Genomic DNA, 53,832 nt, shown 5'->3' on the forward strand with positions numbered 1-53,832 from the left:
GGGTCCCTGCCTGTCTGGCGCCCCGACAAGAAGGGGCCGACGTCCTTCATCCAGGTGATCTCCTGGCTCCTGGCCGTCGCCCAGCTGCTGAGCCTGCTCTACGGCTGCCTGAGCCTGGTCGTCCTGAAGGACCAGAAGGGGTGCACCCAGAACTGGGCCGGGACCAGGTGCGAAATCCAGTGACGCGCCGCCGACCGGGAGCCCTCAGTACGTGTGGCCGACGTACGCAAGCGCCTGCTTGAGCAGGAGGCCCCGGCCGCCCGGCATCTCGTTCTGGACGGCCGGGGACGCGGCCTCCTGGGGGGAGAACCAGACGAGGTCGAGGGCGTCCTGGCGGGGGCGGCAGTCGCCCGTCACCGGGACGACGTACGCCAGGGCCACGGCGTGCTGGCGCGGGTCGTGGTACGGGGTGACGCCCGCCGTGGGGAAGTACTCGGCGATCGTGAAGGGCTGGAGGGAGGACGGGACTCGGGGGAGGGCCACGGGGCCGAGGTCCTTCTCCAGGTGCCGGAGCAGCGCGTCGCGGACCCGCTCGTGGTGCATCACGCGGCCGGACACCAGGCTGCGGCTGATCGTTCCGTCGGCGCCGATGCGCAGCAGCAGTCCGATGCTGGTCACCTCGCCGCTGTCGTCCACGCGCACGGGAACAGCCTCGACGTACAGGATCGGCATCCGCGCGCGAGCACTCTCCAGCTCGTCCGTGGTCATCCAGCCGGGCGTGATTTCGGTCGTGTCAGACATCGCCTGATCATACTTTCCGGAGGCCGCTGCGCACCGGAACGCGACACCAACGGCGGGTGGCTGTGCGGAATCCACTCCGCCGGGCGAGTGGACTCACCGGGGCGACGGGCCGAGGAACGGGGGCGCGCGAGGGCGCGAGGGTCACGTTGGCCGTCCGGATCGTGAGTTCCGCATCCTGAACTGGAAGAGACGCCTCGCCATGCGCCGTACCCCCACCCGCCGGCTCTTCGCCGCCGCCGCCGTGCTCGTCGCCTCCCTCCTCGCCCCGCTGGCCACGGTTCCGGCGACCGCCGCCACCGGCGCCGTGCTCCCCGCCCCGGCCCCCGTCGACCACGGCGGCGACGGCTTCTCGCCCGAGCTGACCGCCCGCCTGGACAAGGTCATCGAGGACGTCCGTACGCAGGCCGGGATCCCCGGTCTCGTCGCCGGGCTCTGGATGCCCGGCAAGGGGCGCTACGTCCGCGCGAGCGGCGTCGCCGACAAGGTCACCGGCGAGCCGATGTCCACCGACGTCTTCGTCCGGATCGGCAGCGAGACCAAGACGTTCACGGTCACCGCGCTCCTGAAGCTCGTCGACGACGGCAGGATCAAGCTCGACGACCCGATCGCCAAGTACATCGCCGGCGTCCCGAACGGCTGGAAGATCACCCTGCGCCACCTCGCCGAGATGCGCAGCGGCCTCTTCCCGTACACCGACGACGAGGACTTCCAGCAGGACCTGCTGTCCGACCCTAGCCGCTACTTCTCCCCGTACGAGGTGCTCTCGTACGGCTACAAGCACAAGAACACCTTCGCACCCGGGGCGCAGTTCCAGTACTCCAACAGCAATCTGATCCTGCTCGGCCTGGTGATCGAGAAGGTCAGCGGGCACCGGCTCGTCGACTTCCTGGAGAAGCGGGTGCTCCGCCCGGCGAAGCTGCGCCACACGCTGCTGCCGGAGGGCACCGAGTTCCCCGAGCCGCACCCGCGCGGCTACACCAACCAGACGCTGAGCGGCGAGGTCACCGACTCCACGGACTGGAACCCGAGTTGGGCGTGGGCGGCCGGGGCGATGATCTCGAACCTGGAGGACCTGCGCCGCTGGGCGAGGATCGTCGCCACGGGCGAGCTGCTCAGCCCGGAGACCCAGGCGCAGCGTCTGAAGTTCCTGCCGACCGGATTCCCGGGCACCAGCTACGGCCTCGGCATCTTCAACAGCGGTGGCTGGATCGGGCACAACGGCTCCATCCCGGGGTACGAGACCGTGACCGTCTACCTGCCCTCGCAGAAGGCCACCCTGGTGCTGATGCTCAACACCGACATCACGAGCCAGGGCCAGGAGCCGAGCTCGCTGGTCGCCCGCGCGATCACGCAGGTCGTGACGCCGAACAACGTCTACGACCGGCCCGTGCCCCCGCGCGTGGCCGCACCCGCCGTGCGCCCCACGGCATGAGACGGCGCGTCAGGAGGTGAGGACGCCTTCCAGGAACGGCTCGATCGCCGTGCGCCAGGCGTCCGGGTGGTCGTAGTGCAGGAGGTGGCCGGCGTCCGGGATCTCCGCGTACGCCCCGCGCGGGAGGACGCGGACCATCTCCTGGGCCTCGGCGCGGCCCAGCTCGCCGTCCAGGCCGCGGACCACGAGCGTGGGGCAGCGGACCTGGGCGAGCGAGTCCCAGTGGGCGTCGTGCACCCAGGTCTCGCGGGAGGTCAGCATCTGGGCCGGGTCGAAGACCGGGTACCAGCCGTCGGGGCGCTCGGTCATCACCTCGGCGAAGAAGTCGCCGCGCGCCGGGTTCGGCCGCTCGACCCAGGGGTCGTCCTCGCCGAACCACTGCCGGACCGCGTCGAGCGAGGCGAAGGGCGCCGGCCAGCGGCGGAACCAGTCCGTCCATTCGCGCTGCGAGGCGGCCCCGAGGGCCGAGGCCCGCATGTCGCAGATGACCAGGGCGCGGACCAGGTCGGGGTGCTCGGCCGCGAGCTGCCAGGCGGTGAGAGCGCCCATGGAGTGCCCGACGAGGGTGACGGGGCCGAGGCCCAGCTGCTCGACGGCGGCGGCCGCGTCCGCGACGTACGCCTCGCGTGTGAAGGGTCCGGCGGCGGGCTTCTCACTGCTGCCGTGACCGCGCTGGTCCAGGGCGACGACCCGATGCCCCTCGGCCAGCCAGCGGGCCGTGGGGGCCCAGTGCGAGGCGTTCCCCATCAAGCCGTGCAGCAGTAACACCCCGGAACCGGTGGCCCCGGCCGGTGCTGTCTGCTCTTCCGTGAACTCCCAGGCAGCCAGGCGTACGCCGTCGGCCCCGGTGACGTCGAGACGTCGCACCATGTTCCCTGGCACCCCCTCTTTCCCATCGAGCGTGTCGAGCCCCGCCAGACTATCGAACCCATATTCGAAAATGGGGTTCTGCCACGTAACACCCCTCGTTCGAGTGACGGCGCTCAAGGATTGACGCGCGCCGCCGAGGGGAGATCTTCAGCGGGAGGCGGACCGCTCGGGGAAAACGGTCCGAGGGGAATGACCCTGGGAGCTCGGGGCTCCGGGTCAGCACAGGGGAGGACAGGCCCCGGCGCCCATGGGCGCCGGGGCTCCTTGTCTGCTGACGCACCGCCCCCGACGCCTCCATCGCACCCACCCCTCCCCGGCCCACGATCCGGCTCTACGGACCGACCCCAGCGTGGCACGCCGAGGGGCGCGGGCGTGGCGATTCCGCCGTAAAACGGGCCCGGCTCGCTGCGGGGCGGCGTACGGGACCGTAAAGGGACCCGAGGAGTGGCGTGGTGTCCCTCGCGGGGTGGTCCTAGCGCTTCGCCACGAAGACGTGCGCCGCGACCTCCGCGTCCAGCTCCGCCGCCTCGCCGCTGCTGCCGACCAGGACGCCGCCCGCCGACTCCGTCACGCTCACCACGGAACCGGGCTGCACGCCCGCCCGACGCAGCGTGTACATCAGCTGGGCGTCCGTCTGGATCGGCTCGCCGATCCGGCGCACGATCACCGTCTTGCCGTCCGCGCCCGCGTCCAGGTCGGCGAGCGAGACCATGGAGTCGTCCAGGAAGGACTCCGCCTCGGCCTTCTCGCCCAGCTCCTCCAGGCCCGGGATCGGGTTGCCGTACGGCGACTCCGTCGGGTGCCGGAGCAGCTCCAGAACGCGCCGCTCGACGGCCTCGCTCATCACGTGCTCCCAGCGACAGGCCTCCGCGTGGACCTGCTCCCACTCCAGGCCGATCACGTCGACGAGGAGACACTCGGCGAGGCGGTGCTTGCGCATCACGCGCGTCGCGAGGCGGCGGCCCTCGTCGGTCAGCTCCAGGTGCCGGTCGCTGGCGACCGCGACCAGACCGTCCCGCTCCATGCGGGCCACCGTCTGGCTCACCGTGGGTCCGCTCTGGTCCAGCCGCTCGGCGATGCGGGCGCGCATGGGGACCACGCCTTCCTCTTCGAGCTCGAGGATGGTGCGGAGATACATCTCCGTGGTGTCGATCAGTCCGGACATACGTGCCCCTCGATGAGTCGTGCGCTGGCCCTGCACCAATTCTGACGCATCACACCGACAACCGTGCCGCGCGGGGGAAACGCCGGGCAAAGACGGTATTGACAGAGCAATGGTCCAGACCGCACGGTGATCCGCGACACGACGACAAGGAGCTTCGGCAATGGGCGACAGCGCGCGCGAGTCCAAGCTGGCAGGGCAGTTCTTCGATGCCGCGATCGGCCTGCTCCAGCAGGTCCGCGACCAGGACTCCGAGGAGATCGCCGCCGCCGGGACCGCGATCGCGGAGGCCGTCGCCGCCGGCGGCCGGCTCTTCGCCTTCGGCGCGGGCCACTCCTCGCTGGCCGCCCAGGACGTCGTCTACCGGGCGGGCGGCCTGGCCCTCATGAACCTGCTGGCCGTCCCCGGGGTCGTCGGCGTCGACGTCATGCCGGCGACGCTCGGCTCCGCCCTGGAGCGGGTGGACGGCCTCGCGGGCGCGGTGCTCGACTCCTCGCCCGCCAAGGCGGGCGACGTCCTGATCATCATCTCCCTCTCGGGCCGCAACGCCCTGCCGGTCGAGATGGCGATGAACGCCCGCGCCCTGGGCCTGACGGTGATCGGCGTCACCTCGGTGGCGTACGCGACGGAGACGAAGTCCCGGCACGTCTCGGGGACGTACCTGAAGGACCACTGCGACATCGTCCTCGACTCGCGGATCGCGGTCGGCGACGCCGAACTGACCCACGAGGCCATCGAGGCCCCGTTCGCCCCGGCCTCGACGGTCGTCACCAGCGCCCTGATGCAGGCCACCATGGCCGCCGCGGCCGAGGAGATGGTCCGCCTGGGCATCGAGCCGCCCCTGCTGCGCTCGGGCAACGTCGACGGCGGCCACGAGTGGAACGGCCGCGTGATGACCGAGTACCGCGACCGGATCTTCTTCCGGCACTGACCGGCGCCCGCGTACCGAGGCGCTGACCGCTCTCACTGGTTGAAACGGACCCCGACCGTCAGTCCGCCGCCCTCCCGGTTGGCGGTCGCGGTCGGGGTCGCGCCGTGGGCGCGGGCGATGGAGTCGACGATCGAGAGGCCGAGGCCCACGCCCTCGCCAGGTGCCTGGGTGCGGGCGGAGATGCGGCGGAAGGGTTCGAAGAGCAGGGGGACGGTCTCGGGCGGGACGGCCGGGCCGGTGTTCGTGACCTCGATGCCCTCGGGGCCCGTACGGACCTCGACGCGGCCGCCCGGGACGTTGTGCCGGACCGCGTTCGCCACCAGGTTGTGGGCGAGCCGGTCCAGGAGCACCGTGTCGCCGCTCACCGTCAGGGGCCGGGCGTCCACCACGACGTCGAGCCCGCGCTCGGCCGCCTCGGCCGCGAGGGACTCGGCCGCGCGCGTGGCGACCTCGTGCAGCGCGACCGGGCGCCGCTCCTGGAGCCCCTGGTCGCAGGAGGCGAGGAGCAGCAGGCCCTCGATGGTCCGTTCGCTGGCGTCGGCGACCTCGATGAGCTTCTCCCGGATCCGGGCCACCCGCTCAGGACCCGGCTCCCCCGCGAGGCCGATCTCGGCGGCCGCCCGCTGCACGGCGACCGGGGTCCGCAGCTCGTGCGCCGCGTTCGCCGCGAACCGCTGCTGGGCCGAGACCAGCCGCTCCATCCGCCCGAGCATCTCGTCGAAGGTGTCCGCGAGGCGCTTCAGCTCCCCCGGCGGCCCGTCCAGGGCGATCCTCTCGTGCAGGTTCTCCCCGGAGAGGCGCCGGGCCGTGTCCGTGATCACGGCGACCGGGCGCAGCACCCGGCCCGCCATCCACCAGGCGAGGGCGACGGAGAGGACCGCGTACGCGGCGAGGACGAGCAGCGAGACCGTGAGGAGGCGTTCGAGCGCGGCGCTCTCGGCCGCGTCGCTCAGCGTCCGGGTGATCGCCAGGCCCTGCGTCGGGACCGTGGGCGTGGCCTCCCGCCAGGCCGGGCTGGGTGTGGCGGCGACGGCCGGCAGGTCCTGGAGGCGCTGCGCCGGCACGGCGGTCGTCATGGCCACGCTGATCGACGAGTACAGGCCCTCCTTCACCAGGAAGTACACGACCCCGGTGAGCAGCGCGCCCGCGAGCAGGAGCAGCCCGCCGTAGAGGGCCGTGAGGCGGGCGCGTTCGCCGGCCATGGCGGCCCTCGGCGACAGCATCACGCGCGCCCTCATGACCCGACGATCCGGTAGCCCGCGCCCGGCACGGTCTCCACCACCGGTGGCTCACCGAGTTTCGCGCGGAGCTTGCTCAAGGTCACCCGTACCGCGTTCGTGCGGTAGCTGGTGTGCTCCTCCCACACCTGCTCGATCAGGTCCTCACCGCTCACCACGGCGCCCTCGGCGCGCAACAGCGCCTCCAGGACCGCGAACTCCTTCCGCGACAGGTGCAGGTGCCGGCCGTCGCGGCTCGCCTGGCGGCGGGCGGTGTCCAGGACGATCCCGGCCCGCTCCAGGACCGGCGGGAGCGCGGGCCGGGCGCGCCTGCCCAGGGCGAGGACGCGGGCGAGCAGCTCGTCGTACGCGAAGGGCTTGGCCAGATAGTCGTCGGCGCCGAGGCCGAGCCCCTCGACCCGGTCCCGTACCGTTCCGGCGGCCGTCAGCATCAGGACCCGGGTCATCAGGCGCTGGTCGACCACCCGGCGGCAGACGTCGTCGCCGTGGATCCCGGGCAGGTCGCGGTCGAGGACCATGACGTCGTACTCCCCGAACTGAAGCTTCCGCAGGGCCTCCAGGCCGTCGGCCGCGACGTCCACGGCGAGCGCGTCGCGGCGCAGCCCCTCGGCGATCATCTCGGCGAGAAACGCCTCGTCCTCCACCACCAGTACACGCATGGCCCCTGTCTATCCGACCCGGGCTTTCGTCTCCGTAAACCGATCCGCTGAGAGAAACGAAACCCCTCGGGCGCGCACGCTGCCGCCCATGACGATCACCGGACGTACCACTCGACGTACCCGAGAGACCTTCCAGATGGCCGCGGCCGTCTCCATCGCCGCGCTCGCCCTGCTGACCACCGCGTGCACCGCCGACGGCGGCGGGAAGAAGGACGCGGCGAGCGAGAGCGTGAGCGACGAGGGCAAGAAGGCCGACCAGGCCCTGGAGCACCGCAAGTGCCTGCGCGAGCAGGGCCTCGACGTGCCCGAGCCCAAGCCGGGCGAGGAGGGTGTCGGGCTGACCATCGGCGGCGACGGCATGTCGAAGGAGAAGATGGAGAAGGCGTTCAAGGCCTGTCAGGGCAAGGGCGGCGCCGGCATGGGCAAGGAGCCGACCCAGGCCGAGAAGGACAAGATGATCAAGTACGCCCAGTGCATGCGGAAGAACGGCTTCGACATGCCCGACCCGACGTTCGGCGAGGGCGGGATGACGGCGGCGCGGCCGATACCGCAGGGCGAGCAGGCCAAGAAGTTCGAGAAGGCCAACAAGGCGTGCGAGAGCGTGTCGCGATGAGCCGACGCAAGCTCGTGGCCGCCCTGGCGGCGATCGTCGTCGTCGCGGGCGCCGGGGTCGCGGTGACCGCGCTCGCCGCCCCCGAGGAGCCGCAGGCCGCGGCGGACTCGAAGCGGCCGCCCGCGACGGTCCCGATCACCCGGGGCGACCTGAGCGACAGCTCCCAGCAGGACGGCACCCTCGGCCACCTCGGCGAGCGGAAGATCAACGCCGGTCCCTCCGGGATCCTCACCCGGATCGCCCCGACCGGCTCGACCGTCGCGCGCGACGAGCGGCTGTACGAGGTCGACGGCAGGCCCGTCCGCCTGATGTACGGCGCCGAGCCCATGTACCGGACCCTGAAGACCGGCGACAAGGGCAACGACGTGCGGCAGCTGGAGGAGAACCTGGCCGCCCTCGGCTACGCCGGCTTCACCGTCGACGAGGAGTACACGGACAAGACCGCCGCCGCCGTGAAGCGCTGGCAGAAGTCGCACGACCAGAAGCAGACGGGGACCGTCGGCCCCGACGCGATCGCCTTCTCCGGGAGCGCGGTGCGCGTCAAGGAGGCGGGCGCGGCGACCGGCGACCAGGTGGGGCCGGGGCGGCCGGTGCTCACAGTGACCGGCTCCGAGCGGGTCGTACGGTTCAAGGTGCCGGTCGCGGACGCCGGTTCGGCGAAGACCGGGACCCGGGTCACGGTCCAGCTCCCGGACGGGACGACGGCGCCGGGCAAGGTGTCGTCGGTGGGGAAGACCGCGTCGACCGGGGACGACCCGCAGGACCGCACCCCGAAGATCGACATCACGGTCTCCTTCGACGCACCGGGCAAGGTCACGGGCGTCGACCAGTCCCCGGTCACCGTCGACCTCACCGGGGAGACCAGGAAGAGCGTGCTCTCCGTGCCCGTCAACGCGCTGCTCGCCCTGCCGGGCGGCGGCTTCGGCGTCCAGGTCGTCGACGGCGGCGGCCGGACGCGGGACGTGCGGGTCGAGCTCGGGATGTTCGGCCAGGGCCGGGTGGAGATCAGCGGGGACGGGCTGCGCGAGGGCATGAAGGTCGGGGTGCCGTCCGTATGAGCGCGGTAGTGAAGCTCTCCGGGGTCACCAAGGAGTACGCGGGCGGTGTCCGGGCCCTCGACGGCGTGGACCTCACCGTCGGCACGGGCGAACTGCTCGGGATCGTCGGCCCGTCCGGGTCCGGCAAGTCCACGCTGCTGCACATCGTCGGCACCCTGGACCGGCCGAGCGCCGGGACCGTGGAGATCGCCGGACACGACGTGGCCGCGCTGACGGACCGCCGGCTGTCCGCCCTGCGGGCGCGCCACATCGGCTTCGTGTTCCAGGCCTTCCACCTGGTGCCCGGGGTCGGCGCCCTGGAGAACGTCGCCGAGGGGCTCCTGTACTCGGGGCTCCCCCGGGCGCGGCGGCGCGCGCTGGCCGCCGAGGCGCTCGCCCGTGTCGGGCTCGCCGACCGGATGAAGCACCGCCCGCACGAGCTGTCGGGCGGCCAGAAGCAGCGCGTCGCCATCGCCCGCGCGGTGGTCGGCGAACCCGACCTGCTGCTTGCCGACGAGCCGACGGGCGCGCTCGACTCGGCGTCCGGGGAGGCGGTGATGGACCTGCTGCACGACCTCAACGCGCACGGCGCGACGATCGCGGTCATCACCCACGACACGGAGATCGCCGGCCGCCTGCCGCGCCAGGTCCGCATCCGTGACGGCCGCGTGGTGGCGGACACGGCACGCGGGAAGGTCGCGGCGTGAGGGCGCGACGCGCCCTGAAGGCCGCGCGGCTCGGGCCCCGGGATGTGCTGCACGTCGGGTCGGCCGGTCTGCGGAGTCGGCCCGTGCGGGTGGTGTTGTCGGCGCTCGGGATCGCCATCGGGATCGCCACCATGATCGCGGTGGTGGGCATCTCGGCGTCCAGCCAGGCCCAGTTGATGCGGCAGCTCGACGCGCTCGGCACGAACATGCTCGTGGCCAAGCCGGGTGAGGGGATGTTCAGCGGCCAGGAGGTCAAGCTGCCCAAGGACGCCGTGGGCATGGTCGGCCGGATCGACGGCGTCGAGGAGGTCGGCGCGACCGCCGACCTCAACCGCACGGTACGGCGCTCCGAGAAGATCCCCGAGGGCGAGACGGGCGGGATCGCCGTCAAGGCCGCCACGGAGCGGCTGCTCGCCGCCCTGCGCGGCGGCACGGCGTCCGGCACCTGGCTGAACGCCGCCAACGGCCGCTACCCGTCCGTGGTGTTGGGCCACGTCGCGGCCGAACGGCTCGGCATCACCGAGCCCGGCCGGCAGGTCTGGATCGACGACCGGTACTTCACGGTCGTCGGCATCCTCGACCCGCTGCCGCTCGCGCCGGAGATCGAGCGCGCGGCGCTGGTCGGCTGGGAGGGCGCGCAGAAGCTGCTGGGCTTCGACGGGCGCCCGACGGCGGTGTACGAGCGGTCCACCGACGCGTCCGTACGGGACGTCCAGCGGCTGCTCGCCCCGACGATCGACCCGGAGAACCCGCAGAACGTGTCCGTCGGCGACCCGTCGGCGGCGCTCCAGGCGAAGGCGGCGACCGAGGGAGCCTTCTCCACGCTGCTGCTCGGCCTCGGCGGGATCGCGCTGCTCGTGGGCGGGGTGGGCGTGGCGAACACCATGATCATCTCGGTACTGGAACGCCGCCACGAGATCGGCCTGCGCCGCTCCCTGGGCGCTACCAGGGGCCAGATCAGGATCCAGTTCGTCACGGAGTCCCTGATGCTGTCGGGCCTCGGGGGCCTCGCGGGCGTGGCGCTCGGCGGCGCGGCGACGGGCGTGTACGCGTACACGGGCGGCCTGCCGTGGGTGGTGCCGCCGTGGGCGGTCGGCGGCGGCTTCGGCGCGACGCTGGTGATCGGGACGGTGGCGGGCCTGTACCCGGCGGTACGGGCGTCGAGGCTGTCCCCGACGCTGGCGCTGCACGCGGCGTAACGGGCCGGGGGGCGGCATCCGAGGCACCTCAGGCGCCTCAGGCGTCTCGACGTGGCGTGGAGCCGCCCCCCGTACCCAGCGCCGCCGCGAGGTCGAGCGAGGCCGCGACCCGTACCGCCACCGCCTCCGCGAACACCGCGTCCGGGCGTTCGAAGGGCGTACGGGACGCGGAGCGGAGGAAGGTCACGGCGCCGACCGTACGGCCCCGGCTGCGCAGGGGCAGGCAGAGGGCGTGGAGGGCGTCGCGCGGCCACAGGCGCTCGGCCGCCCAGTCCTCGGCGGCCTGGGAACCGGCGGCCGCGGTCGCGGACGCCCGCACCGGTCCCGTACGGGAGAGGGCCTGGTGGACGGGGTGGCCCGAGGGGTAGCGCAGCGGGATGCCGCCGCCCGCGACCGGCACGACGGGCCCCGGCTCACCGGCCGGGGTCGTCGCCACCCGCACGAGGCGCCGCTCCCCCGCCGCGATGTCGACCAGGGCGTGGTCGGCGAAGCCCGCGAGGGCGAAGTCGAGGAGGACCGTCGCCGCCTCCCTCGGGTCCTCGCACTCGGCGGCGACGGCGCCGGCCCGGTGCAGCTGGCTGTACCGGAACCGCAGCCGGTCCGCCTCCTGCTCGGCGAGGCGCTCCTCGGTGACGTCCTGGAACAGCCAGCCCACGCCCAGCGGCACCGGCTCCTCCGCCAGCGGCGACGAGAGCCGTACGAATCCGCTGCGCCAGCACCGGCGGCGCTCGCCGTCCGCCGTCCGCAAGGTCACCCACACCTCGGCGGGCGCCTTCGGCGCGCCCTCCGCGAGGACGTGCTCCAGGGCGGACTCCAGCTCCTCCAGGCCCTGCGCGACGACCTCCCCGAGCGGCCGGCCCAGCAGGGTCGTCCGCCCGGCGCACATCGCCCGGGCCGCGTACCCGTTGACGACGGCCGGGCGCAGGTCCACGTCGACGAGGACGACACCCCAGGACGCCTCCTCGAAGAGCGCCTCGCTCAGCGCGATCGACCGCTCCAGATCGATCTGGGCGTGCACCTCGCTGAACGCGCAGTACACCCCGGCGGGCTTGCCGTCCGCGCCGCGCACCCCGGCCGACTGTGTCCGTACGAGAACACGGCCGCCGTCCTTCCGCACCAGCGCGAACTCGTGCACGAGCCGGCCCGGCGCGTCCATGGCGGCCATCAGCCGCGCGAGCGCCTCCGCCGCGTCGGCGGGCCGCGCCGCCCACCCCTCGAAACCCCGCCGCCCGACGGCCTCCCCGGCCGACCAGCCGAGAATCCGCTCGGCCTCCTTGTTCCAGTGCGTGACGGTCCCGTCGGCACCGAAGGCACAGAGCGCCGCGTCCATCCCGTCGAGAAGCGCGGCGAGCAGATCGTCCCCCGGCACAGACGTGGTCCCACCCCTGGCAGCACTCATCCCGGCAACCCCCTGCAGGACGGTGTACGCACGTGCATCCGCACGCCTCGGATCATTCAACTCGAACGTGACGCAGAACACACCCCGTTCCACGAAAACGTTGCGCCCCGGAAACGAACGGGCGGGGCGCCCTCGGATCGCGGCGAATAAATCGCTTGAGGCTTCGCGGGAGGGTTCCTAGGCTGTGGAGCACACGCTGAAAGGAGGTGATCCGAGAACATGGTTTCTTTTCGGATTCGTGAGGTGACTGCGGGCTAACGGCCTGCCGTCGCACTCTGTGCACCTCGGCAGGCCACCTGCCGAAAACCACGCAGTCACCCGACCCGTGGGCCGCCGGTAAGTCCGGCCGGCTCCCGTCCGAACTCGAGCGGACGGGACCAAGGCCCACGGGTCGTCTGCGTTTCGGCGCTCTACGCCAGGGAGAGCCTGCCCGTGCGCTGGGCGTGGGCCTCGCCCACGCGGAGGATCAGCGCCGACGCCGCAAGCAGCAGGGCGCTCAGGGCGCCCAGGCCCAGGAGGGTCGGGGCCAGCTCGGTCAGGGTGCGGTGTTCCAGGAGGGCTCCTCGGACCGCGATCAGGCTGCCCGTGAGCGGGAAGACCGCTCCCACCAGCTGGATCGCCGCCGGCAGGGCGAAGTTCGGGAGGCGGACCCCCGACACGAACCAGAGCGGCTCGTCCAGGATCGTGTACAGGAACGCCGAGTCCCGCGAGAAGACCAGCACACTGTTGAGGAACGTGCCCCACGCGACCGCCGGGATCAGCAGCGCCAGGAAGACGATCCCGTACATCCACCAGGCCGACACCGACAGCGTCCCGAAGCCGGTGAGCGCGGCGACGGTGAAGCAGGTGAGCAGCCAGGCGTTCTGGAGCAGGGCCCCCGCGCCGTTCGCGACCATGAGGGTCAGGCGTCCGGCCGGGGAGAGGAAGAGGAGCTCCAGGGTGCCGGTGGAGCGCTCGAAGGAGAAGTGCCAGGCGCTCTGGACGAGCGAGAAGAAGAAGGCGTACGCGAGCGTCCCGGTGGCCAGGAACGCCAGGAGCCGCTCCGGGTCGGCGGCCGTCGGCCAGTTCGCGGCGGCCGGGGACGCGGTCGCCACCGGACGCAACGTGTAGTAGGTCGTGGCCAGTTGGAGCAGCGGCCAGACCAGCATCGAGAAGACCACGAGCGGCTGGCCGAAGAGACGGCGGTGCTGCTTCAGGGCTTCCGCCGCGAAGATCCGGACCGCGTGACGGAAGGATCGGGTCGGTGCGTGGGTCATACGAGTGCGCCCTCCTCCCTCTCCGCCAGCGCCAGGATCGCGTCCTCCAGGCTCGCCTCCGCGATCTCCAGGCCCCCGATCGAGCCGCCCGCCCGCACGATCGCCGCCGCCAACGGGCCCGCCATGTCGTCCGGGTGGCGGAGTGTCAGGAGTTCCCCGCCGCCCGGGAGCGGCTCCCGCGTCGCCCCGAAGTCCGTCGCCACGGCCGCCGTAGCCTCGCCCGGGTTCGTCACCGTCAGGCGGATCGTGCGGTGACTGCCGGTCGCCGCCTTCAGTTCCGCCGGGCTGCCCTGCGCGAGGTGGCGGCCGGCGGAGATCACGTACACGTGGCCGCACAGCTCCTCCACCTCGGCCAGGTAGTGCGAGGTGAGCAGCACCCCCGTGCCCTCCTCCGCGAGCCGCGCCACGACGCGGCGCAGGTCACGGGCGATCGGGGCGTCCAGACCGAGCGTGGGCTCGTCGAGGAGGAGGTACGCGGGCCGGTTGATCAGCCCCCGGGCGATGGCCAGGCGCTGGGTCATGCCGCGCGAGTACCGCTCGACGAGCGTGTCCGCCGCGTCCGTCAGGCCCACGAGAGTCAGCAACTCGTCTATGCGGGCTTGCAGTTCGCGTTTCGGGACGTCGTAGAGCTGGCCGAAGTACCAGAGGTTCTCCCGGCCGGTCATCCGGGTGTAGACCATGCGCTCCCCGCCCGCGATGAGGTTGATCCGGCGGCGGACGGCCCGGGCGTCCGCGACCGTGTCCAGGCCGTCGACCGTGACCGAGCCCGAGGTGGGGCGCAGGAGCGTGGCCAGGATCTTGATGGTCGTGGTCTTGCCCGCGCCGTTGAGGCCGAGGAGGCCGGTGATCCGGCCGGGCGGGATGTCGAGGTCGAGTCCGGCGACCGCCCGTTTGACGTCCCTGGCGCCGAAGATCCCCTTGGTGCGGACGGGGAAGTCCTTGTGCAGTGAACGGACCTGAATACCCGTCATGTCAGTAGTTCCTCTCGATCGCGCGGGCCTCGGCCCGCGGCAGGTACTTCAGGCCCAGGAGCAGGTACGCGCCGCTCAGCAGCGCGCACACCGCGAGCCGCGGCAGCAGCTCGGGCAGCGAGCCGGCCCCGGTGGTCGCCGCGTGCAGGACGTCCGTCGCCGCGGTCGTCGGCAGCAGCTCGGCGAACCACTGGACCGGCTCCGGCAGATAGGCGCGCGGGAAGGTGAAGCCGCCGACCAGGCCGAGGACGATGAAGACGGTGTTCTGCGAGATGTGCGCCTCGCCGGCGGCGATCATCAGCCCGCCGAGCCCCACCGAGAGGGCGAAGACCGCGCCGACCAGCGCGAGGGCGCCGAGGAGCAGGCCGGGCGCGGAGGCGACCGGGACGGCGATGCCGAGCAGGGCGACCACGACACCGAGCGCGAGGAACTCGACCAGGCTGCTGAGGACCGCGAAGGCCGTGAAGCCCGCGAGGTACGGGAAGCGGCGCGCGGGCGCGATGAGCAGGGCGCCGAGGGTGCCCTGCCGCTGCTCGGTGATCAGCGCCTTCGCGGACCAGAGGATGAGCCGGACCGTGAACTGGAAGGCCGTCGCGCCGACCACGATGTAGGCGAGGTAGGCGGTGGTCCCGCTGCCCTCGGTGAAGTCCTCGGCGACGGCTCCGCCGCCGATGGCGTGGTAGCCGAGGTACGCGAGCCCGATCGCGAGCGCGGCCGGCAGGACCGTACCGACGGCGTACGTCCATGGATAGGCGCGACGGGTCGTCTGCCAGGTGCGCCATGCGGTCGCCCAGGCTGTGGACATGCGGGATTCCCCTCCCCGAGATTCCCCGAGACCCGCACGACGCAGGGCGACGCGCGAGTCTCTTTTCGGAACTTACACTGAGTTTCTATCGGGAACTCACCCCGTGCCGCAAGATGGACCGACGAACGACCTCGTCCGGAATCCGAAGGAGCAGCGCATGGTCCGAGCCGTGCCCGAGCGCGACGCCGCCTGCGCGATCGCCCAGGCCGCCGCCGTCGTCGGCGACTGGTGGAGCCTGCTGCTCGTCCGGGAGACCGCGCGCGGCCGGCACCGCTTCGACGAGCTCCAGGCCGAGCTGGGCATCTCCCGCAAGGTCCTCACCGAGCGCCTCGGCCACCTCGTCGACAGCGGCGTGCTCGACCGCGTCCCGTACCAGCAGGGGCCCGTGCGGTACGAGTACCGGCTCAGCCCGGCCGGGCGCGCCCTGCTCCCCGTCCTGGTCGCCATGCAGGACTGGTCCGACCGCTGGCTCCTCGGCGACGGGAGCCTCACCGCCTCCGCCGACGAGCACAGCGCCGAGGCCCTCCGCGTCCACGAACTGCCCGGCACCCGGCTGCCGCGGCTCACCCTGCCCGCGCACACCGGCGCCGAGCGCGACCCGGTGGACCCGGACGCCGCCGCCACCGTGCTCTTCTGCTACCCCGCGACCGGGCGGCCGAGTCCGCTGCCCGAAGGCTGGAACGACATCCCCGGCACGGTCGGCTGCACGCTGGAGAACCGGCTGTTCAGGGACGCGTACGAGGACTTCACGGCCGCCGGGGTCGCCGTCCACGGCGTCTCGACCCAGCGCCCCGACGAACAGCGCGCCTTCGCCGCCGCCGAGGACATCCCCTTCCCGCTGCTCTCCGACATGGACGCCCGGCTCGCGGCCGCGCTCCGGCTGGCGACCTTCCGCGCCGGCCAGGCGCTCCGGCTCAAGCGGGCCGTGCTCGTCCTGGACCGGGAGCGGGCCGTACGGCACGTCCAGTTCCCGGTGACCGACATCCCGCACGCGGTCGAGACGGCCCTGAGCGAGGCGTCACGGCTCTCGGGGTGACCCGGTCAGGGTGAGAGGCGCTCCACCCGCCACTTGTCGGCGCCGTCCTCGGCCCGTACGTACCGCAGCCGGTCGTGCAGCCGGTTCTCGTGCCCCTGCCAGAACTCCACCGTGTCCGGGACGACCCGGAAGCCGCCCCACTCCGGCGGCACCGGCACCTGCTCGTCCGCCGGGTAGCGGGCGGCCAGCTCCTCGTAACGGGCGAGCAGCTCCTCGCGGGACGCGATCACCGAGGACTGGTGGCTGGCCCAGGCGCCCAGCTGGGAGCCGTGCGGGCGGGTGCGGAAGTACGCGACGGTCTCGTCCCGTCCGGTGCGGACCGCCCGGCCCGTGACGATGACCTGGCGCGCCAGCGGGTGCCAGGGGAAGAGCAGCGAGATGTACGGATTGGCCGCCAGCTCGCCGCCCTTGCGGGACGAGTAGTTCGTGTAGAAGACGAAACCCGCCTCGTCGTAGTGCTTCAGGAGCACCGTGCGGGAGGACGGCCGGCCGTCGGGCGTCGCGGTCGAGACGACCATCGCGTTCGGCTCGTGGATCGCCGGGCTCGTGGCGACCGCCGTGAACCAGCGCGTGAACTGTTCGATCGGTTCGGGGGCGAGGTCGGCCACAGTCAGCTCCGTGGTGCGGTACTGCTCGCGCATGTCGGCGGGATCGAGAGCGTCGGTCACAGGGTTCATCCTGCCGCAGAGGCGCAGTCTGCCCGGCATCGCGGGCCGTTAACCCTTCGTCGCCGGATCGGCGGAGTGTGCCGGATGTCACGCTTCCCCGCATCATCGGAACCGTACAGACTCTTCGGCTGGATGACTGTTGCTTCCCGACCAAAGGTCCCCGACGGTCCCCGAAGGTCCCGACCGACAGGTCCCGCCCACCGCTGGATGATTGATCATCGATAGAGGAGCCGCCTGATGTCCGACTTCGTACCCGGGCTCGAAGGAGTCGTCGCGTTCGAGACGGAGATCGCCGAACCCGACAAGGAGGGCGGCGCTCTTCGGTACCGCGGCGTCGACATCGAGGATCTCGTCGGTCATGTCTCGTTCGGCAACGTCTGGGGCCTGCTGGTCGACGGCGCGTTCGACCCCGGTCTGCCGCCGGCCGAGCCCTTCCCGATCCCGGTCCACTCCGGTGACATCCGCGTCGACGTGCAGTCCGCGCTCGCCATGCTCGCGCCCGTCTGGGGCCTGAAGCCGCTCCTCGACATCGACGCCGACCAGGCCCGCGACGACCTCGCGCGCGCCGCCGTCATGGCGCTGTCGTACGTCGCCCAGTCGGCGCGCGGCCAGGGCCTGCCGATGGTGCCGCAGAGCGAGATCGACAAGGCCACGTCGGTCGTCGAGCGGTTCATGATCCGCTGGCGCGGCGAGCCCGACCCCAAGCACGTCAAGGCCGTCGACGCGTACTGGACCTCGGCCGCCGAGCACGGCATGAACGCCTCCACCTTCACCGCCCGCGTCATCGCCTCCACCGGCGCCGACGTCGCCGCGGCGCTCTCGGGCGCCGTCGGCGCCATGTCCGGGCCGCTGCACGGCGGCGCCCCGTCCCGCGTCCTCGGCATGATCGAGGAGATCGAGCGGACCGGCGACGCCACGGCGTACGTGAAGAAGGCCCTGGACCAGGGCGAGCGGCTGATGGGCTTCGGCCACCGCGTCTACCGCGCCGAGGACCCGCGCGCCCGCGTCCTCCGCCGTACGGCGAAGGAGCTGGCCGCGCCGCGCTTCGAGGTCGCCGAGGCGCTGGAGAAGGCCGCGCTCGAGGAGCTGCACGCCCGCCGCCCCGACCGCGTCCTCGCGACGAACGTCGAGTTCTGGGCGGCGATCGTCCTGGACTTCGCCGAGGTCCCGGCGCACATGTTCACGTCGATGTTCAGCTGCGCCCGTACCGCCGGCTGGTCGGCGCACATCCTGGAGCAGAAGCGCACGGGCCGCCTGGTCCGCCCGAGCGCCCGCTACACGGGCCCGGGCCAGCGCGACCCGCGCGAGATCGCGGGCTACGCGGACCTGGCGGCGTTCGCGGGCTGACGCAGGCGCTCGACCGACGCGGAGGACCCGGGGCAGCCCGCACAGCGGCCCCGGGTCCTCTCGCGTGTGTCAGCGTGTCTCAGTCGGCCTCAGACCGTCTCAACCGGCCTCGTGCCCTCTCGGGCCGCCTCAGGCCGCCGTGAGCGGGCGCGCGTCCGCGAGCAGCAGGTCCGCGTGGTGGCGGGCTGCGGCCAGCGGGTGGGCGCGCAGCTTGCCCTTCAGCTCGTTGCGGCCGTACTCGGCGAACAGCGGGTTCGCCGGGTCGGTGGTGACCCCGGGCGCCGTCGAGGCGTACGGGAACTCCAGCGGGGCGATCCGGGCGTCGAGGCGCGGGTTGTAGAAGAACGGCACGGAGAAGCGTTCCGTCGCCGCGGGCGGCGAGACCACCCGGTGGTTGGTGGCGAGCAGGTAGCCGTTGGTCGCCACTTCGAGGAGCTCGCCGAGGTTCACGACGAACGCGCCCGGCAGCGGCGGCACGTCGTGGAAGAGGCCGTCCTCGCGCTCCACCTGGAGGCCGCCGACGTGGTCCTGGAGCAGCAGCGTCAGGAAGCCGTAGTCCTTGTGGGCACCGACGCCCTGGTCGGCCCCGTCGCCCGCGCTGCCGGGGTAGCGCACCAGCTTGAGGTGCGGGTGGGCCCGGTCGCCGAACACGTCGTCGTAGAAGCCGGCGGGCGCGCCGATCGAGGCGAGCAGCTCGTGCAGCAGCCGCTCGGCGACTCCGCTGAGCCGCTCGACCCAGTTCAGCGCGGCGAGGCGCAGCTCGGGGAGGGCGGCGGGCCACTGGTTGGGGCCCTGGAGCCACCAGTACGGGGCCTCGTCGGGGCCTGGGACGCGCGCGGGGCGCTCGGCGCCGATGTCGAGCTGGTCGCGCCAGTCGCGGGAGCCGCCGGTGCGCTCGTCGCCGATGCGGGTGTAGCCGCGGAAGTGCGGCGAGTTGGTGGTGTCGAGCGCGAGCCGGTCGGCCTCCGGGAGGGCGAAGAAGGCCTTCATCGCGGAGGTCAGCGCCGTCGTCTCGGCCTCGGTGATCCCGTGCCCGACGAGCTGGAAGAAGCCGACGTCGTGGGCGGCGGAGTGCAGCTGGGCGTGGAGGAGGCGCCGGGCCTGCGGGCCGCGGTCGGCGGCGGAGAGGTCGACGATCGGCAGCTGGGAGCTGTACGGCCGCTGCGCCGAGGTGGAGGGCTGCTGGGTGGCAGTGGTGCTGTGCGTCATGGTGTGCGTCCGCGGGGGTGTACGGGCCCGTGCGCGTCGCCAGGGGTGGGGCGGGGGCGCGGGTGCCTGAAGAGAGGGGGGCTACGAGGTCAGGCGGAGCGCCGACAGCCCATGCTCGTGACGCGGACGAAGTCCACGTGGCGGCGGCGTACGAGCGGAAGCATGCGACCAGCGTACTGCGGGGCGGGCCGTACGTATGTGGCGCGGGTCACGCCACCGGGTGACCATGGTCTTCGGGGCCGGTCCGAGAGCGGGGGCGCACTGGGAGGATCCCGTGGCAGACACCCGTACGAGCACTGTGTCGACCGGCTTCTCGACCGACGTGCTGATCGTGGGCGCCGGGCCCGTGGGCCTCAGCGCGGCCGCCGAACTGCGCAGGCGCGGGGTGCGCTGCCGGCTCGTCGACCGGCTGCCTGCCCGCCTCCCGTACGCAAAGGCCGTCGGCGTCCAGCCGCGCACGCTGGAGATCTGGGACCGGATGGGCCTGGCCAGGGCCGTCATGGAGGCCGCGGTCCCGATGCGCGGCCAGCTGATCCACGTCAACGGCCAGGAGCGGGGGCGGATCGAGCTGGAACTGCCGCCGGAGGTGCCGTACGGGTTCGCCGCGCTGCCTCAGTACGAGACCGAGCGGCTCCTGGAGGAGTACGTCGCCGGTCTGGGCACGGTCATCGAGCGCGGCACGGAGCTGGTGTCGTTCGGGCAGGACGCGGACGGGGTGACGGCGCGGCTGCGGGCCGCGTCCGGCGCGGAGGAGGAGCTGCGGGTCCGGTATCTGATCGGCTGCGACGGCGCGCACAGCACCGTCCGCAAGGGCCTCGGGCTCGGCTTCGTGGGCGGGGCTTTCCCGGAGGAGTACATGCTCGGCGACGTCGAGGCCGACTGGGACATGCCGTACGGGTACGGCATCCGGTCCCTGCACGTCGCCGAGGACGGTTCGACGGACGACCTCCTGGTCTGCATCCCGCTGCCCGGCAAGGGCCGCTACCGCATGTCGATGACGGTCCCGCCCGAGCTCTCCACCCACAGCGACGGGGACGGGGTGGCGCACGGTCTGGAGGGCGGCCGGGTGCCCGAGCTGTCCCACATCCAGGCCGTGGTCGACCGACTGGCCCCCGTGCCCGCGCGCGTCTCGGAGCTGCGCTGGTCGTCCGTGTTCCGGATCAGCCACCGGATCGTCGACCGGTACGGCGAGGGCCGGGTGTTCGTCGCGGGCGACGCCGCCCACATCCACCCGCCGACCGGCGCCCAGGGCATGAACACCGGCATCCAGGACGCCTGCAACCTGGCCTGGAAGCTCGCCCTCGTCCTGCGCGGGGAGGCCGGACCGGGGCTGCTCGGCAGTTACGACGCCGAGCGCCGCCCGGTCGGCGAGGAGGTCGTGGGCCGGACCGTCCGGCACGCGCGGCAGGGCATGGAGGCCGACCCCGACGACCCGGCGACCGTGATGCTGCGGGAGGCCCAACTCCTCGTCTCCTACCGCGACGGCCCGCTCGCGGCCCATCCGTACGGCCCGGAGGACGCCCCGCAGCCCGGTGACCGGGCCCCGGACTGCGCCGGCCTGACGACGCACCTCGCCGCCTACCCGCTGCGGCTCCTCGACGTCCTGCGCGGCCGCACCGGGCACGTCGTGCTGCTGTACGCGGACAAGGCCGACGAGCTCGCGAGGGCGGCGGAGGCGGTCGCGGTGGTCGCCGCGGCGGTGGGCGGGGACCGGCCGACGGTGGTCGCGCTGCTGGCGCGCGAGTCCGACGACGAACGCGTCCAGGTGCGCGGCGCGTTGCCCGAATACCGGGACGCGGGAGGGGAGTTCGCGCGGCTCTACCGTCCGGACGGACCGACCGGCTTCCTCGTCCGCCCCGACGGGCAGCTCGGCGCCCGCTTCCCGCTCGCGGGCACGGCGGCCGCGCTCAACGGCTACCTGGCGGCGCTCTCCGTACCGACGGCGGCACCGGCGGCGGCACCGGCTGCGGTGTCCGAACCGACGCCGCTCTGAGCGCCGCCCAGGACCTCGTCCAGGAGGGTCGACCACTGCGCCACGACCCGCGCGCGGCGGGCCGCGTCGTCCGTCAGGAGCGTGGCGAGCCCCAGGCCCCGGGCCATGTCCAGGAGCCCCTGGACCGTCTCCCGCACCCCGGGCACGGACTCGTCGGCGGCCAGCAGGGTCACGGCCATCCGGTGGGAGTCGCGGCCGACGCGGGCCTCCAACTCCGTGACGCGGGCGTGCAGCTGGGGCTCGTGGGCGGCCGCGACCCAGAGGTGGAGGGCGGCGCGGAACAGCGGCCCGGTGAACAGGTCGACGAGCGCGGCGACGGCCTCGCGGCGGTCGCGCGCGGGAAGCTCGCGCAGGGCTTGGGACCGCTCCTCGGCGACGTACTCGACGGCCGCCGTGAAAAGGTCCTCGCGGGTCGGGAAGTGGTGCTGGGCCGCGCCCCGCGAGACGCCCGCCCGCTCGGCGACCACGGCGACGGTGGAACCCGCCCAGCCGTGTTCGGCCAGGCAGGACACCGCCGCCTCCAGGAGCCGCTGCCGGGTGGCGCGGCTCCTGTCCTGCTGGGGGCCTTGCTTGGGCCCCTGCTGCGGGCCTTGCCTGGGGCCTTGCTGCGGGCCGGTCACAACCGCCATTCGGGGTCCCGTCGTTCGAGGAAGGCCGTCATCCCTTCGCGCGCCTCGGGGGAGGCGAAGAGCGTAGCCGACCTCTGGACCAGGTCCTCCGCGTCACGCTCGAAGGTCTCCAGGACTCTAGCCGTGACCAGCCGCTTCGACTCGGCCAGCCCCTGCGGGGAGCCCAGGCGCAGCCCGTCGAGGATCGCGTCGAGGGCGTCCGCGGGGGCGGTGACGAGGCCCATGGCGATTGCCTCGGCCGTACCGAACCGCTCCCCCGTCACGTAGTACCGCGCCGCCGCCCGCGGCTCCAGCTTCGGCAGCAGCGTCAGCGAGACGACGGCGGGCGCGACCCCGATCCGCGCCTCGGTCAGCGCGAAGTCGGAGCCCTCCGACGCGACCACGATGTCGCACGCCCCGAGCAGCCCGAGCCCGCCGGCCCTGACGTGCCCGTCGACGACGCCCACCACCGGTTTCGGCAGCTCCACGATCTGCCGGAGCAGATCCACGAAGGCGTACGGGCTCGGCGGCGCCTTCAGGTCCGCGCCGGCGCTGAACGTCGAGCCGGTGTGCGTGAGCACCACAGCCCGTACCGACGGGTCCTGCGCGCACTCCGTGAACGCCGCCGCCAACTCGGCGACCAGGGCCGCCGAGAGGGCGTTGCGGTTCGCCGGGGAGTCGAGCGTCAGCGTGGCGATACCTAGATCCAACTTCAAGAGTCCACCTTCATCTCGGCCGTCATTCCCGGTCCCGCAGCTCACGACGGAGGATCTTCCCCGAAGCGGCGCGCGGCACCCCGTCGATGAACTCCACGCGCCTGACCTTCTTGTACGGGGAGACCCTCCCCGCCACGTACGCCATCACGTCCTCGGCGCCGAGCCCGTCCGCGCCCGGCTGCCGGACGACGTACGCCTTGGGGATCTCGTTGCCGTCGTCGTCGGTCACGCCGATGACGGCCGCGTCGGCGATGGACTCGTGGGTGAGCAGCAGGGCTTCGAGTTCGGCGGGGGCGACCTGGAAGCCCTTGTACTTGATGAGTTCCTTGACCCGGTCGACGACGAACAGCCACCCGTTCTCGTCGACGCGCCCGATGTCGCCGGTGTGCACCCAGCCGTCGCCGTCGATCATCGCGGCGGTGGCGTCGGGCCGCCCCAGGTACCCCTTCATGACCTGCGGCCCCCGGATGGCGACCTCGCCCTCCGCGCCCGGTTCGGCGTCCTTCGACGGGTCGTCGAGCGACAGGATCCGCATCTCGGTGGAGGGCAGCAGCTGCCCGACGGCGCCGGGCGGCGGGTTCTGCGCGGCGAGCGGGACGACGTGCGTGCCCGGGGACAGCTCGGTCATCCCGTACGCCTGCCGGACCGGCGGCAGCTTCAGCCGCGCCGAACACGCCTCGGCGAGCGAGGCGTCGAGCGGGGCGGCGGCGCTGACGATGTACTCAAGCGAGGACAGGTCGTACGCGGCGACCGCGGGGTGCTTGGCGAGCGCGAGGACGATGGGCGGGGCGACGTACAGGCCGTTGATGCGGTGGTTCTGGATGGCGGCGAGGAAGGTGTCGAGCTCGAAGCGCGGCAGCACGACGACGGTGGCACCGTGCCGCAGGGGCGCGTTCATGAGAGCGGTGAGCCCATAGATGTGGAAGAACGGCAGCACGGCGAGGATCCGGTCCCCCGGCCGCATGGGCATCAGCGGATACAGCTGCTCCAGGTTGGTCGCGATGGACGTGTGCGTGAGCATCACGCCCTTCGGGACGCCGGTGGTGCCGGAGGAGTACGGCAGGGCGGCGATGTCCTCGTCCGGATCGATGGCGACGTCCGGCTCGGGGGCGTTCGTGGCGACCATCGCCTGCAGGGAACGGATCCCCTCGCCCTCGGGGGCCTGGTCGCAGACGAAGATCTCCTCGATCCCGCCCGCGAGTTCGGCCGCGCGCCGGGCCGCCGGGAGGAGCGGGGAGACGGTGACGATCCAGCGCGCGGACGAGTCCTTGAGCTGCTTGGCGAACTCCTCGGGCGTCGCCAACGGATGCACGGTGGTGACGGACGCGCCGGCCCGGGTGGCCGCGTAGAACGCGATCGGATACAGCACGGTGTTGGGGCTGTGCAGCGCGAGGACGTCCCCCTTCCGCACCCCCGCCTCGGCCAGCCCGGCGGCCACGCGCCGATGGAACGCGTCGACCTGCGCGTACGTGAGACTCAGCTCCCCCGCCCCGTCGATCAGCGCAGGGGTGTCCCCGAACTCGGCGGCCCGCCCGAGGACGGCCTCGTGAATGGGGAGGGAGACGGCAGGAACATCCGCGTACTCGCTGTGAAACACCATGTGTGCCCCCTGGAGAGGTGGAAGGTGGTCGCCAGGATGGACCCGCTCAGTACGACTTGGGGAGACCCAGGGACTGGTGGGACACGTAGTTCAGGATCATTTCCCGGCTGACGGGGGCGATGCGGGCCACGCGGGAGGCGGCGATCAGGCGGGCCAGGCCGAACTCTCGGGTGAGGCCGTTGCCGCCGAGGGTGTGGACGGACTGGTCGACGGCCTTCACGCAGGCCTCGCCGGCCGCGTACTTGGCCATGTTGGCGGCCTCGCCCGCGCCGATGTCGTCGCCGGCGTCGTAGAGCTGCGCGGCCTTCTGCATCATCAGCTTGGCCAGCTCCAGCTCGATGTGGGCCTGGGCGAGGGGGTGGGCGATGGCCTGGTGGGCGCCGATGGGGGTCTTCCAGACCTGGCGCTCCTTGGCGTACTTCACGGCCTGGGCGAGGGCGTAGCGGCCCATGCCGATCGCGAACGCGGCCGTCATGATGCGCTCCGGGTTGAGCCCGGCGAAGAGCTGGAGCAGGCCCGCGTCCTCGTCGCCGACGAGCGCGTCGGCCGGGAGGTGGACGTCGTCGAGGGTCAGCTCGAACTGCTTCTCGTTCGCGTCCAGTTCCATCTCGATCTGCCGACGCCCGAACCCGGGGGCCTCGCGGGGGACGATGAAGAGGCAGGGCTTCAGGTTGCCCGTGCGGGCGTCCGACATCCGGCCGACGATCAGGGTCGCGTCGGCGATGTCGACGCCCGACACGAACACCTTGCGGCCGTTGAGGACCCAGCCGTCCTCCGTCTTCGTGGCCGTCGTCGTGATCCGGTGGGAGTTCGAGCCCGCGTCCGGCTCCGTGATGCCGAAGGCCATGGTGAGCGAGCCGTCCGCCAGACCCGGGAGCCAGGTGCGCTTCTGCTCCTCCGTACCGAAGCGGGCGATGACCGTGCCGCAGATCGCGGGCGAGACGACCATCATCAGGAGCGGGGCGCCGGCGGCCCCCGCCTCCTCCAGGACGATCGACAGCTCGGCCATGCCGCCGCCCCCGCCGCCGTACTCCTCGGGCAGGTTCACGCCCAGGTAGCCGAGCTTGCCCGCCTCCGCCCACAGCGCCGCACGGTCGAAGCCGGGGCCGTGGCGGTGGCCGAGCGCCGCGACGGCGGCGCGGAGCGCGGTCAGCTCTTCGCTCTCGATCATGGTGCTGCTCATGCGGTCTGGTCCTCCTGTGCTTCGGCCTGCACGGACTGCTCGGACTGCTCGGACTGCTCGGACTGCTGTACTACGGCCAGTAGGGCGCCCACCTCCACCTGGCGGCCGGGGGTCGCGTGGAGCGCGGTGAGCGTGCCCGACGCGGGGGCGGTGACGCGGTGCTCCATCTTCATCGCCTCCAGCCAGAGGAGCGGCTGCCCGGCGGTGACCCGGCCCCCGACCGCGAGACCCTCCGCGACGCGCACGACGGTGCCGGGCATGGGGGCCAGGAGAGAGCCGGGCTCGCGCTGGTCCGCCGGGTCCGGGAAGCGGGGGTGAGCGGTGAGGCGGTGGGGGCCCACGTGGACGGTGGCGCTGTCGTCGCCGTATCGCGCCACGTCGAAGGACCTCACCACGCCGTCGACCTCGAGGCGTACGTGGTCCGGCGCGGCGGACTCCACGCGGACGCCCTCGGGCGCGGTGACCGCGTACCCGCCGTCGCGGGTGGGGCGGTACCGGACCTCGTGCTCGCCGTAGGCCTTGACCTGGTCCTGCGAGACGAGGTTCCGCCACCCGCCCCCGAACCGGCCCTGACGGCTCGCGGCGTCCGCGAGCGCGGCGGCGACGGCGGCGTACGCCTCGCCGGGCGGTGCCTGGGTGAGCGCGTCGAGGTTCCGCTCGTAGAAGCCGGTGTCGAGCCGCTCCGGATCCCCGAACTCGGGATGCCGAAGGGACCCGACGAGCAACTCCCGGTTGGTGACCGGGCCGTGCACCCGGGCCGTCTCCAGCGCGCCGGCGAGCTTGCGGATCGCCTCGGGGCGGGTGGGCGCGTGGACGACGACCTTGGCGAGCATGGCGTCGTAGTGGACACCGATGGTGTCGCCGGAGGCGTAGCCGGCGTCCACGCGTGCCGTCGCGGCCGGGGCGATCTCAAGGGCGTGCAGCACGCCCGCCTGGGGCGTCCAGCCCGACGCCGGGTCCTCGGCGTAGAGCCGGGCCTCGATCGCGTGGCCGGTCGGGGTCGGCGGCTCGGGCGGGAGCGGGGCGCCCTCGGCGACGGCGATCTGGAGCGCGACCAGGTCGACCCCGTACACCTCCTCCGTCACCGGGTGCTCCACCTGCAGCCGCGTGTTCATCTCCAGGAAGTGCGCCTTGGGGGTCCCCCCTGCTCGAGCGGAGCCGAGAGCTTGGGGGACGTCCGCGACCAGGAACTCCACCGTCCCCGCGCCCACGTACCCGACCGCCTTCGCGGCGGCGACGGACCGGGCGTACAGCTCCGCGAGCAGCGACGGCGCGAGCCCCGGCGCCGGGGACTCCTCGATGACCTTCTGGTGGCGGCGCTGGAGCGAGCAGTCGCGCGTACCGAGCGCCCACACCGCGCCCTGCCCGTCCGCCAGGATCTGGACCTCGACATGACGCCCGTTCTCCACGTACGGCTCGACGAACACCTCCCCGTCCCCGAACGCGCTCGCCGCCTCCGCCGAAGCCGCCTTCAACTCCCCTTCCAGCGCGTCGAGTTCGCGGACGATCCGCATGCCGCGACCGCCGCCGCCCGCCGCCGCCTTCACCAGGACCGGCAGGTCCGCGTCGGTGACGTCGGCGGCCGCGAGCGGGGCGATCCCGAGGAGCTCCTTGGCCCGCGTCTTCGAGGCCATCGCCTCGATCGCCTCCGGCGGCGGCCCGATCCACACCAGGCCCGCGTCGCGCACGGCCCGCGCGAACTCCGCGTTCTCGGAGAGGAAGCCGTACCCCGGGTGCACGGCGTCCGCGCCCGCCGCGAGCGCCGCCTTCACGACCAGGTCGCCACGGAGGTACGTCTCCGAGGGCGCCGCCCCCGGCAGCCGTACCGCCGCGTCCGCCTCCCGTACGTGCAGCGCACCGGCGTCCGCGTCCGAGTACACCGCGACCGTCGCGATGCCGAGCGCGCGGCAGGTCCGGAAGACCCGGCAGGCGATCTCGCCCCGGTTGGCGACCAACATCCTGGAGATCATCTCTCGCCTCACATCCGGAAGACGCCGAAGCCGCGCGCGCCCTCGACCGGTGCCGTGTGGATCGCGGACAGGCACAGCCCGAGGACCGTGCGGGTGTCGCGGGGGTCGATGACGCCGTCGTCGTACAGCCGCCCGGACAGGAACATCGGCAGGGACTCCGACTCGATCTGCGCCTCGACCATCGCGCGCAGACCGGCGTCCGCCTCGTCGTCGTACGGCTGCCCCTTCGCGGCCGCGCTCGCCCGCGCCACGATCGAGAGCACGCCCGCGAGCTGCTGCGGGCCCATGACGGCGGACTTGGCGCTCGGCCAGGCGAAGAGGAAGCGCGGGTCGTAGGCCCGGCCGCACATGCCGTAGTGCCCGGCGCCGTACGACGCGCCCATCAGCACGCTCAGATGCGGCACCCGGCTGTTCGAGACCGCGTTGATCATCATGGCGCCGTGCTTGATGATGCCGCCCTGCTCGTACTCCTTGCCGACCATGTAGCCGGTGGTGTTGTGCAGGAAGAGCAGTGGGATGTCGCGCTGGTTGGCGAGCTGGATGAACTGCGCGGCCTTCTGCGACTCCGCGCTGAACAGCACGCCCTGGGCGTTGGCGAGGATGCCCACCGGGTAGCCGTGCAGCTCGGCCCAGCCGGTCACCAGGCTCGGCCCGTACAGCGGCTTGAACTCGTCGAAGTCCGAGCCGTCGACGATCCGGGCGATGACCTCGCGCGGGTCGAAGGGGGTCTTCAGGTCCCCCGGCACGATCCCGAGCAGCTCGTCCTCGTCGTACTTCGGCGGCTCCGCGTGGGCCGGATCGGCGTGCGCCTTGCGGTGGTTGAGGCGGGCGACGATCCGGCGGGCCTGGCGCAGCGCGTCGGTCTCGTCGACGGCGTAGTGGTCGGCGAGCCCTGACGTACGGGCGTGCATCTCGGCTCCACCGAGCGACTCGTCGTCGCTCTCCTCGCCCGTCGCCATCTTGACCAGCGGCGGACCGCCGAGGAAGACCTTCGACCGCTCCTTGATCATCACGGTGTGGTCGGACATGCCGGGGACGTACGCCCCGCCGGCCGTCGAGTTGCCGAAGACGACCGCGATGGTGGGGATGCCGGCGGCGGAGAGCCGGGTGAGGTCGCGGAAGAGCGCGCCGCCCGGGATGAAGATCTCCTTCTGGGACGGCAGATCGGCGCCGCCGGACTCGACGAGGGAGATGACCGGGAGCCGGTTGGCGTACGCGATCTCGTTCGCCCGCAGGGCCTTCTTCAGGGTCCACGGGTTGGAGGCGCCGCCGCGCACGGTCGGGTCGTTGGCGGTGATCAGGCACTCGACGCCCTCGACCACCCCGATGCCGGTGACGATCGACGCGCCGACCGGGTAGTCGCTGCCCCAGGCGGCGAGCGGCGAGAGCTCCAGGAAGGGCGTGTCGGGGTCGAGAAGCAGCTCGATCCGCTCCCGCGCGAGCAACTTGCCGCGCTTGCGGTGCCGTTGGACGTACTTCTCCCCGCCGCCCGCGAGCGCCTTGGCGTGCTCGGTGTCGAGGGCGGCGAGCTTGTCGAGCATGGCGGCGCGGTGGGCCGCGTAGTCGGGTCCGCCGGTGTCGAGGGCGGAGGCGAGGACGGTCACAGCAGTTCCTCCGGTACGTCGAGTTCGCGGGCGCGGAGCCACTCGCCGAGGGCCTTGGCCTGGGGGTCGAAGCGGGCCTGGGAGGCGACGCCTTCGCCGAGGATGCCGGTGACGACGAAGTTCAGGGCGCGGAGATCGGGCAGGACGTGCCGTACGACGTCGAAGTCGCCTGTCTCGGGCAGGAGTTGCTGGAATGTCCCGACGGTGAGGTGGTGGACGAGCCACCGCCAGGCGGCCTCCGTACGCACCCACACCCCCACATTCGCGTCGCCGCCCTTGTCACCACTACGGGCTCCCGCGACGAGCCCGAGCGGTGCGCGGCGCGTCGGCCCGTCGGGCAGGGGCGTGGGCAGCGGGGGTTCGGGGACGGGTTCGAGCTCCCGGGTGTGGACGGGTACGGGGAGGGTGACGCGGCTCCCGTCGGGCAGGACGGCGGTGTGCGGGACGTCGGAGGCGGGGACGTACGCGGCCTCGAAGACCCCGTAGGGGGCGCCCTTGCCGGGTGGGGCGGTGACGTGGAAGCCGGGGTAGCTGGAGAGGGCCAGTTCGATGGCGGCGCCGCTGAGGGCGCGGCCGACGGGCTCGGGGGCGGGGTCGCGGACGACGAGCCGGAGGAGCGCGCTGGCGGTCTCCTCGGTGTCGGCGTCGCTCCGGTCCGTCCGGGCCAGCTCCCAACGGACCCCGGCGGGCCGGGACTTGGCACGCTCGAAGGCGTCCTCCACCTGGTCCTTCACGAGCTGGGCCTTGGCCTCGACGTCGAGGCCGGTGAGGACGAAGACGACCTCGTTGCGGTGGCCGCCGATCCGGGTGAGCCCGGCCTTGAGGGTGGGCGGCGGGGCCTCGCCCCGTACGCCGTCGATCCGCACCCGGTCGGGCCCGTCCTGGGTGAGCCGTACGGTGTCGAGCCGGGCGGTCACGTCGGGCCCGGCGTACCGTGCGCCGGCCGTCTCGTACAGGAGCTGCGCGGTGACGGTCCCGAGGTCGACGACGCCGCCGGTGCCGGGGTGCTTGGTGATGACGGAGGAACCGTCGGGGTGGATCTCGGCGAGCGGAAATCCGGGACGCCGGAGGTCACGCGGGTCGTGGTCGCGGAAGAAGGCGTAGTTGCCCCCGGTGGCCTGCGTACCGCACTCCAGGACGTGCCCGGCGACGACCGCGCCGGCCAGGGCGTCGTACTCCTCCGGCCCCCAGCCGAACCGCCACTGCGCGGGCCCTGTGACGAGGGCGGCGTCGGTGACGCGGCCGGTGACGACGACGTCGGCGCCGGCGGCCAGGCAGGCGGCGATGCCGGCGCCGCCGAGGTAGGCGTTGGCGGTCAGGACTCCGTCGCGGGGCGGGAGCCGGTCGCCCTCGACGTACGCGATCCGGGTGGGCAGCCCGAGCCGGTCGGCGAGGGCGCCGAGGGCTTCGGCGAGGGCGGCGGGGTTGAGGCCGCCGGCGTTGGTGACGATGCGGACGCCGCGCTCGTGGGCGAGGCCGAGACTCTCCTCCATCTGGCGCAGGAAGGTCTTGGCGTAACCGCCCTTCGGGTCCTTCAGGAGGTCGCGGCCGAGGATGAGCATGGTGAGTTCGGCGAGGTAGTCGCCGGTGAGGACGTCGAGGGAGCCCGGTTCGCCGCCGGTGAGCATCTCGTGGACGGCGTCGAAGCGGTCGCCGTAGAAGCCGGAGGCGTTGCCGATACGGAGGATCACGCCTGCTCCTTGGCGGGACGCCCGCCGCCGGGGGGACCGGCGAAGGCCTGGGCGATGGTGAGCCAGTGCTCGGCGTCGGCGCCTTCGGCCGCGAGGGCGGTGTCGTCGCGGTGGACGCGCTGGGTGACGAGGAGGCAGAAGTCGAGGGCGGGTCCGGTGATCCGCTGGGCCGCGTCCTCGGGCCCGTACGCCCACTCCTCGCCGCCCGGTCCGACGAGCTCGACCCGGAAGGGCTCGGCGGGCGGTTGGAGACCCCGTACGAGATAGGCGTAGTCGCGAGCGCGGACGCCGATCCAGGCGACGTGGCGCAGGCGGGCGGTGGGTGCGCGGACGGCCCCGAGGGCGTCGGCGATGTCCTGGCCGTGCGCCCAGGTCTCCATGAGGCGGGCGGTCGCCATCGAGGAGGCGCTCATGGGCGGCCCGTACCAGGGGAAGCGGGCGCCGGGCGGGGCGGTGGCCAGGGCCGTCCAGAGCCGCTCACGGCCGACGCGCCAGCGCCCGAGGAGCTCGCCGGGGGCGAGCGCGGCGCCCTCGGCGGCGCCGTCGTCGACGAACGACTCGGGCGCGGCGAGGGCCTTCTCGGCCTCCACGCGGAACCCCTCGGCGTCGGTGACGGCGAGGAGCGCGGCGCGGTCGGTCCAGGCGAGGTGGGCGACCTGGTGGGCGACGGTCCAGCCGGCGGCGGGGGTGGGGGCGGCCCATCTCGTGTCGCTCAACTCGGCGACGAGCCGGTCGACTTCCTCGCTCTCACGGCGTAGGTCGTCGAGCACGACGGCGGGGTCGGACACGGTGCGCTCCCCTCGGGACACGGGCGTGTGCGGAGGAGCATGGCAGCGGCGGGAGAAACAATCAAGCATGCTTGCTTGTACTGAGCGAAATTTCCTCGGCGGGCTCGCCGGGGTCGACCAATTCCGGTACGGGCGAACGCTCTTGGGGCGGCGCCGCCCGTGAACTGCACGTCGGCACCGGCACCCGCTCGATATCCGTGACGACGACGGCGATCTCCTCGCCGACGTCGAAGCCTTCCGCCGGACCGGAGGGACCGACAGAGGCCAGGGCCCGGCCGCGCGCGGCGCGCGCCTGGGGACTACGCCTCCGGGATCGCCCTGACGCGTTTCGTCTGGGTGCGGACCGCGCCCATGCTGGCGGCGATGACGAGGGCGATGGCCAGGGCGTCCAGGAGGGAGAGGCCCTGGCTCAGGACGAGGAAGCCGGCGGTGGCGGCGATGGCCGGTTCCAGGCTCATCAGGATGGCGAAGGTGGGGGCGGGGAGGCGGCGGAGGGCCAGGAGTTCGAGGGTGTACGGGAGGACCGAGGACATCAGGGCGACCGCGAGGCCGAGGGCGATCGTCGAGGGGACCAGGAGCTTGTCGCCCGCCTCGACGATGCCGAAGGGCAGGCTCAGGACCGCGCCGAAGGCCATCGCGAGCGCCAGGCCGTCCGCCTGCGGGAAGCGGCGGCCGGTACGGGCGCTGAAGACGATGTACGTCGCCCACATCGCGCCCGCCGCGAGGGCGAAGCCGGCGCCGACCGGGTCCAGGCGGTCGAAGCCGCCGCCGGTGAGCATGCCGCTGAGCAGGAGGACGCCGCCGAGCGCGAGCCCCGCCCAGATGAGGTTCGAGAGGCGGCGGGAGGCGATGACCGAGAGGAGCAGCGGGCCGAGGACCTCCAGGGTCACGGCGGCGCCGAGGGGGATCCGGTCGACGGCCTGGTAGATGAAGATGTTCATCCCGGCCATCGCGGTGCCGAAGGCGACGACCGTGCCCCAGTCGGCCCGGTTGTAGCCGCGGACCTTCGGGCGGCAGACGATCAGCAGGACCGCGGCGGCGAGAACGAGCCGCAGCGTCACCACGCCGAGCGCGCCGGCGCGCGGCATCAGCAGGACGGCGACCGCCGAGCCGAACTGGACGGACAGGCCGCCCGCCACGACGAGTGCCACCGGGCCCAGGCGGGTGCCGCGCGCCGGGGCCGTCGGCACCGTCGCCGTCCGCGCGCCCGTGCCCGTGCCCGTGCCCGCCGTCGTGTCCTTGACCGGGCTGTCCACCGGCTCACTCCCCTGCAGGATGGTTCATTGCACTGGACTTACCAGTCCAGGATAGTGGACCCGTCAAGTGGGCTCCGACACTCACGCTAAGCCGTCCCGCGCGGCGCGTGAAATGCCGATTGGGCTGCGGTTATGCTCCGGGCGCATGAGTCAAGGGAGTCGCTCGGGCATCGAGCTCCGCCACCTTCGCGCCTTTCTCGCCATCGCCGAGGAGGGCAACGTGACCCGCGCCGCCGCCCGCCTCCACCTCACCCAGCCCGCGATGTCCCGCACCCTCGCCGCCCTGGAGAAACACCTCGGCGTCCGGCTCGTCGACCGCTCCACCCACCACCTCGCGCTCACCGCCGAGGGCCGCGCCTTCCACGACCGCGCGGCGGCGGCCGTCGCCGCGTTCGACGCGGCCCTGGACCCCGGCCGGCTGCGCCACCGCCCGCTGCGGCTCGGGCACGCGTGGTCGGCGTTCGGCCCGTACACCACGCCCCTGCTCCGGCGCTGGCAGCGCGAGCACCCCGACACCCCGCTGGAACTCCTCCGCATCGACGACCGCACGGCCGGCCTCGTCCGGGGCGAGGTGGACGCCGCGCTGCTCCGGGGCCCCGTCGACGCGCCCGGCCTGGCGACCGAGGAACTGGCCACCGAGAACCGGGTGGCCGCCGTGGCGACGGACAGCGCGCTGGCCTCCCGTACGTCCCTCACCCTGGCGGACCTCGCGAGCGAGACGATCGTCCTCAACACCGTCTCCGGCACCACCACCCCGTCCCTCTGGCCCGCGCACCTGCGCCCGGCCACGACCCTGACGGTCGGCAACACCGACGACTGGCTCACCGCGATCGCCGCCGGCCGGGGCGTCGGCGTCTCCTCGGCCTCCACGGCGGCCATGCACCCCCACCCCGGCGTCACCTACCGCCTCCTCCCCGACGCCCCCCGGATCCCGGTCCTCCTGGCCTGGCGCGACACCTCCCCGCACCCGGCGACGCGGCTGCTCGTGGAGCTGGCCCGGGAGATCACGGAGCGCCCGCCGGCCGGGACCTGACGGCGACGACAACGACGCGCGCGGTCACCGCGGCCGTCAGGACGAGGACACCGGCGAAGGCGCCGAGGGTGACCCCGTCCGGGTGGATCAGGGACTGCCCCCTGGCCGCCTGCGAGGTCACGACCGCGACCAGGCCCCAGAGGCCGAGCGCGGCACAGCCCACCAGACGGGCGCGGACCCGCTCGTCGCGCAGCCAGGCGCGCCGGGCCGACAGCGCGGCGAGCACCACCGTGAGCAGCAGCAGGACCTGGATGCCGTGCAGGGCGAAGAAGTGCGGCACCCGGAAGTCCCCGCCGGTCACGCTCCAGTTCGTGAGGGCCATGCCGTGGCCGTCGGGGTCGCCGATGCCGTGGCCCTGGTACATCGGGATGGCGTCGCCGTTGGCGTCGGTGACGGTACGGGGGTGCACCCCGGTCACCATCCAGTAGAGCGGCACGAGCATGCCGAAGGTCGCGAGCCCGAGCCCGGCGCGGATCGCCCGGTTCAGGTCCCCGCCGCCCGTACGCTGCCTCAACACGACGACACAGACGATCAGTTGCGCGACGACGATGACCATCACCCCGAAGGTGAGGACCGGTACGAGCGCCAGGGTGACCGGGTCGGTCCGGTCGGCGTTGAAGTGGCTGAACGTACCGCGCGCCGCCTGCACCGTGATGGCGCCCACCTCGACGACCACGGCCACCGCGAAAACGGTCCCCGCCCACCGCGCCAGCCGCCTGCCGCGGTCCAGTCGGGGCAGCAGCCACGCCAGCGTGGCGGAGTAGAGCGCGAAGGCGAAGCCGAACTTCAGCGGCTTCACCCAGACCGGCTCACCGAGCAGGGTCCGGTCGTCCACGGCCACTCCGACCCCGCTGAGGACCGTGAGCACCGCCAACAGGACGGCGCACACCGCCAGGGGGCGGTGCCATGGCCGACCGCGGCGCCGGTCGGCGGTGGTGGGGCCGGGCGGGGCGGCTTCGTGCAACGACATGGCGGGGTCCCCCTGTGTTTCGGTCGACGGTACGGACGTATCGACGGACGGCTAGAGCACCGCCTCGTCCCCGGCCGGAAACGGCCCCCCGTGCCCCGGGACGATCACGTCCGAGGTCTTCAGGACCCGCAGGCGGGAGGTGCGGAGCTGGTCGCGGTCCGGGGCCACCGGGTCCTCGGCCGGGCCGTCCGGGCGCCACCAGAGGTCGCCGACGAAGGCGACGACGCCCTCGGCCGTACCGGCGAGGAGCGTGATGTCCTCGGGGCTGTGCCCCGGGGTACGGATCAGGCGCAGGGACGGCGTCAGTTCGAGGCCCTCGGCGTCCCGGTCGGTCCACTGGTCGTTCAGGTACTCGGCCTTGTGGTCATGGACGCGCGCCCGGCCGAACAGGCCGACGTTCATGGTGTTGTCGGGGTGGTGGTGGCTGAGCACGACGTCGGTGATGTCGTCGGGCCCCAGGCCCAGTTCGGCCAGCGGGCCGAGGATCCGGTCCCGGCTCGCCACCATGCCGGGGTCGACGATCACATGACGCTCGCCGTCGGTCACGTACGAGACGGTGGCGGCGACGCCCGGGCCCGTGGAGAGGGTGTATCCGGTGGTCAGGACGGTGTAGGTGGCGCTGTTTCCGCGCGGCTGGTCGGTCATGAACTCAGCTTCGCCGGGCGGAAGATCGCCGACGAGTGGCCGCACTGCCACCCATCGCGGGTTTTCTGCCAGAGCCCGCTGCGGGGGGTCTGCTCCCGCGCCAGCCCGATCGGGCGGCGACCCGCTCCCACGGCAGCCCGATCGCGCGCCACTCCGTGCGGGTACGCAGGTACGCGAGTACGCCCGTACCGGGACCAGCCCCCGCCGCCCGAGGCTCACCCGTGCCACACTCCCCCGCATGCCGCCGTTCCTGAGCGTCGCCGCCTATGCCCCGCCGCGCGTCGGCATGCTCGCCGTCGGGCTGGTGTCCGAGGTGTTCGCCGCGCCGCCCGCGGGGCTTCCGCGTTTCGACTTCGCGCTCTGCGCCGACGCCCCCGGGCAGGTGCCCACCGACTACGGGGTGCCGCTCTCCGTCGCGCACGGGCTCGACCGGCTCGCCTCGGCGGATCTCGTACTCGCCCTCCCCTGGGCCGACTTCCGCACCCCGCCGCCCGCGCCCGTGCTCGACGCGCTCCGGGCCGCCCACGCGCGCGGGGCGCTCGTCGGCTCGCACTGTGTCGGGGCGTTCGCGCTCGCCGCGGCCGGGCTGCTCGACGGGCTGCGGGCCACCACCCACTGGCGGTTCGCCGACCTGCTCGCGCGGCGCCACCCGGCCGTCACCGTCGAGCGGGACGCCCTGTACGTCGACGAGGGCCGGATCCTGACGGGCGCGGGCGCCGCCGCCGGGTTCGACCTCTGCCTGCATCTGCTGCGCCGCGAGTACGGGGCCGCCGCCGCGAACGCCGTCGCCCGCGACCTCGTCCTGCCGCCGCACCGCGACGGCGGCCAGGCGCAGTACGTCACCGCCCCCGTCCCCGAGGACTGCGAGGACGAACGGCTCGGCGACGTCCTCGCGTGGGCCCGCGCCCACCTCCACGAGCCGCTGCCCGTGGCCGAATTGGCCCGCCGCGCCCTGATGAGCCGCCGCTCCTTCGCCCGCCGCTTCGCCGCCGCGACCGGGACCACTCCGCACGCCTGGGTCCTCGGCCAGCGGCTCGGCCGGGCGGAGGAGCTCCTGGAGACGACCGACCTCCCGGTCGAGGAGATCGCCCGCCTCGTCGGCTACGGCAGCGCGGCCGTCCTGCGCGAACAGTTCGTCCGCCGCCGCGGCGTCCCGCCCCGCACCTACCGCCGTACGTTCACCAGGACCGCGGCGCTCGACGACCAGCCCCGCCGGACCTGAGGCCCCCTAACGCGCCGTCTCGCGCCACTCCCGCCCGATGTCGCGCATCAGCGGCGGGTACACGAGCAGATGCCGGAACGGGGCGATCGCCGCCATGTAGGCCTTGCCGAACAGGCCGTTGGGCTTCACCAGGACGGCCAGCTGGCCGCGGTGGCCGCCCGAGCCGTCGGGGACCCAGCTCAGGTGCATCACGCCGTGCATGGTCCGGTTCGCCATTTCCGCCGCCCACTCGTCGTCCCCGAGGTAGACGGACGTGAAGGGCAGCCGCTCGAACTCCGGTCCTGCCGGGCCGTCGCGGAGGTCCTCCGGCAGCCGGTCGCGCAGGGTCGGCACCCGGGAGCCGAGGCCCTTGTCCCGGTCGTCCCAGCCGAACAGCTCGCCGAGCTTCCAGCGGATCGCGAACAGCCGGCGGGCGAGCCAGGAGGAGTTGTCGCCCGTGTCGCCCCCGGCGAAGTTCCGCACCAGGCGCGGGAAGTCGTCGGGGCCGCCGGGCGTCGGCAGCGCCCAGACGTCGTAGAGCCGGAAGTCGGGCGTCAACTCGTGGATCCGCCACGGGCGGGACGTGTGCGCGGACTTGGGAAGTTCCATGGGGTGCCTCCTACGGTTCGCTGTGTTCGACGGAGGAGTACGGGAAGCCGGCCGCCCCGAGACCGAGAGCCCCCGACGCGGCGGCGACGACCAGGGACGCGTCGTCGGGGACGCGGCCGGCCAGGGCGATCGAGGTGCCTTCGACCGCGCCCACGTAGGCGAGCGCGACGTCCCCGGCCGGCGGGCCCGCGGGGATCGTCCCCGCCGCGCGCCCGGCCTCGACGTAGCCGGTGCAGAGGTCGAGGAGGGCGCGGTAGCCCGTCTCCACCAGGTGTCCGATCGGATGGTCCTGCCCGGAGAACTCCAGGCGCAGCGCCACCGCCACGCGGGCGATGTCCCGCCGGCAGAAGGCGGTGTGCGCGCGGGCGAGCGTGAGCAGCGCCGCGAGCGGTTCCGACTCCCGCTCGACGTGGTGCCCGACCTCCCGGTCCCAGGCCTCGAAGACCCACTCGGCCACGGCGAGGGCCAGCTCCTGCTTGTCCTTGAACTGGTGGTAGAGCGCGCCGCGCGTGTAGCCGGCGTCCCTGGCCACCTGCTCCAGGACGAGGTTGCCGTAGCCGTGACGGGACAGCCCCCGGGCCGCCGATTCCAGGAGCGCGATGCGCGTGCGCTCCCGCCGCTCGGCCTGCGTGGAACGGCGGGGCCCCGGCGAGCCGGACGCGGGAGACCCAGCTCCCTCCTCACGTACATTCATGTATGTATGTTAATCCGGCTGGATCGCCTCCGCCAGGACTTCCGCGATATGCCTGGCCCGCCGCCCCGCCAGGTCGTCGAGCTGCGTACGGCAGGAGAACCCGTCGGCCAGAAGCACCGCGTTCTCGTCCGCCGCCCGCACCGCCGGGAGCAGCTGGTCCTCCGCGCAGGCCACCGAGACCTCGTAATGGCCGGGCTCGAAGCCGAAGTTGCCCGCGAGACCGCAGCAACCCCCGCTCAACTCGCCCTCCAGGCCCATCCGTTCACGCAACCGCCGATCCGGCTCGTCTCCCAGGACGGCGTGCTGGTGGCAGTGGGTCTGGCCGACCACCGGGTGGTCGAGGCGCGGCGGCTCCCACTCGGGTGCGAACTCCTCCAGGGCCTCCGCGAAGGTCCGTACCGACGAGGCCAGCGTCCGCGCACGCGGGTCGTCGGGGAGGAGTTCCAGGAGGTCCGTCCGCAGGGTCGCCGCGCAGGAGGGTTCGAGGACGACCACGGGATGGCCGAGCTGGGGCTCCATCACGTCCAGGGTCCCGCTCATCACCTTCCTGGCCCGGTCCAGCTGGCCCGTCGACACGTACGTGAGCCCGCAGCACACCCGCCCCGGCGGCAGCCCCACCCGTACGCCCGCCGACTCCAGGACCCGTACCGCCGAACGCCCCACCTGTGGCGCCAGGTGGTTCGTGAAGGTGTCCGGCCACAGCCACACGTCCGACGCCGTCTCCAGACGCGTACCGAACCACGACACGAACGTCCGCGACGCCACCCTCGGCAGCTCCCGCTCCGGCGCGACCCCCGCGAAACGCGAAGGGAAGACCCGCGCCAGGTTCAGCGCCGGGCCGAAGAGACGGAGCCACTCCGGCAGCCTCCCCATCGTCACGTGCGACCACGGCCGCCGCCGCCCCGCGTAGTGGCGGTCCAGGAAGCGCGCCTTGTACGCGGCCATGTCCACGCCCACCGGGCAGTCGCTCCTGCAGCCCTTGCACGACAGGCACAGGTCGAGCGCCTCCCGCACCTCCTCCGAGCGCCAGCCGTCCGTGATCACCTCACCGAGCGCCATCTCGTGCAGCAGCCGCGCCCGGCCCCGCGTCGAGTGCCGCTCCTCCCCCGTCGCACGGTACGAAGGACACATCACCCCCGGCCCCGACGTCGGCCCCTCCACCCGGCACTTCGCGACCCCCACGCACCGCGCGACCTCCCGCGCCTCCACCGGCAGCCCCTTGAACCGCAGCCCCTCGTCGAGGCGCCCCGGCCGCACCAGCATCCCCGGGTTCAGGCCGCCCTCCGGGTCCCAGAGGTCCTTCACCGCACCGAACAGACCGACCAGCTCCGGGCCGTACATCCTCGGCAGCAGCTCCGCCCGCGCCCGCCCGTCCCCGTGCTCCCCCGACAACGAGCCCCCGTGCGCCACCACCAGGTCCGCCACCGCCTCCGAGAACTCCCGGAACCGGCCCACGCCCGCCGCCGAGTAGAGGTCGAAGTCGATACGGACATGGACGCAGCCGTCGCCGAAGTGGCCGTACGGAGTCCCCCGCAGGCCGTACTCCGTCAACAGGGCGCGGAACTCGCGCAGGTACGATCCGAGCCGCGCCGGAGGCACCGCGCAGTCCTCCCACCCGGGCCAGGCCTCCACCCCGTCCGGCATCCGCGTCGCCGTCCCGGCCGCGTCCTCCCGGATCCGCCACAGCGCCCGCTGCCCGGCCGGGTCGACGACGACAGCCGCGTCCAGCACGTCCGCCGAAGCCGACGCCACCAGCTCCCGCGCCGCCCCCTCCCCGTCCACCTCCACGAACAGCCAGGCACCCCCGCGCGGCAGCCCCGCACGCGCGTCCCGCACCAGGTCCGCCGCCATCCCCTCCACCGTCAGCGGGCCCAGCGGCAGCAGCCCCGCCACCGCGTCGGCCGCCGCGCTCTCGTCCGCGTACCCGAGGACCACCAGGACCGGCGCGGCCGGCAGCTCCACCAGCCGTACCGTCGCCTCCGTCACCACCCCCAGCGTCCCCTCGCTCCCGCAGAGCAGCCGGGCCACGTCCCCGCCCCGCTCCGGCAGCAGCGCGTCGAGCGCGTAGCCGGAGATCCGGCGCGGCAGCCCCTCCGGGTACCCGGTCCGCAGCAGCGCCAGGTTCCCTTCCACCAGCTCCCGCAGCCCCGCCGGTGCGCCCTGCCAGTCCCGGCCGAGGGCGAGGGACGAGCCCCCGTACGTATGGACGTCCAGGCCCAGGACGTTGTCGGCCGTCGTCCCCCACGCCACCGAGTGCGCACCGCACGCGTTGTTGCCGATCATGCCGCCGAGCGTGCAGCGGCTGTGCGTGGACGGGTCCGGGCCGAAGGTCAGGCCGTACGGGCGCACCGCGTCCCGCAGCCGGTCCAGGACGAGCCCCGGCTGGACGACCGCCGTCCGCGCCTCCCGGTCGACCGAGACGACCGCGCGCATGTGGCGGGTGAAGTCCAGGACCACGCCCGTCCCCGTCGCCTGCCCCGCGATCGACGTGCCGCCGCCCCGTGCCACCACCGGCACCCGGTGCTCCCGACAGACCGCGAGCGCCGCCGCCACGTCGTCGGCGTCCCGGGGCGCGACCACCCCCACCGGCACCCGTCGGTAGTTGGACGCGTCCATCGTCGTCAGGGCTCTCGCCGTGGCGCCGAAGTCCACGTCACCCGCCACGGCCGCGCGCAGCGCCGCCTCGAGATCCGACCGCTCCTGGTGCCCGTGGTGTTTTCGCACAAGGTCAGGATGTCTCACCTGGCGTCTCATCCGGCGGACATCGTCGGCCGTGTGCGGTGCGACCCGATACGCTCCGCCTCGTGGCTGAGATCCAGATTCCCGCTGACATCAAGCCCGCCGACGGCCGTTTCGGCGCGGGCCCCTCCAAGGTGCGTACGGAGGCGCTGGACGCCCTGGCCGCCACCGGCACCTCCCTGCTCGGCACGTCCCACCGCCAGGCTCCGGTCAAGAACCTGGTCGGCGAGGTACGGGCCGGCGTGCGCGACCTCTTCTCGCTGCCCGAGGGCTACGAGGTGATCCTGGGCAACGGCGGCTCCACCGCCTTCTGGGACATCGCGACCCACGGGCTCATCGAGTCGAAGTCGCAGCACCTCACCTTCGGCGAGTTCTCCTCCAAGTTCGCGAAGGCCGCGAAGCTGGCCCCCTGGCTGGCCGAGCCGACCGTGATCTCCGCCGACCCGGGCACCCACCCGGAGCCGGTGGCCGAGGCGGGCGTCGACGTGTACGCGTACACGCACAACGAGACCTCGACCGGTGTCGCGGCCCCGGTCAAGCGGGTCGCGGGCGCCGACGAGGGCGCGCTCGTCCTGGTCGACGCGACCTCCGGCGCGGGCGGCCTGCCGGTCGACATCGCCGAGTCGGACGTCTACTACTTCGCCCCGCAGAAGTCCTTCGCCGCCGACGGCGGCCTGTGGCTGGCGGCCTTCTCCCCGGCGGCCCTGGAGCGCGCGGCCCGCATCCACGCGTCCGGCCGGCACATCCCGGAGTTCTTCTCGCTCCCGACGGCGATCGACAACTCGCTGAAGAACCAGACGTACAACACCCCGGCGCTCTCGACCCTCTTCCTGCTCAACGAGCAGCTGAAGTGGATCAACGGCCAGGGCGGTCTGGACTGGGCCGTGGCCCGGACGAAGGAGTCCTCCCAGGCGCTGTACACCTGGGCCGAGGAGTCCAAGTACGCGACGCCGTTCGTCACGGACCCGGCCAAGCGCTCGCAGGTCATCGGCACGATCGACTTCTCGGACGACATCGACGCGGCCGCCGTCGCCAAGGTGCTGCGCGCCAACGGCATCGTGGACACCGAGCCGTACCGCAAGCTGGGCCGCAACCAGCTGCGGATCGCGATGTTCCCGGCGATCGACCCGGCGGACGTGCGGGCCCTGACGGCCTGCGTGGACTACGTGATCGAGAAGCTGTAACCCCTGGGTGTACGAAGGGCCCGGCATCGGACATGGTCGATGCCGGGCCCTTCGCCGTACCGGCCGCCGAGCGGCTCAGCCCGTCTGCGCCTTGACGTGGTCGATGACCTCGCCGAACTCGACGGTCGGCGAGAACTCCACGACGTCGACGTCCTCCACGGCTTCGGGGGCGTGACCGGGCCCCCAGTAGTAGGCCTGTCCGGCCTCGTAGAACTCCTCACCCGAAGCGGTCCGCATCCTGATCCGACCGCTCAGCAGGTAACCCCAGTGGGGGCACTGGCACAGGTCGTCCTGGAGGCCCTTGAGCGCCGGCGCCATGTCGGTGCCCTTGGGAAGGTGGATGAAGGCGACGGTCATGTCGCCCCCGGCCTCCGTCATGCGGAAGTCCAGGCCACCGCCTTCCATGGCGACAGGAGTGTTCTCGCGAGTGAATCCCGGCATGGTTCCTCCAGGCGTTTTCCGGTCCCTTTCCAGTTTCGACCCGGCCTCGCCCCCGGTCGAGACGGGGAGTCAGCGGCTGAGGCGCTGGAAGCGGCGCACCGCCAGCGGGAGGAAGACCGCCGTCAGGAGCAGCGGCCAGAGAACGGCCATCAGGAGCGCGTGCTGCTCCACCCAGCTCCCGCCGCCCGCGCCCGGGTTGCCGAACAGCTCGCGGGTGGCCGCGACCGTCGAGGAGATCGGGTTCCAGGCCGCGACGGGGGCCAGCCAGCCCGGCATCAGGGACGGGGCCACGTACACGCTGGAGATCATGGTGATCGGGAAGATCACCGCGTAGAGCGCGCCGGCGGTCTCCGTGTTCGGGACGATCAGCCCGCACCAGACGCCCACCCAGATGAGGCTGAACCGCAGCAGGAGCAGCAGGGCGAACGCGAGCAGCGTGCCGCCGACGCCGCCGTCCGAGGTCCAGCCGATGGCGAGCGCGGTGGCGGCGAGGATGGCGAGTTCGGCGGAGGCGACCAGCAGGTCGGACAGGCCGCGGCCGGTGGCGACGGCGGAGGGCGCCATCGGCATGGACCGGAACCGGTCCATGACCCCCTTGCCGGAGTCGGAGACGACGGCGGTCGCGGTGTTCATGAGGCCGAAGGTCATCGTCATGGTGAACATCCCCGGCATGAGGAAGTCCTTGTAGTCGCCGCCGCCCGGCACGCGCATCGCGCTGCCGAAGACGAAGCCGTAGAGGAGGACGGAGACGATCGGGAAGCCGAGCTGCCAGAGGATGGCGACGGGCTGGCGGCGGTAGTTGAGCAGGGTGCGGAGGACGAGGGTGGCGCAGTCGGCCAGCGCCCAGTAGGCGCGGCCGCGAGTGGCGGCCGGGGTCCGGGTCCGGTCCGCCGTGGCGGCGGTCGTCATGCGGCTGCGGCTCCTTGGGTGTCGGGGCGGGGGGCGCCCGGTTCGTCGGGGGTGCCGTCCGCGCTCGGGCGGCCCGTCAGGGTCAGGAAGACGTCGTCCAGGCTGGGGCGGCGCAGGCCGAGGTCCTCGACGGCGATCCGTTCGTCCCGCAGGGTGCGCGCGACCTCGGTGAGTGCGGCGACCCGGTCGGTGACCGGGGCGTGGACGCGCCGGTCGTCCTCGTCCACGGCGGGTTCGGCCGCCGCGACCCGGGCGAGGACCTTCCGTACGGCCGGCAGGTCGGCGGCCTCGGCGGCCACGACCTCGATCCGGTCGCCGCCGACCCGGTTCTTCAGGCCGTCGGGGGTGTCGTCGGCGATGGCCCGGCCCCGGTCCATGACGGTGATCCGGGAGGCGAGCCGGTCGGCCTCGTCGAGGTACTGCGTGGTGAGCAGCACCGTCGTACCGCCCGCGACCAGGGCGCGTACGGCGTCCCAGACCTCGCCCCGGCCGCGCGGGTCGAGGCCCGTCGTCGGCTCGTCCAGGAAGAGGACGTCGGGCGTGAGGATCATCGAGGCGGCCAGGTCGAGGCGGCGGCGCATCCCGCCGCTGTAGGTACCCGCGTTCCGGTCGGCGGCCTCGGTGAGCTGGAAGCGGTCGAGGAGTTCGCCTGCGCGGATGCGGGCGCGGCGGGCGCCCAGGTGGAAGAGGCGGCCGAAGATCTCCAGGTTCTGCCGGCCGCTGATGCCCTCGTCCACGGCGGCGTACTGGCCGGCGAGCCCGATGCGGGCGCGGACCCCGCGCGGATCGCGGGCGACGTCGATCCCGGCGACCTCGGCACGGCCGCCGTCGGCCTTCAGGAGCGTGGCGAGGACGCGTACGGCGGTGGTCTTGCCGGCGCCGTTGGGGCCGAGGAGGCCGTGGACGGTGCCGGGCCGGACGGCGAGGTCGAAGCCGTCGAGGGCGAGGGTGGTGCCGGCGCTCTTGCCGCTCCCGCCCTTGCCGGTCGCGGCCTTGCCGCTCCTGCCCTTGCCGTAGTGCTTGCGCAGGCCCTCGACGAGGACCGCGTTCTTGTACATGGAAACCTCCGCTCGGCGAAACTGAGTACACCGTACCCGAATCAGAGTACGCCGTACCCAGTTTTAAGGTGAGCCCATGAGTGAGGCCATGAAGCGCGCGACGACGAGCAGCAGCCTGGATCTCCTGTGGGGTACGGGTGAGCGCCCCAGCCGCGGCCCCAAGCCGGGCCTCACCCTCGACCGGATCGTCACGGCCGCCGTCGGCGTCGCCGACGCGGAGGGTCTGGACGCCGTCTCCATGCGGCGCGTGGCCACGGAGCTCGGCGTGGGGACGATGTCGCTCTACCGGTACGTCCCGGGCAAGACGGAGCTGCTCGACCTGATGCTCGACCGCGTGCAGGGCGAGTCCTACGAGGACGACCCGCAGGTCCCGACCCACTGGCGGGACACGGTCGAGCAGCTCGCGCGCTCGTACCGCGAGCTCTACCAGGCCCACCCCTGGCTCCTGAAGGTCAACCAGGCCCGCTCGGTCCTCGGCCCGAGCGCGCTGCGCGGCCTCGAACTCTGCCTCTCGGGCCTGAAGGGGCCGCACGGGATGGGGCTGAGCGACCCGGAGACCATCGGCGTGATCGTCACCGTGCAGAGCTATGTCGCCGGCATCGCGCGGATGGAGAGCCAGGCCGCCGAGGCCGCGCAGGAGACGGGCGTGAGCGACGAGGAGTTCTGGACGGGCCAACAGCCCTTCCTGGAGCGGGCGATGGCCTCGGGCGACTACCCGCTGATGGCGGCGCTCGCCGAGGACACCTTCGCCCGCGACTTCGACCACTTCACGTTCGGCCTCGACCGCCTCCTCGACGGCTTCGAAGCCCTCGTCGGCGGCCGAAGCGCCGGCGCCGGCGGCCGACGGGGCGGCGCCGGCGGCTGAGGGGCGGCGTCAGCGGCCGCGACGCAGGAGGCGCTTCCCGCCGATGACGATCGCGGTCGCGATGCCGAGGACGATCACGCCGACGGTGAAGTTGCCGCGCTCCTCGGGGGTCGTGCCCGAATCCTTCGACCCTTCCTTCGCCCCGTCCTTCGCCGGCGACGAGCCCGGGGCCTTCTCCGCCGGGCGGTCGGCCTCGGGCAGCTCCACCCGGACGACACCGCTCTTCGCGCCCTCCGAGCCGAACATCAGCGCCGAGCCGTCCTTCGTGTACGTCGCCGACTCCGCCTGCCCCTGGAACGGCGCCCCCACGCTCGTACCGTCGTCCCCGAGGCGGCCGTCCTTCCACGCGTACTCCTTGGCACTGAAGTAGCCGCGCAGCAGCAGCCGGTCGCCGTCCGGCGAGAACGCGCCGTCGGTCACCCACGGCACGTCGTCGACGCGCCGGAAGACGTTCGTACCGGAGGTGGAGAGCCGCTCAGGGCCCGCGTAGAGGCCACCGGTGTTCTCGTTCTTGCTGGCGATGTAGACCCGGCCGGTCTTCGGGTGGACCATCAGCGCCTCGGCGTTGCGCGGGCCGTCGGCGTACTCCACGTCGTACTGCTTCGCCGTCACCGTCTGGTTCCTGAGCTGCTTCGGCTCGGGGAAGCGGTAGATCCAGACGTGGTCCCAGGTGCCGTCCTTGTTGTCGCCGATGTCGCCGACGTAGATGTCGCCGTCCGGGCCGACGGAGATCGCCTCCATGTCGCGGGGCGTGCCGACGCCCTTCATGGTGAGCGTCGCGACGGTCTCGCCGGTACGGGAGTCGATGCCGTAGATCAGCGGGGCGTCCTGGTCGTTGTGGGTCCAGTAGACGCCCGGGTGGGCGTGGCTGGCGGCGAGGCCGCTGGACTCCGTGATCCGGGGGTCCTTGATCGTGAAGTCCTGGTCCGCCCCGTCGGCGGCGAACGCGACGGGCCCCGGGAGCAGGACGCCCGAGAGGAGGACGAGAGCGGCGGCCCCGGAGGCACCCAGCAGTGATCGCATACCGTCCAGCCTGCCACGGCTCCGGGAATCTCCGGGATGGACCGCCGCCGGTCGGACGACGTTCGGTCGTCCACTCGTTCGGGGGGTGTTCCCCGCTTTTCGGATCACCCGACTCCTCGTCGGCGTTGACTGCGTGGAACACGCACGATGGGGAGGTTCAGGCGGTATGGGTGATCCGGTGCTCGTGGGGGAGGTCCTGTCCGGGATGGCTCCGCTGGACGCGGGCGTACCGACGCAGCCCGACAGCGGGGTGGCGGCCTGTGGTCGGTGCGGCGCGCGCGCCGACTGGCACCGCACGGTCCGGGGCAAGTGGATGCTGCTCGAGGTCGGAGAGTGGCCGGTCGGATCCGTCCCGGCGGGCAGACGCTGGCGCGTCGCGGGCGACGGGACGGCGGTCAACCTCGGCAACGCCCAGCCGTCCGACACCTGCCGGATCTGCCACTTCGACGTGTGCCCGTCACAGCCCGCACCACCCACCGGCTCCCCCACCCTGCACGCCCTGTGGCGCGAGCACGCCCGCCGCCGGGGTGGCCGGGATCACGTCGCAGCTCCCGGGAGGCCTCCGGGATGATGTGACCATGCGTTTCATGTTCGTCGGCGACAGCTGCACCATCGGACGGGCCGGCGACCACACCTGGCGCTACCGGATGTGGCAGCACCTCGAAGCGACGCTGCCCGGGCGGTACGAGATCGTCGGCCCGCGCACCGAGCTGTACGACTCCGGCGCCGACGCGCCCCTCTCACACGACTACGCCGACCCCGGCTTCCCCGCGCCCGCGCGCCGGCACCTGGCCGGCTGGGGCGAGGGGTGGCTGCACATGGCGCCGCTGATCGGCGAGACGGTCACGGCGACCGGGGCGGACGTGCTCCTGGTCTCCCTCGGCCTGATAGACCTCGGCTTCTACACGAACAGCTCCCAGACCGCCGACAACGTACGCGCCTTCGTCGCGGCCGCCCGCGCCGCGAACCCGCACGTCCGGTTCGTCGTCATGCCGGTCATCCCGAACGTCCGCGCCACCTACGACGCGCCCTTCGCCGCGGAGTGCGAGCGCTTCAACGAGCTGCTCGCGAAGGCCGTCGCCGACCTGGACACGGCCGCGTCGCCGCTGCTCCTGGCGACGACACCGGAGTCGTACGACCTCGACACCGACACCTACGACGGCACCCACCCAGGCCCGTCGGGCGAGCACAAACTGGCGGCCGCGTTCAGCTCGGCGATGCACCAGGCGTGGGGGCTCGGGGCCCCGTACGGAGGTCCGCTGACAGGGCGCCGGGCGAACTGACAGGTCCCGCGCGCGGCTGTCAGGCGACGGTCGGCGGGGTGTCAGCGCGGTTCGGCACCGTCTTCCTCGTAAGGGAACGACGACACGCCACCGAACCGCAGGAGACGAACCCCGATGAACGCCAGCTTCGCCGCCGTCATGCAGATCCTCATCGCCCTCGCCTTCGTCAGCATCCCGATCGTCCGGGCCCGCTTCGGCCCGGCGGCGCTGACCGCCGCCGACCGTGAGCTGGACCGCCAGGGCATCCGCCCCGGCGTCCTCGCCGAGAACGACATCTCCTTCGACGCCAGCGGCCACGAGACATGGGCCCCGGTCTCCGTCGCCGTCGTCATGACCGCGCTCGCCGCCCTCAACTTCGCGGGCAACGACTGGGGTCAGACGCTGACCTGGATCTTCCAGTCGCTCGTCATCGTCATGAACGGCCTGATCCTCTACAGCAACCTGACCGCCGTCTCCTCCGTCCGGACCGCCTTCGAGCGCAAGGGCGACCCCGAGCTGACCCGCATCGACGTCCCCGCCTTCCTCAAGGCAGCCGAGAACGCCTTCCCGGGCTGGGTCCGGATCCAGCAGAACATCCGCCACGCGATCGTCTTCTGCGGCTCGGCCCTGGCGCTGGTGACGATCGCCGTCGCCTGACCGACATACAGGCCCCACTCCACCCCACTCGACCCACTCCCTCCCCCCCCCACAGACTGAGGATCGACGATCACCATGCAGCTCTCCACCACCCTCGCCGCCTCCCTCCAACTCCTTCTCGCCGCCACCTTCTTCGTCATCCCGGTCGTCGCCTGGTTCCGCGGCGGCGGCGCCCAGCGGGCCGCCGAGGCCGAGATGGCCCGCCAGGGCCACGGGGCCGAGGTCCTCGCCCGGCACGGCATCGCGTTCAAGGAGAAGGCCTGGGAGTTCGCCCTCGCGCTCGGCATCGGCGTGACGATGACCGCCCTCGGCGCGCTCACCCTCACCGGCAGCGACCTCGGCCGCACCCTCTCCTTCGTCGTCGAGCCGCTCGTCCTCCTCATCGTCGGCTTCATCACCGCCGGCCAGGTCTTCGCCACCCGCTACACCGAGGCGGCCTTCGCCAGGTCCGAGGACGCGGCGGTCCGCGCCATCGACGCCAGGGCGGTGATCGCCGCCGCCGGCTCCGCGCTCCCGAACTGGCTGCGCCCGGTGGTCCTGACCCGCTTCGCACTGGCCACGCTCGGCTCGGTCCTGGTGCTCATCGCTCTGATCCTCCTGTGACGCTCACCCAGCTCACACGGCTCAGGCCGAGCGGGTCAGCCGGTTCGCCATGGTGGACAGGGTGTAGGCACCGATGCCGAGGACGACCTCCAGGGCGTTCTGGCGGGTGTAACCCCAACCGAAGAAACTCTCCAGATCCTCGTCGCTCACAGCTCCGGCAGCGGCGAGGATCTGGTGCGTGAACTGCCGTATCCCTTCCAGGCGTTCGGGCTCGGGGGCCGGTCCCAGCGAGGCGAGCTTCCCCTCGTGGAGCCGGATGCAGAGATGACACTGGTTGCGTACGGCGACCGTCAGGATCACCGTCTCGCGCGCGTGCGGGTCGAGTGTCGTGTCCTCGAACATCGCGCTCAGCTTCAGGAAGCCGTCCAGCGCGTGCGGGGACTCGGCCATACGGGCCACTGCCTGCGGCAGGTGCCCCCAGGCCCCGGCGACGCGCTCCATGGAGCGGCGGGAGGCGGCGGGGGCGGTCTCAAGGGTGTGATCGACGAACAAGGCGACTCCAGGGGGAAGAGGATAGAATCGACAACATGGTTGACCATGCGCACGAGAGAAACGTAAACCAGGTTGTCGATTCAGGCAAGGGCGAATCCGTGGGATCCGCGGGATCCGCCGATTCCGTGCCGGGATTCGAGCTCCCCCTCCTCCTCTTCGCCGGCTTCCGCACCCTCATCGACCGGCTCCACGCCGAACTCGCCCGCCAGGGCCACCCCGACCTCCGCCCCGCGCACGGCTTCGCGCTCCAGGCCATCGCCGCCGGCGGACCCCGGGGCGCGACGGCCAGCGACATCGGGCGCCACCTCGGTGTCTCCAAGCAGGCGGCCGGGAAGACCGTCGACCGCCTCCTCGCCGTCGGCTACGCCGAACGCGCCGACGACCCCACCGACGCCCGCCGCAAGCTCGTCCGCCTGACCCCGCACGGCCTCGACGCGCTCGCCCGCTCGGCCGCGATCTTCGACGAACTGCGCGCGGAGTGGACGCGGACCCTGGGCACCGCACGCGTACGAGACCTGGAGACCGCCCTCCGCCAGGTAGTCCCGCCGGAGACCACGTACCGCCTGGACGCCACAAGCTGGCTCGGCGGCACGTGAACCCGACCGGCGCGACCAGGCGCCCCGCCGCCCCTCAGCGCGATGGGGACCCTTCCTCCTCCGAGCGGACCACCACGGCGAAGGAGGTGCACACACGCCGGAAGCCTCCGTGTCCGCTCAGGCCGGTGTGGCTCATGCACTCCACGTCCACCGCCGCGCCGTCGGTAGACGGCTTCGCCGCCCAGCCGCACCGCAGACACTCCGCCTCGAACGTCACGTCCGTGTCCGGGTGCCGCGTGATCCGGTGCTCCACGTACCGCAGGATCGTGCCCGCCATCAACGGGCCCCGTGCGCTTGCCGCAGGTGTGCCCGCAGAGCCACGTTCACGTCCGACACCTTCGAGTAGTCCCCCATCGACCACGCGTTGGCCCGCTTCACCGCGAGCCCCAGGCACTCACGACAGCCCGAGACCGCCTCGGGCTGCTCCAGAGGAAGGGACACCTGCACCGGTCCCGCCATCGTCGTCTTCGGTGTGCTCATGGCGGGGATGCTTCCGCAGAACGGGCGCCCCATCGCGTGTGAGTCGCGTGGTGGGGTAAAGATCAAGAACGACAGGCCGCGGCCCATTCGGAGAGTCGCTCCCTGGCGTCCTCGCCGAAGAGGGCTCGGCTCTCGTATCCCGCCAACTCGTCGAGGTACCCGCGGATATCGCGGTCGTCCCGCAGAACAATGCTTCCGGAGGTCGTCTCGATGGTGACGAGTGAACCGTCATAGATGGTGAAGGTGTTCAGGGGGACTCTGGGCGTCGGTAGCCCGATGGGGATCAGTCCGATACTCACATTCGGCAGGTACGACAGAGATGCCAGCCGGTCCATCTGCTCGGCCAGCGCGAGCGGGGCCACGACGGGCCAGCGCACCGCCTGTTCGGCAAGGATGAACGTAAACCGCTTCGAGGCGTCGTACAGGACGGCTTGCCGCTCCAGCTTGCCCGCCACGGCCTTGCTCGTATCCGCCGGCGAGTGGGCCAGGCTGGCACGCACATATTCAGGAGTGGCCAGCAAGCCGGTCACTCGCCGTTCCCATTCCCGTTTCCGGTGAGTCGGGTCAGTTCCTCACGAGCCATGTGAGCCCCCTGGTTCGCGGCCCGGTCGGGGCCGGCCACCAAGACCGTACGGAGCAGCGCCGTCGGTCGTCCATGCACGGACGCGACTATGCGCGTTGCCGCATAAAGAGGCCCCCCGCGGAACCCCCTTGCCTGAAGCGCGCTCCAAGGGCTTGGCTTGGGGACCATGAAGTACACGCAGCTCGGACGCACCGGACTCAAGGTCAGCCGACTCGTCCTCGGCACGATGAACTTCGGCCCGCAGACGGACGAGGCCGACAGCCACGCGATCATGGACGCCGCGCTCGCCGCGGGCATCAACTTCTTCGACACGGCCAATGTCTACGGGTGGGGTGAGAACAAGGGCCGTACCGAGGAGATCATCGGCAGCTGGTTCGCCCAGGGCGGCGGCCGGCGTGAGAAGACCGTCCTCGCCACCAAGGTCTACGGCTCCATGTCCCGCGAGGGCGACACCTGGCCCAACGAGGACAAGCTCTCCGCCCTCAACATCCGCCGCGCCGTCGACGCCTCCCTCAAGCGGCTCGGCACCGACTACATCGACGTCTACCAGTTCCACCACATCGACCGCCTGACCCCCTTCGAGGAGATCTGGCAGGCGATCGACGTCCTGATCCAGCAGGGCAAGATCCTCTACGCCGCCTCCTCCAACTTCCCCGGCTACAAGATCGCCCAGGCCAACGAGGCCGCCGCCCGGCGCGGCATGGTCGGTCTCGTGAGCGAGCAGTGCCTGTACAACCTCTTCGAGCGGCGCGCCGAGATGGAGGTGCTGCCGGCCGCGCAGGAGTACGGCCTCGGGATCATCCCCTGGTCCCCGCTGCACGGCGGGCTGCTCGGCGGCGTCATCAAGAAGCAGGAGGCGGGTGGCCGGCGCGCGAGCGGGCGGGCCGCCGACGTCCTCGCCGACGCGTCCTCACGCGCCAAGATCCAGGCGTACGAGGACCTGCTGGAGAAGCACGGTCTCGAACCGGGCGAGGTGGGCCTCGCCTGGCTGCTCACCCGGCCCCAGGTGACCGGCCCCATCGTCGGGCCGCGCACGGCGGAGCAGCTGGAGGGCGCGCTGCGCGCCGTCGAGCTGGAGCTCTCGGAGGAGGTACTGACCGGCCTCGACGAGATCTTCCCCGGCCCGGGCCCCTCTCCGGAGGCCTTCGCCTGGTAGGCGGGCAGAGTCGCCGTCGTCGCGTGCTCGGCCGGGCTACTGGCCGAGCACCGACGACACGGCGACGATCGCGAACATCAGCACGAGCACACCGGCCATGATCCGGTTACGAGTCTTCGGGTCCACACGACGAGGTTAACCCGGAGGCTCCCCCGGCCCGCCCAGGGGCCATGTGCCGACCGTCTCGTAGCGGGGCTGCTCCCCCGGTACGCCGCCGGTCGGGAGGTTGCTGCGGACGAGGGCGAGCTCGGAGACCTGCCAGCGGGTGCCCTCGAACGGGGCCATCGCGTCGACGAACGGGCGCAGGTCGACGCCGTCGCGGGAACGGGCGACCGTCAGGTGGGCCTGGTAGCGGCGGTGCTCGTCCATCGGGACGCCCGCGCGGCGGGCGGCCGCGTCGGCACGTTCGGCGAGCAGCCGCATCCCGTCGAGGTCGCCCGCGGCGCCCGTCCAGAGCACCGCCCGGCCGAAGTGGCCGCCGCCGTGCAGCCGCAGGCCGAACGGGTCCGTGCGGTGGGCGGCGCGGGCGAGCCGCGCGTGGAGGTCGGGGAGCAGCTCCTCGTCGACCTCCCCCATGAACGCGAGCGTGAAGTGCCAGCCGGGCCGGGAGGTCCAGCGCAGCGCGTCGGCACCGGGCAGGTGGTTCACGCGGTCCAGGACCCCGGCGAGTTCGGTCAGCTGCTCCTTGGGCGGCAGAACGGCCGCGAAAAGCCTCATGGGTCGAGTCTGGCAGCGGCTAACGTCGGCCGGATGGAGATCACCATCAGGAAGGGCGGGGCGGACGACGTTCCCGCGATACTCGCGCTGCTCGACAGCGCCGTCGTCTGGCTGAACGGCAAGGGCATCACCGACCAGTGGGGCACCCGGCCGTGGTCCGCCAGTGAGAAGTCGGTGCGCCGGGTCGGGGAGATCGTGGCCGAGGGCACCCCGTGGATCGCCGAGATCGACGGCGTACCGGCGGGCACGCTGACCCTGACCCCGCACCCGGCGCCGTACGTCGCGCCGGCGGACGAGCCCGAGGTGTACGTCCACATCCTGGCGACCGACGCCCGCTTCCACGGCCGCGGCGTGGGCGCGGCGCTGCTCGCGCACGCGGTGGAGGAGACCCGCCGCCAGGGCCTCTCGCTGCTGCGCGTGGACTGCTTCGCGGGCAGCGAGGGGCGGCTGGTGGAGTACTACGAGCGCCAGGGCTTCCGGAGGACGGAGTCCTTCACGGTGGGCGACGGCTGGCCGGGGCAGGTGCTGGAACAGCGGGTGTGAGGCGCGGGAGTGGGCGGCGGGCGTAGGGAGTCACACCCCGCCCGCCGCCCGCCCAAGGGCTACGCCGCCGTCGCCAGCCTCTCCCGCGGGACGAAGCGGACCCTCGGGTGGCCGTGGTGCCAGCCCAGGGCCATCTTCAGGCCGCCGACCCTGGCCAGGATCAGGCCGATCGTGCCCGCCGCGACGAGTGAGACCAGGCCGCCCGTCGCGAAGCCGACTCTCGGGCCGTACGTGTCCGTGATCCAGCCGAGCAGCGGCGCGCCGAACGGCGTACCGCCCGCGAAGACCATCATGTAGAGGCTCATGACCCGGCCCCGCATCGCCGGGTCCGTCGCGAGCTGGACGGCCGAGTTGGCGGTGATGTTGACCGTGAGGCCGAACATGCCGATCGGCACGAGCAGCAGCGCGAACAGCCAGAAGGCCGGCGAGAGCGCCGCCGTGATCTCCAGGACGCCGAAGACGACGGCCGCGACCACCAGCGTCCGCAGCCGGGTGGAGCCGCGTCGCGCCGCGAAGAGCGCGCCCGCGAGGGAGCCGGCCGCCAGGAGCGTGTTCAGGAAGCCGTACGTCCCCGCGCCCACGTGGAAGATCTCCTCGGAGAACGCGGTGAGCCAGATCGGGAAGTTGAAGCCGAACGTGCCGATGAAGCCCACGAGGACGATCGGCCAGATCAGCTCCGGCCG

At 72.8% G+C, this 53,832-nt stretch carries 55 protein-coding genes and 1 pseudogene (2 of these 56 running past the window's edge); 21 read left to right on the forward strand and 35 right to left on the reverse strand.

What is annotated here, in order from left to right; genetic code table 11:
* On the forward strand, positions 1-183 hold the final stretch of the coding sequence (locus AB0F56_RS11845) for a serine/threonine-protein kinase (protein ID WP_362007198.1). 1,245 nt of this gene lie to the left of the window's left edge; 183 of the gene's 1,428 nt are visible here — the last part of the coding sequence; its start codon lies beyond the left edge, outside the window; it ends in the stop codon at positions 181-183.
* Between the two features lie 21 nt (positions 184-204).
* On the opposite strand, the gene AB0F56_RS11850 is transcribed toward AB0F56_RS11845, so the two are convergent.
* On the reverse strand, positions 205-741 hold the full coding sequence (locus tag AB0F56_RS11850; protein ID WP_362007201.1) for an NUDIX hydrolase family protein: 537 nt from the start codon (positions 739-741) through the stop codon (positions 205-207).
* A 199-nt stretch (positions 742-940) separates the two neighbouring features.
* On the opposite strand from AB0F56_RS11850, the gene AB0F56_RS11855 reads away from it, so the two are divergent.
* The gene (locus AB0F56_RS11855) at positions 941-2,173 is read left to right on the forward strand and encodes a serine hydrolase domain-containing protein (RefSeq protein WP_362007203.1); all 1,233 of its coding nucleotides are present in this window, start codon (positions 941-943) and stop codon (positions 2,171-2,173) included.
* Positions 2,174-2,182: 9 nt separating this feature from the next.
* Here the strand turns inward: AB0F56_RS11855 and AB0F56_RS11860 are convergent, their stop codons facing one another.
* Entirely contained in the window at positions 2,183-3,043 is an 861-nt protein-coding gene (locus AB0F56_RS11860) for an alpha/beta hydrolase (protein WP_362007205.1), read from the reverse strand.
* A gap of 472 nt (positions 3,044-3,515) precedes the next feature.
* Positions 3,516-4,208 (reverse strand): metal-dependent transcriptional regulator, encoded by a 693-nt coding sequence (locus tag AB0F56_RS11865; RefSeq protein ID WP_362007208.1) that lies wholly within the window; start codon positions 4,206-4,208, stop codon positions 3,516-3,518.
* A 160-nt stretch (positions 4,209-4,368) separates the two neighbouring features.
* Here AB0F56_RS11865 and AB0F56_RS11870 point away from each other — a divergent pair, with 160 nt between their 5' ends.
* Positions 4,369-5,136, forward strand: coding sequence for an SIS domain-containing protein (locus AB0F56_RS11870; protein WP_362007210.1), 768 nt, complete (start codon positions 4,369-4,371; stop codon positions 5,134-5,136).
* A 32-nt stretch (positions 5,137-5,168) separates the two neighbouring features.
* On the opposite strand, the gene AB0F56_RS11875 is transcribed toward AB0F56_RS11870, so the two are convergent.
* Positions 5,169-6,338, reverse strand: a complete 1,170-nt coding sequence (locus AB0F56_RS11875) for an ATP-binding protein (protein WP_362007866.1) — start codon at positions 6,336-6,338, stop codon at positions 5,169-5,171.
* 32 nt (positions 6,339-6,370) lie between these two features.
* Positions 6,371-7,033: a response regulator transcription factor gene (locus AB0F56_RS11880; protein WP_362007213.1), complete on the reverse strand. Its 663-nt coding sequence runs from the start codon at positions 7,031-7,033 to the stop codon at positions 6,371-6,373.
* An 88-nt stretch (positions 7,034-7,121) separates the two neighbouring features.
* Between AB0F56_RS11880 and AB0F56_RS11885 the strand changes: the two genes are divergently transcribed.
* Genes AB0F56_RS11885 through AB0F56_RS11900 form a run of 4 tightly spaced genes read left to right on the forward strand, consistent with a single transcriptional unit; the run spans position 7,122 to position 10,589 of the window.
* A complete protein-coding gene (locus AB0F56_RS11885) occupies positions 7,122-7,646 on the forward strand; it encodes a hypothetical protein (protein WP_362007216.1) in 525 nt (174 codons plus the stop codon).
* Positions 7,643-8,704, forward strand: coding sequence for a peptidoglycan-binding protein (locus tag AB0F56_RS11890; protein ID WP_362007218.1), 1,062 nt, complete (start codon positions 7,643-7,645; stop codon positions 8,702-8,704). Before AB0F56_RS11885 ends, AB0F56_RS11890 begins: the two co-directional genes overlap by 4 nt.
* On the forward strand, positions 8,701-9,390 hold the full coding sequence (locus AB0F56_RS11895) for an ABC transporter ATP-binding protein (protein ID WP_362007221.1): 690 nt from the start codon (positions 8,701-8,703) through the stop codon (positions 9,388-9,390). The genes AB0F56_RS11890 and AB0F56_RS11895 overlap by 4 nt, the downstream gene beginning before the upstream one ends.
* Positions 9,387-10,589, forward strand: coding sequence for an ABC transporter permease (locus AB0F56_RS11900; RefSeq protein ID WP_362007224.1), 1,203 nt, complete (start codon positions 9,387-9,389; stop codon positions 10,587-10,589). Before AB0F56_RS11895 ends, AB0F56_RS11900 begins: the two co-directional genes overlap by 4 nt.
* Positions 10,590-10,626: 37 nt before the next feature.
* On the opposite strand, the gene AB0F56_RS11905 is transcribed toward AB0F56_RS11900, so the two are convergent.
* From AB0F56_RS11905 to AB0F56_RS11920, 4 genes are all read right to left on the reverse strand, one after another.
* Positions 10,627-11,988 (reverse strand): PAS domain-containing protein, encoded by a 1,362-nt coding sequence (locus tag AB0F56_RS11905; protein WP_362007227.1) that lies wholly within the window; start codon positions 11,986-11,988, stop codon positions 10,627-10,629.
* 410 nt (positions 11,989-12,398) lie between these two features.
* Positions 12,399-13,244, reverse strand: a complete 846-nt coding sequence (locus AB0F56_RS11910; protein WP_362007229.1) for an ABC transporter permease — start codon at positions 13,242-13,244, stop codon at positions 12,399-12,401.
* Positions 13,241-14,215 (reverse strand): ABC transporter ATP-binding protein, encoded by a 975-nt coding sequence (locus AB0F56_RS11915; protein WP_362007231.1) that lies wholly within the window; start codon positions 14,213-14,215, stop codon positions 13,241-13,243. The genes AB0F56_RS11910 and AB0F56_RS11915 overlap by 4 nt, the downstream gene beginning before the upstream one ends.
* A 1-nt stretch (position 14,216) precedes the next feature.
* Positions 14,217-15,020, reverse strand: a complete 804-nt coding sequence (locus AB0F56_RS11920) for an ABC transporter permease (protein ID WP_362007234.1) — start codon at positions 15,018-15,020, stop codon at positions 14,217-14,219.
* Between the two features lie 157 nt (positions 15,021-15,177).
* Here AB0F56_RS11920 and AB0F56_RS11925 point away from each other — a divergent pair, with 157 nt between their 5' ends.
* Complete coding sequence (locus tag AB0F56_RS11925; RefSeq protein ID WP_362007237.1) at positions 15,178-16,056, forward strand: winged helix-turn-helix transcriptional regulator; 879 nt, start codon at positions 15,178-15,180, stop codon at positions 16,054-16,056.
* Positions 16,057-16,061: 5 nt separating this feature from the next.
* On the opposite strand, the gene pdxH is transcribed toward AB0F56_RS11925, so the two are convergent.
* Positions 16,062-16,733: a pyridoxamine 5'-phosphate oxidase gene (pdxH, locus tag AB0F56_RS11930; protein WP_362007239.1), complete on the reverse strand. Its 672-nt coding sequence runs from the start codon at positions 16,731-16,733 to the stop codon at positions 16,062-16,064.
* A gap of 228 nt (positions 16,734-16,961) precedes the next feature.
* On the opposite strand from pdxH, the gene AB0F56_RS11935 reads away from it, so the two are divergent.
* The gene (locus tag AB0F56_RS11935) at positions 16,962-18,071 is read left to right on the forward strand and encodes a citrate synthase 2 (protein ID WP_362007242.1); all 1,110 of its coding nucleotides are present in this window, start codon (positions 16,962-16,964) and stop codon (positions 18,069-18,071) included.
* A gap of 129 nt (positions 18,072-18,200) precedes the next feature.
* Here AB0F56_RS11935 and AB0F56_RS11940 read toward each other — a convergent pair whose 3' ends face one another.
* On the reverse strand, positions 18,201-19,280 hold the full coding sequence (locus AB0F56_RS11940) for a 2-oxoglutarate and iron-dependent oxygenase domain-containing protein (protein ID WP_362007245.1): 1,080 nt from the start codon (positions 19,278-19,280) through the stop codon (positions 18,201-18,203).
* A 298-nt stretch (positions 19,281-19,578) separates the two neighbouring features.
* Here AB0F56_RS11940 and AB0F56_RS11945 point away from each other — a divergent pair, with 298 nt between their 5' ends.
* Positions 19,579-21,273 (forward strand): FAD-dependent monooxygenase, encoded by a 1,695-nt coding sequence (locus AB0F56_RS11945; protein ID WP_362007868.1) that lies wholly within the window; start codon positions 19,579-19,581, stop codon positions 21,271-21,273.
* Between the two features lie 5 nt (positions 21,274-21,278).
* Here the strand turns inward: AB0F56_RS11945 and AB0F56_RS11950 are convergent.
* The 9 genes and pseudogenes from AB0F56_RS11950 to AB0F56_RS11990 form a co-directional block, all read right to left on the reverse strand.
* Positions 21,279-21,902 (reverse strand): annotated as a pseudogene (locus AB0F56_RS11950) (TetR family transcriptional regulator); the annotation flags it as partial.
* Complete coding sequence (locus AB0F56_RS11955; protein WP_362007246.1) at positions 21,890-22,597, reverse strand: enoyl-CoA hydratase family protein; 708 nt, start codon at positions 22,595-22,597, stop codon at positions 21,890-21,892. The pseudogene AB0F56_RS11950 and the gene AB0F56_RS11955, both read right to left, overlap by 13 nt.
* Positions 22,598-22,619: 22 nt before the next feature.
* Positions 22,620-24,197 carry a 4-coumarate--CoA ligase family protein gene (locus AB0F56_RS11960; protein WP_362007249.1) on the reverse strand — a complete coding sequence of 526 codons (1,578 nt, stop codon included), beginning with the start codon at positions 24,195-24,197 and terminating at the stop codon, positions 22,620-22,622.
* Positions 24,198-24,243: 46 nt separating this feature from the next.
* Positions 24,244-25,380: an acyl-CoA dehydrogenase gene (locus tag AB0F56_RS11965; protein WP_362007252.1), complete on the reverse strand. Its 1,137-nt coding sequence runs from the start codon at positions 25,378-25,380 to the stop codon at positions 24,244-24,246.
* Entirely contained in the window at positions 25,377-27,350 is a 1,974-nt protein-coding gene (locus AB0F56_RS11970) for a biotin carboxylase N-terminal domain-containing protein (RefSeq protein WP_362007255.1), read from the reverse strand. The genes AB0F56_RS11965 and AB0F56_RS11970 overlap by 4 nt, the downstream gene beginning before the upstream one ends.
* Positions 27,351-27,358: 8 nt before the next feature.
* The gene (locus tag AB0F56_RS11975; protein ID WP_362007256.1) at positions 27,359-28,954 is read right to left on the reverse strand and encodes a carboxyl transferase domain-containing protein; all 1,596 of its coding nucleotides are present in this window, start codon (positions 28,952-28,954) and stop codon (positions 27,359-27,361) included.
* On the reverse strand, positions 28,951-30,645 hold the full coding sequence (locus tag AB0F56_RS11980; protein WP_362007258.1) for an acyclic terpene utilization AtuA family protein: 1,695 nt from the start codon (positions 30,643-30,645) through the stop codon (positions 28,951-28,953). Before AB0F56_RS11980 ends, AB0F56_RS11975 begins: the two co-directional genes overlap by 4 nt.
* Entirely contained in the window at positions 30,642-31,433 is a 792-nt protein-coding gene (locus AB0F56_RS11985; protein ID WP_362007259.1) for a TIGR03084 family metal-binding protein, read from the reverse strand. The genes AB0F56_RS11980 and AB0F56_RS11985 overlap by 4 nt, the downstream gene beginning before the upstream one ends.
* Before the next feature lie 299 nt (positions 31,434-31,732).
* Positions 31,733-32,623 (reverse strand): EamA family transporter, encoded by an 891-nt coding sequence (locus AB0F56_RS11990; protein WP_362007870.1) that lies wholly within the window; start codon positions 32,621-32,623, stop codon positions 31,733-31,735.
* 211 nt (positions 32,624-32,834) lie between these two features.
* Here AB0F56_RS11990 and AB0F56_RS11995 point away from each other — a divergent pair, with 211 nt between their 5' ends.
* Entirely contained in the window at positions 32,835-33,722 is an 888-nt protein-coding gene (locus AB0F56_RS11995) for a LysR family transcriptional regulator (RefSeq protein ID WP_362007260.1), read from the forward strand.
* On the opposite strand, the gene AB0F56_RS12000 is transcribed toward AB0F56_RS11995, so the two are convergent.
* Both AB0F56_RS12000 and AB0F56_RS12005 read right to left on the reverse strand, forming a co-directional pair.
* Complete coding sequence (locus tag AB0F56_RS12000) at positions 33,694-34,692, reverse strand: hypothetical protein (RefSeq protein ID WP_362007262.1); 999 nt, start codon at positions 34,690-34,692, stop codon at positions 33,694-33,696. The genes AB0F56_RS11995 and AB0F56_RS12000 overlap by 29 nt on opposite strands.
* A 51-nt stretch (positions 34,693-34,743) precedes the next feature.
* Complete coding sequence (locus AB0F56_RS12005) at positions 34,744-35,337, reverse strand: MBL fold metallo-hydrolase (protein ID WP_362007264.1); 594 nt, start codon at positions 35,335-35,337, stop codon at positions 34,744-34,746.
* 238 nt (positions 35,338-35,575) lie between these two features.
* On the opposite strand from AB0F56_RS12005, the gene AB0F56_RS12010 reads away from it, so the two are divergent.
* Positions 35,576-36,559 carry a helix-turn-helix domain-containing protein gene (locus AB0F56_RS12010; protein WP_362007267.1) on the forward strand — a complete coding sequence of 328 codons (984 nt, stop codon included), beginning with the start codon at positions 35,576-35,578 and terminating at the stop codon, positions 36,557-36,559.
* A 6-nt stretch (positions 36,560-36,565) separates the two neighbouring features.
* Here AB0F56_RS12010 and AB0F56_RS12015 read toward each other — a convergent pair whose 3' ends face one another.
* From AB0F56_RS12015 to AB0F56_RS12025, 3 genes are read right to left on the reverse strand one after another with little or no spacing between them, the layout of a single operon-like run.
* The gene (locus AB0F56_RS12015; RefSeq protein WP_362007268.1) at positions 36,566-37,147 is read right to left on the reverse strand and encodes a DUF2867 domain-containing protein; all 582 of its coding nucleotides are present in this window, start codon (positions 37,145-37,147) and stop codon (positions 36,566-36,568) included.
* Between the two features lie 10 nt (positions 37,148-37,157).
* Positions 37,158-37,841 (reverse strand): TetR/AcrR family transcriptional regulator, encoded by a 684-nt coding sequence (locus tag AB0F56_RS12020; protein ID WP_362007270.1) that lies wholly within the window; start codon positions 37,839-37,841, stop codon positions 37,158-37,160.
* 9 nt (positions 37,842-37,850) lie between these two features.
* Entirely contained in the window at positions 37,851-40,595 is a 2,745-nt protein-coding gene (locus tag AB0F56_RS12025) for an FAD-binding and (Fe-S)-binding domain-containing protein (RefSeq protein ID WP_362007272.1), read from the reverse strand.
* 50 nt (positions 40,596-40,645) lie between these two features.
* Here AB0F56_RS12025 and serC point away from each other — a divergent pair, with 50 nt between their 5' ends.
* Positions 40,646-41,764, forward strand: a complete 1,119-nt coding sequence (serC, locus tag AB0F56_RS12030; protein WP_362007274.1) for a phosphoserine transaminase — start codon at positions 40,646-40,648, stop codon at positions 41,762-41,764.
* 75 nt (positions 41,765-41,839) lie between these two features.
* Here the strand turns inward: serC and AB0F56_RS12035 are convergent, their stop codons facing one another.
* The 3 genes from AB0F56_RS12035 to AB0F56_RS12045 form a co-directional block, all read right to left on the reverse strand.
* Positions 41,840-42,205: a hypothetical protein gene (locus AB0F56_RS12035; RefSeq protein ID WP_362007276.1), complete on the reverse strand. Its 366-nt coding sequence runs from the start codon at positions 42,203-42,205 to the stop codon at positions 41,840-41,842.
* A gap of 69 nt (positions 42,206-42,274) precedes the next feature.
* Positions 42,275-43,114, reverse strand: coding sequence for an ABC transporter permease (locus AB0F56_RS12040; protein WP_362007277.1), 840 nt, complete (start codon positions 43,112-43,114; stop codon positions 42,275-42,277).
* Positions 43,111-44,172, reverse strand: coding sequence for an ATP-binding cassette domain-containing protein (locus tag AB0F56_RS12045; protein ID WP_362007280.1), 1,062 nt, complete (start codon positions 44,170-44,172; stop codon positions 43,111-43,113). The genes AB0F56_RS12040 and AB0F56_RS12045 overlap by 4 nt, the downstream gene beginning before the upstream one ends.
* A gap of 76 nt (positions 44,173-44,248) precedes the next feature.
* Between AB0F56_RS12045 and AB0F56_RS12050 the strand changes: the two genes are divergently transcribed.
* Positions 44,249-45,037 carry a TetR/AcrR family transcriptional regulator gene (locus tag AB0F56_RS12050; RefSeq protein WP_362007283.1) on the forward strand — a complete coding sequence of 263 codons (789 nt, stop codon included), beginning with the start codon at positions 44,249-44,251 and terminating at the stop codon, positions 45,035-45,037.
* Between the two features lie 9 nt (positions 45,038-45,046).
* On the opposite strand, the gene AB0F56_RS12055 is transcribed toward AB0F56_RS12050, so the two are convergent.
* A complete protein-coding gene (locus AB0F56_RS12055) occupies positions 45,047-46,060 on the reverse strand; it encodes a WD40 repeat domain-containing protein (protein WP_362007286.1) in 1,014 nt (337 codons plus the stop codon).
* A 166-nt stretch (positions 46,061-46,226) separates the two neighbouring features.
* Here AB0F56_RS12055 and AB0F56_RS12060 point away from each other — a divergent pair, with 166 nt between their 5' ends.
* The 4 genes from AB0F56_RS12060 (at position 46,227) to AB0F56_RS12075 (ending at position 48,582) form a co-directional block, all read left to right on the forward strand.
* Entirely contained in the window at positions 46,227-46,631 is a 405-nt protein-coding gene (locus AB0F56_RS12060; protein ID WP_362007289.1) for a DUF6083 domain-containing protein, read from the forward strand.
* A 7-nt stretch (positions 46,632-46,638) separates the two neighbouring features.
* Complete coding sequence (locus AB0F56_RS12065) at positions 46,639-47,343, forward strand: GDSL-type esterase/lipase family protein (RefSeq protein ID WP_362007292.1); 705 nt, start codon at positions 46,639-46,641, stop codon at positions 47,341-47,343.
* A 114-nt stretch (positions 47,344-47,457) separates the two neighbouring features.
* The gene (locus AB0F56_RS12070) at positions 47,458-47,979 is read left to right on the forward strand and encodes a hypothetical protein (RefSeq protein ID WP_362007294.1); all 522 of its coding nucleotides are present in this window, start codon (positions 47,458-47,460) and stop codon (positions 47,977-47,979) included.
* 75 nt (positions 47,980-48,054) lie between these two features.
* Entirely contained in the window at positions 48,055-48,582 is a 528-nt protein-coding gene (locus tag AB0F56_RS12075) for a hypothetical protein (protein WP_362007296.1), read from the forward strand.
* 21 nt (positions 48,583-48,603) lie between these two features.
* Here the strand turns inward: AB0F56_RS12075 and AB0F56_RS12080 are convergent, their stop codons facing one another.
* A complete protein-coding gene (locus AB0F56_RS12080; RefSeq protein WP_362007298.1) occupies positions 48,604-49,074 on the reverse strand; it encodes a carboxymuconolactone decarboxylase in 471 nt (156 codons plus the stop codon).
* A gap of 35 nt (positions 49,075-49,109) precedes the next feature.
* Here AB0F56_RS12080 and AB0F56_RS12085 point away from each other — a divergent pair, with 35 nt between their 5' ends.
* Complete coding sequence (locus tag AB0F56_RS12085) at positions 49,110-49,670, forward strand: MarR family winged helix-turn-helix transcriptional regulator (protein ID WP_362007301.1); 561 nt, start codon at positions 49,110-49,112, stop codon at positions 49,668-49,670.
* Positions 49,671-49,704: 34 nt separating this feature from the next.
* Here AB0F56_RS12085 and AB0F56_RS12090 read toward each other — a convergent pair whose 3' ends face one another.
* From AB0F56_RS12090 to AB0F56_RS12100, 3 genes are all read right to left on the reverse strand, one after another.
* Entirely contained in the window at positions 49,705-49,947 is a 243-nt protein-coding gene (locus tag AB0F56_RS12090) for a hypothetical protein (RefSeq protein ID WP_362007303.1), read from the reverse strand.
* Entirely contained in the window at positions 49,947-50,150 is a 204-nt protein-coding gene (locus AB0F56_RS12095) for a hypothetical protein (protein WP_362007306.1), read from the reverse strand. Before AB0F56_RS12095 ends, AB0F56_RS12090 begins: the two co-directional genes overlap by 1 nt.
* A 62-nt stretch (positions 50,151-50,212) precedes the next feature.
* A complete protein-coding gene (locus AB0F56_RS12100) occupies positions 50,213-50,680 on the reverse strand; it encodes a DUF5753 domain-containing protein (protein ID WP_362007309.1) in 468 nt (155 codons plus the stop codon).
* A 219-nt stretch (positions 50,681-50,899) separates the two neighbouring features.
* Here AB0F56_RS12100 and AB0F56_RS12105 point away from each other — a divergent pair, with 219 nt between their 5' ends.
* Positions 50,900-51,889, forward strand: a complete 990-nt coding sequence (locus AB0F56_RS12105; RefSeq protein WP_362007311.1) for an aldo/keto reductase — start codon at positions 50,900-50,902, stop codon at positions 51,887-51,889.
* A gap of 135 nt (positions 51,890-52,024) precedes the next feature.
* Here the strand turns inward: AB0F56_RS12105 and thpR are convergent, their stop codons facing one another.
* Complete coding sequence (thpR, locus tag AB0F56_RS12110; RefSeq protein WP_362007313.1) at positions 52,025-52,606, reverse strand: RNA 2',3'-cyclic phosphodiesterase; 582 nt, start codon at positions 52,604-52,606, stop codon at positions 52,025-52,027.
* A gap of 33 nt (positions 52,607-52,639) precedes the next feature.
* Here thpR and AB0F56_RS12115 point away from each other — a divergent pair, with 33 nt between their 5' ends.
* Positions 52,640-53,149, forward strand: a complete 510-nt coding sequence (locus AB0F56_RS12115; RefSeq protein ID WP_362007315.1) for a GNAT family N-acetyltransferase — start codon at positions 52,640-52,642, stop codon at positions 53,147-53,149.
* Positions 53,150-53,208: 59 nt separating this feature from the next.
* Here AB0F56_RS12115 and AB0F56_RS12120 read toward each other — a convergent pair whose 3' ends face one another.
* Positions 53,209-53,832 carry the final stretch of an MFS transporter gene (locus AB0F56_RS12120; RefSeq protein ID WP_362007318.1) on the reverse strand. 714 nt of this gene lie beyond the right edge of the window, so the window shows 624 of its 1,338 coding nt (coding positions 715-1,338); the start codon falls outside the window, past its right edge — the gene reads right to left on this strand; it ends in the stop codon at positions 53,209-53,211.

Source organism: Streptomyces sp. NPDC026092, from assembly GCF_040638605.1.
Classification (GTDB): Bacteria; Actinomycetota; Actinomycetes; order Streptomycetales; family Streptomycetaceae; genus Streptomyces.

What these genes read in the sequence shown, in the direction of transcription:
- pdxH (WP_362007239.1), bottom strand. Translation starts at nt 16,733, where the DNA reads ATGAACCCTGTGACCGACGCTCTCGATCCCGCCGACATGCGCGAGCAG.
- AB0F56_RS12115 (WP_362007315.1), top strand. Translation starts at nt 52,640, where the DNA reads ATGGAGATCACCATCAGGAAGGGCGGGGCGGACGACGTTCCCGCGATA.
- AB0F56_RS11890 (WP_362007218.1), top strand. Translation starts at nt 7,643, where the DNA reads ATGAGCCGACGCAAGCTCGTGGCCGCCCTGGCGGCGATCGTCGTCGTC.
- AB0F56_RS11850 (WP_362007201.1), bottom strand. Translation starts at nt 741, where the DNA reads ATGTCTGACACGACCGAAATCACGCCCGGCTGGATGACCACGGACGAG.
- AB0F56_RS11965 (WP_362007252.1), bottom strand. Translation starts at nt 25,380, where the DNA reads ATGAGCAGCACCATGATCGAGAGCGAAGAGCTGACCGCGCTCCGCGCC.
- AB0F56_RS12090 (WP_362007303.1), bottom strand. Translation starts at nt 49,947, where the DNA reads ATGGCGGGCACGATCCTGCGGTACGTGGAGCACCGGATCACGCGGCAC.
- AB0F56_RS11885 (WP_362007216.1), top strand. Translation starts at nt 7,122, where the DNA reads ATGACGATCACCGGACGTACCACTCGACGTACCCGAGAGACCTTCCAG.
- AB0F56_RS11995 (WP_362007260.1), top strand. Translation starts at nt 32,835, where the DNA reads ATGAGTCAAGGGAGTCGCTCGGGCATCGAGCTCCGCCACCTTCGCGCC.
- AB0F56_RS11960 (WP_362007249.1), bottom strand. Translation starts at nt 24,197, where the DNA reads ATGGTGTTTCACAGCGAGTACGCGGATGTTCCTGCCGTCTCCCTCCCC.
- AB0F56_RS11870 (WP_362007210.1), top strand. Translation starts at nt 4,369, where the DNA reads ATGGGCGACAGCGCGCGCGAGTCCAAGCTGGCAGGGCAGTTCTTCGAT.
- AB0F56_RS11880 (WP_362007213.1), bottom strand. Translation starts at nt 7,033, where the DNA reads ATGCGTGTACTGGTGGTGGAGGACGAGGCGTTTCTCGCCGAGATGATC.
- AB0F56_RS12060 (WP_362007289.1), top strand. Translation starts at nt 46,227, where the DNA reads ATGGGTGATCCGGTGCTCGTGGGGGAGGTCCTGTCCGGGATGGCTCCG.
- AB0F56_RS12020 (WP_362007270.1), bottom strand. Translation starts at nt 37,841, where the DNA reads ATGAATGTACGTGAGGAGGGAGCTGGGTCTCCCGCGTCCGGCTCGCCG.
- AB0F56_RS11940 (WP_362007245.1), bottom strand. Translation starts at nt 19,280, where the DNA reads ATGACGCACAGCACCACTGCCACCCAGCAGCCCTCCACCTCGGCGCAG.
- AB0F56_RS12105 (WP_362007311.1), top strand. Translation starts at nt 50,900, where the DNA reads ATGAAGTACACGCAGCTCGGACGCACCGGACTCAAGGTCAGCCGACTC.
- AB0F56_RS11925 (WP_362007237.1), top strand. Translation starts at nt 15,178, where the DNA reads ATGGTCCGAGCCGTGCCCGAGCGCGACGCCGCCTGCGCGATCGCCCAG.
- AB0F56_RS12070 (WP_362007294.1), top strand. Translation starts at nt 47,458, where the DNA reads ATGAACGCCAGCTTCGCCGCCGTCATGCAGATCCTCATCGCCCTCGCC.
- AB0F56_RS11910 (WP_362007229.1), bottom strand. Translation starts at nt 13,244, where the DNA reads ATGACCCACGCACCGACCCGATCCTTCCGTCACGCGGTCCGGATCTTC.
- AB0F56_RS12015 (WP_362007268.1), bottom strand. Translation starts at nt 37,147, where the DNA reads ATGGAACTTCCCAAGTCCGCGCACACGTCCCGCCCGTGGCGGATCCAC.
- thpR (WP_362007313.1), bottom strand. Translation starts at nt 52,606, where the DNA reads ATGAGGCTTTTCGCGGCCGTTCTGCCGCCCAAGGAGCAGCTGACCGAA.
- AB0F56_RS11855 (WP_362007203.1), top strand. Translation starts at nt 941, where the DNA reads ATGCGCCGTACCCCCACCCGCCGGCTCTTCGCCGCCGCCGCCGTGCTC.
- AB0F56_RS12005 (WP_362007264.1), bottom strand. Translation starts at nt 35,337, where the DNA reads ATGACCGACCAGCCGCGCGGAAACAGCGCCACCTACACCGTCCTGACC.
- AB0F56_RS11915 (WP_362007231.1), bottom strand. Translation starts at nt 14,215, where the DNA reads ATGACGGGTATTCAGGTCCGTTCACTGCACAAGGACTTCCCCGTCCGC.
- AB0F56_RS11970 (WP_362007255.1), bottom strand. Translation starts at nt 27,350, where the DNA reads ATGATCTCCAGGATGTTGGTCGCCAACCGGGGCGAGATCGCCTGCCGG.
- AB0F56_RS11905 (WP_362007227.1), bottom strand. Translation starts at nt 11,988, where the DNA reads ATGAGTGCTGCCAGGGGTGGGACCACGTCTGTGCCGGGGGACGATCTG.
- AB0F56_RS12045 (WP_362007280.1), bottom strand. Translation starts at nt 44,172, where the DNA reads ATGTACAAGAACGCGGTCCTCGTCGAGGGCCTGCGCAAGCACTACGGC.
- AB0F56_RS12065 (WP_362007292.1), top strand. Translation starts at nt 46,639, where the DNA reads ATGCGTTTCATGTTCGTCGGCGACAGCTGCACCATCGGACGGGCCGGC.
- AB0F56_RS12035 (WP_362007276.1), bottom strand. Translation starts at nt 42,205, where the DNA reads ATGCCGGGATTCACTCGCGAGAACACTCCTGTCGCCATGGAAGGCGGT.
- AB0F56_RS12010 (WP_362007267.1), top strand. Translation starts at nt 35,576, where the DNA reads ATGCCGCCGTTCCTGAGCGTCGCCGCCTATGCCCCGCCGCGCGTCGGC.
- AB0F56_RS11875 (WP_362007866.1), bottom strand. Translation starts at nt 6,338, where the DNA reads ATGGCCGGCGAACGCGCCCGCCTCACGGCCCTCTACGGCGGGCTGCTC.
- AB0F56_RS12050 (WP_362007283.1), top strand. Translation starts at nt 44,249, where the DNA reads ATGAGTGAGGCCATGAAGCGCGCGACGACGAGCAGCAGCCTGGATCTC.
- AB0F56_RS11865 (WP_362007208.1), bottom strand. Translation starts at nt 4,208, where the DNA reads ATGTCCGGACTGATCGACACCACGGAGATGTATCTCCGCACCATCCTC.
- AB0F56_RS11935 (WP_362007242.1), top strand. Translation starts at nt 16,962, where the DNA reads ATGTCCGACTTCGTACCCGGGCTCGAAGGAGTCGTCGCGTTCGAGACG.
- AB0F56_RS12055 (WP_362007286.1), bottom strand. Translation starts at nt 46,060, where the DNA reads ATGCGATCACTGCTGGGTGCCTCCGGGGCCGCCGCTCTCGTCCTCCTC.
- AB0F56_RS12025 (WP_362007272.1), bottom strand. Translation starts at nt 40,595, where the DNA reads ATGAGACGCCAGGTGAGACATCCTGACCTTGTGCGAAAACACCACGGG.
- AB0F56_RS11920 (WP_362007234.1), bottom strand. Translation starts at nt 15,020, where the DNA reads ATGTCCACAGCCTGGGCGACCGCATGGCGCACCTGGCAGACGACCCGT.
- AB0F56_RS12000 (WP_362007262.1), bottom strand. Translation starts at nt 34,692, where the DNA reads ATGTCGTTGCACGAAGCCGCCCCGCCCGGCCCCACCACCGCCGACCGG.
- AB0F56_RS12085 (WP_362007301.1), top strand. Translation starts at nt 49,110, where the DNA reads ATGGTTGACCATGCGCACGAGAGAAACGTAAACCAGGTTGTCGATTCA.
- AB0F56_RS12095 (WP_362007306.1), bottom strand. Translation starts at nt 50,150, where the DNA reads ATGAGCACACCGAAGACGACGATGGCGGGACCGGTGCAGGTGTCCCTT.
- AB0F56_RS11895 (WP_362007221.1), top strand. Translation starts at nt 8,701, where the DNA reads ATGAGCGCGGTAGTGAAGCTCTCCGGGGTCACCAAGGAGTACGCGGGC.
- AB0F56_RS11860 (WP_362007205.1), bottom strand. Translation starts at nt 3,043, where the DNA reads ATGGTGCGACGTCTCGACGTCACCGGGGCCGACGGCGTACGCCTGGCT.
- AB0F56_RS12075 (WP_362007296.1), top strand. Translation starts at nt 48,055, where the DNA reads ATGCAGCTCTCCACCACCCTCGCCGCCTCCCTCCAACTCCTTCTCGCC.
- AB0F56_RS12040 (WP_362007277.1), bottom strand. Translation starts at nt 43,114, where the DNA reads ATGACGACCGCCGCCACGGCGGACCGGACCCGGACCCCGGCCGCCACT.